Below are 57,236 nucleotides of genomic sequence, written 5' to 3'. Positions count from 1 at the left end.
TATGCTCGACGGCGCCGCCCTGCGTGCGGTGATCGAAGCCGAGAAACCGCATTTCATCGTGCCGGAAATCGAAGCCATCGCCACCGCGACCCTGGTGGAGCTGGAGTCCGAAGGTTTCACCGTGATCCCGACTGCCCGCGCCGCACAGTTGACCATGAACCGCGAAGGCATCCGTCGCCTGGCCGCTGAAGAGCTGGACCTGCCGACATCGCCGTACCACTTCGCCGACACCTTCGAGGATTACCGCAAGGCAGTCGAAGACCTGGGGTTCCCGTGCGTGGTCAAACCGGTCATGAGTTCCTCGGGCAAGGGCCAGAGCCTGCTGCGCAGCGTCGATGACGTGCAGAAAGCCTGGGATTACGCTCAAGAAGGCGGCCGCGCTGGTAAAGGCCGCGTGATTATTGAAGGTTTCATCGACTTCGACTACGAAATCACTCTGCTGACCGTGCGTCACGTCGGCGGCACTACGTTCTGTGCGCCTGTCGGTCACCGTCAGGAGAAGGGCGACTACCAGGAATCCTGGCAGCCACAAGCCATGAGCCCGGTTGCTTTGGCCGAATCCGAGCGCGTTGCCAAAGCGGTCACCGAAGCCTTGGGCGGTCGTGGCCTGTTTGGCGTCGAGTTGTTCATCAAGGGCGATCAGGTGTGGTTCAGCGAAGTCTCGCCGCGCCCGCATGACACCGGTCTGGTGACCCTGATTTCCCAGGACCTGTCGCAGTTCGCACTGCACGCACGGGCGATCCTGGGCCTGCCGATTCCACTGATCCGTCAGTTCGGCCCATCGGCGTCGGCGGTGATTCTGGTGGAAGGGCAGTCGACTCAGACCGCTTTCGCCAACCTGGGTGCAGCGTTGAGCGAGCCGGATACTGCGTTGCGTCTGTTCGGCAAGCCTGAAGTCAATGGCCAGCGGCGGATGGGGGTGGCGTTGGCTCGCGACGAGTCTATCGAAGCTGCTCGTGCAAAAGCGACCCGTGCTGCTCAGGCTGTTGTAGTCGAGCTGTAAACCGAGGCGCGGAATTCGCGAGCAGGCCCGCTCCCACAGGATTTAGGCTGGTCACAAATTTTGTGTACACCTGAAAACCAATGTGGGAGCGAGCCTGCTCGCGATGGCGGCCTGTCAGGCAACCCGATTCAAATCGTTATTGCGTGTCTCCTTCAGGCATAGCACCGCTATCAGGCTCAGCACCGCCGCCCCCGACACATACCCGCCGACATAACTCAAACCACCCATCGCCACCAGTTTCTGCGCAAAGAACGGTGCCGCCGAGGCGCCGACAATACCGCCCAGGTTGTAAGCCGCCGATGCGCCGGTATAGCGCACGTGGGTCGGAAACAGCTCCGGCAGTAGCGCGCCCATCGGCGCAAACGTCACGCCCATCAGAAACAGTTCTATGCACAGGAACAACGCCACGCCCCAGGTCGAGCCATGGGTTAGCAGCGGTTCCATCAAGAATCCGGACAGAATCGCCAGCACGCCGCCAATGATCAGCACCGGTTTACGCCCGAAACGGTCGCTGGCCCAGGCCGACAGCGGTGTTGCGGCCGCCATGAACAGCACCGCGAAACATAGCAGGGCGAGAAAGGTTTCCCGGGTGTAGCCAAGCGTCGACACACCGTAACTCAGGGAAAACACCGTCGAGATGTAGAACAGTGCATAGCACACCACCATCGACCCGGCGCCCAGCAGCATCGGTGCCCAGTATTGGCTGAACAGCTCGACCAACGGAATCTTCACCCGCTCCTGGCGAGCCACGGCGTTGGCGAACACTGGGGTTTCGTGGAGCTTGAGGCGTACGTACAGGCCCACCATCACCAGTGCGGCACTGAGCAGGAACGGAATCCGCCAGCCCCACGAACGGAATTGCTCGTCGTTCAGGCTCATGGCCAGGGTCAGGAACAGGCCGTTGGCCGCCAGAAACCCGATCGATGGGCCGAGTTGTGGAAACATGCCGAACCAGGCGCGCTTGCCTTTGGGCGCATTCTCCGTGGCCAGCAATGCGGCGCCGCCCCATTCGCCACCTAGCCCCAGGCCTTGGCCGAAGCGCAGCACGCAAAGCAGGATCGGCGCCCAGGCGCCAATGCTGTCGTAACCCGGCAGCACGCCGATCAGCGTGGTGCACACGCCCATCAGCAGCAAGGACGCAACCAGTGTTGATTTGCGCCCGATGCGGTCACCAAAATGGCCGAACAGCGCCGAACCCAGCGGCCGCGCAAGGAAAGCAATGCCGAAGGTGAGGAATGCCGACAGCATCTGCGCGGTGCCGGAGGTTTGCGGAAAGAACACCGGTCCGATCACCAATGCTGCGGCGGTGGCATAGACGTAGAAGTCATAGAACTCGATGGCTGTGCCGATGAAACTCGCGGTAGCCACGCGGGTGGCGGAGTTTGTCGGTTGCGCAGGCGCGGTGTCGCTGAACGTTGTGCTGGTCGTCATGTCGTTATCCCTGACAGTCATGTGCCCCAGTGGAGCGAATTATTATGGTCGAATACCCAGGGATGTGGGTTGAGGATCGGTCGCTGTTCAAGGTAGGAACAGTCGCCGCAGTGGTACGGATGGTGTCGAAGATCTGGCCGGAACCTGCTGCATGCGGGGTAAGCATGTGGTTCGGTGGGAGGCTTGGGTAAGCCGGCTCGATTATAGGAAGGTGGCTAACTATCGAACAAGAGGGATGGTTGTTTTAACCCATTAACGGATAAGCGCAGGCGCTGAGCTGGTATGCCAGATCAGCACGCGCGTGACGCGATTTTCTTCAGTCTCCAGAATCTCCAGCCGGTATCGTCCGATCTTCAGGCACACCGCACTGTCCGGAATTGTCTCCAACGCCTCGGTCACCAGGCCGTTGAGGGTTTTCGGACCATCGCTGGGCAAATGCCAGCCGAGGCTCTTGTTCAGTTCGCGGATGGACGCTGCGCCATCAATCACCAGTCGGCCATCGGCCTGTGGGTGAATGTGCGGGTTATCCAGGCTGTGCTGGCTTTCGAACTCTCCGACGATTTCTTCGAGAATATCCTCCAGGGTCACGATACCGAGTACTTCCCCGTACTCGTCGACCACCATGCCCAAGCGCCGCTGCTGCTTGTGGAAATTCAGCAATTGCAGCTGCAACGGTGTGCTTTCCGGCACGAAGTACGGTTCGTGACTGGCCGCCAGCAGCGCTTCCACGGTCAGGCTTGAATCCGGCAGCAAATGACGGATCTGTCGGGTGTTGAGCACCGCTTCAACCTGGTTGATGTCGCTGTGGAATACCGGCAGGCGGGTGCGCCTGTTGTGGCGCAGTTGCTCGATGATTTCTTCGAGGGGGTCGTCCAGATTGATCCCGTCGACGTCGCTGCGTGGCACCAGAATATCGTTGACCGTGATGTTATCCAGTGCGTGGATACCTGACAGTGGGCGATAGGCCGCATGTTCGTGATCGTCGTGCCGATCTGCCGGTGCCTCGTCTTCGCTTTGCTGCACCACGTTGATTTTGCGGGCGAATGGCCGCATCAGCAGTTGGCTGATGCCATTGAGTAGCCATGCGGCGGGATAGACGATTTTCAACGGTATGCCGAGCAGTGTGTTACCCAAGGCCAGGACGGCATCCGGATAGCGGGCGGCGAGGGCGCGTGGCAGGTAGTCGGCGAACACCAGCAACACTGCGCCGGCACCGAGGCAGGCAATCCAGGGGCCGTTTTGTGCCCAGGTGAAAATCGCCAGCAAGGTGCTGATGACCACCACCAGCGCGCGGCACAAGGTGTTGCAGAGGATCAGGCTGTTGAGCGGGAAGCTCAGCTTGGCCACGGGTTTGTCGCTGGAGCGCGAGGCCGTGCGCTGGGCCAGTAATTGCTGTTGCGCAACTTCGATGGCGGTAAACAGCCCCGACCATAAAATCAGCAGGGCCAGCACCGCGAGCATCGGTCCTATGGGCAAGTCGTCCATTAATGCCGCCCGTCAGATGTGCAGAATGTATTCACGGACCAGCTTGCTGCCGAAATACGCCAGCATCAGCAGGCAGAAACCGGCTAGGGTCCAGCGGATGGCTTTGTGTCCGCGCCAGCCGAGACGGTTGCGCCCCCAGAGCAGCACGCTGAACACGATCCAGGCCAGGCATGCCAGCAGGGTTTTATGCACCAGGTGCTGGGCGAACAGATTCTCGACGAACAGCCAGCCGGAAATCAGCGACAACGACAGCAGGCTCCAGCCGGCCCAGAGGAAACCGAACAGCAGGCTTTCCATGGTTTGCAGCGGCGGGAAGTTCTTGATCAGCCCGGACGGATGCTTGTGCTTGAGCTGATGGTCCTGAACCAGCAGCAGCAAGGCCTGGAACACCGCGATGGTGAACATGCCGTAAGCGAGGATCGACAAGAGAATGTGGGCGAGAATGCCTGGCTCTTCGTCGATGACCTGCACCGTGCCGGCGGGGGCGAACTGTGCCAGCAGCGCAGTAGCGGCGCCCAGCGGGAACAGCAATATAAGCAGGTTTTCCACCGGAATCCGTGAGCAGGCCAGCAGGGTCAGGGCGATGACCGCTGCGGCAATCAGGCTGGCGGCGCTGAAAAAGTCCAGGGCCAGGCCGACCGGAGTCAGCAGATAGCTGATCAGGCTGGCGCTGTGGGCCAGCACGGCCAGTACGCCGAGCGTGACCAGCAGGCGCTTGTTCGCCTTGGCACCGGTGGCCAGGCGAGTGCCTTGATAGAAGGTCGCAGCGGCATATAAGCAGGCGGCGGCGAGAGTGGTAAGCAAGCTGGGTGACAAGGGGAGCATAAATCCTGTTAGGCAGGCCCGAAAGGCGTTGAGTTTGGCATAGAACCCATACGGCACGAAAGACTATACAAGCTGACGGCGAGGTGTCCGCCAGACGCAGTCTTCGCTATAATCCGCGACCTGCCCACGCCGCAGGCTCGCCGAGCACATGTTGATTCCGGTCTGGGCCGCCATTATCCCGGTCTACACAGGGCCTGAAAGGATCGCGCAATGTTTGAAAACTTAACCGACCGTCTCTCGCAGACGCTGCGCCATGTCACCGGCAAGGCCAAGCTGACCGAAGACAACATCAAAGACACCCTGCGCGAAGTGCGCATGGCGTTGCTCGAAGCCGACGTCGCCTTGCCGGTGGTCAAAGACTTCGTCAATTCGGTGAAGGAACGCGCTGTCGGCACCGAGGTGTCGCGCAGCCTGACGCCGGGCCAGGCCTTCGTGAAGATCGTCCAGGCCGAACTCGAAAGCCTGATGGGCGCGGCCAACGAAGACCTGAACCTGAGCGCCGTTCCACCGGCCGTGGTTCTGATGGCCGGTTTGCAGGGTGCGGGTAAAACCACCACCGCCGGCAAACTGGCGCGCTTCCTTAAGGAGCGCAAGAAGAAGTCTGTGATGGTCGTGTCCGCGGACGTTTACCGTCCGGCGGCGATCAAGCAGCTGGAAACCCTGGCCAACGACATCGGCGTGACGTTCTTCCCGTCCGACCTGAGCCAGAAGCCGGTCGACATCGCGCAAGCGGCTATTAAAGAAGCCAAGCTGAAATTCATCGACGTGGTCATCGTCGACACCGCCGGTCGTTTGCACATCGACGAAGAGATGATGGGTGAGATCAAGGCGCTGCACGCTGCGATCAATCCGGTCGAAACCCTGTTCGTGGTCGATGCCATGACCGGTCAGGACGCCGCCAACACGGCCAAGGCCTTCGGCGATGCATTGCCGCTGACCGGTGTGATCCTGACCAAGGTCGACGGCGATGCCCGTGGCGGTGCCGCATTGTCGGTACGTGCTATTACCGGCAAGCCGATCAAGTTCATCGGTATGGGCGAGAAGAGCGAAGCGCTCGAACCGTTCCACCCTGAGCGTATCGCATCGCGCATCCTCGGCATGGGCGACGTGCTCAGCCTGATCGAACAGGCCGAAGCGACCCTCGACAAGGACAAGGCCGACAAACTGGCCAAGAAGCTGAAGAAGGGCAAGGGCTTCGACCTCGAAGACTTCCGCGATCAGCTGCAACAGATGAAGAACATGGGGGGGCTCGGCGGCCTCATGGACAAGCTGCCGAATATCGGCGGTGTGAACCTGGCGCAGATGGGCAATGCCCAGGGCGCGGCAGAGAAGCAATTCAAGCAGATGGAAGCCATCATCAATTCCATGACCCCGGCCGAGCGCCGCGACCCTGAGCTGATCAGTGGTTCGCGCAAGCGCCGGATTGCCATGGGTTCCGGCACCCAGGTGCAGGACATCGGTCGCTTGATCAAGCAGCACAAGCAGATGCAGAAGATGATGAAGAAATTCTCCGCGAAAGGCGGAATGGCCAAAATGATGCGCGGCATGGGCGGTATGTTGCCCGGCGGCGGCATGCCCAAGATGTAAAGAATTCGCGCAGGAGCTTGCTCCTGCGCCGACCCACACGGACGTGGGATCTCCAGCAAACCCGCACTTGGCGGGAGCTGACTGGCCATCTTCAACGATGGCTCTATAGCAAATCTGGATGGCACGCCGATAGGCGCCGGAAAAAGACATTTGCAAAAGTCCGGATATTCCTTAGAATATGCGGCCTTTCGGGCACCTATGCCCGCTGTGCATTTAGATTTGCAGCACCGACTACAGGAACGATGTTCACATGCTAACAATCCGTCTTGCCCTTGGCGGCTCCAAAAAGCGCCCGTTTTACCACTTGACCGTAACCGACAGCCGCAACCCGCGTGACGGTTCGCACAAGGAACAGGTTGGTTTCTTCAACCCTGTTGCTCGTGGTCAAGAAGTTCGTCTGTCCGTGAACCAAGAGCGCGTAGCCTACTGGCTGAGCGTTGGTGCACAGCCTTCTGAGCGCGTTGCTCAGTTGTTGAAGGAATCTGCTAAGGCTGCGGCCTGAGCAATATGAACGCGACGCCAGCTGTTGCTGATGATTTGATCGTTATCGGCAAGATTTATTCTGTTCACGGCGTTCGCGGCGAAGTGAAGGTGTATTCCTTTACTGATCCGATTAAAAACCTGTTGGACTACAAAACCTGGACGCTCAGGCGCGAAGGCAACGTAAAACAGGTCGAGCTGGTCAGCGGACGCGGGAACGACAAGTTCCTGGTCGCAAAGCTCAAGGGTCTTGATGATCGTGAAGAAGCTCGTCTTCTGGCTGGTTATGAGATCTGCGTGCCGCGCAACCTGTTCCCTGAATTGACCGATGGCGAGTACTACTGGTACCAGCTGGAAGGTCTGAAGGTCATCGATACTCACGGGCAACTGTTCGGGAAAATCGATCATCTTCTGGAAACCGGCGCCAATGATGTAATGGTGGTCAAGCCTTGCGCTGGCAGCCTGGATGATCGCGAACGCCTGTTGCCGTATACCGAGCAATGCGTGTTGGCCGTCGATCTGGCAGCGGGCGAGATGAAGGTGGAATGGGATGCGGACTTCTAAACGTGGCTAACCTGCGCGTAGAAGTGATCAGTTTGTTTCCCGAGATGTTCTCCGCCATCAGCGAGTACGGCATCACCAGTCGGGCGGTGAAACAGGGGCTGTTGCAGCTTACCTGTTGGAATCCGCGAGACTACACGACGGATCGACATCACACTGTGGATGATCGCCCATTTGGCGGTGGTCCTGGCATGGTGATGAAGATCAAGCCCCTGGAAGATGCTCTGGTTCAGGCCAAGGCAGCAGCCGGGGAGGCGGCGAAGGTAATTTACCTGTCCCCCCAAGGCCGTCAACTGACACAGTCGGCGGTTCGCGAGTTGGCGAATCTGGATGCATTGATCCTGATTGCTGGCCGCTATGAAGGCATTGACGAGCGTTTTATTGATGCTCATGTCGATGAAGAGTGGTCGATTGGCGACTATGTACTGTCTGGTGGTGAGCTGCCGGCGATGGTCCTGATCGATGCGGTTACACGACTGCTGCCTGGAGCTTTAGGGCATGCGGACTCCGCTGAGGAAGATTCCTTTACGGATGGTTTGCTGGATTGCCCGCACTACACCCGACCGGAGGTGTATGCGGATCAGCGTGTTCCCGACGTATTGCTAAGTGGCAATCACGCGCACATCCGGCGTTGGCGTTTACAGCAGTCCCTTGGTCGGACCTATGAACGGCGCGCCGATCTTCTGGAAAGCCGCTCGCTTTCTGGAGAAGAGAAGAAGCTGCTCGAGGAATACATCCGCGAGCGGGACGATAGTTAACAACGTATCGATGGTAGATCCGACGATTTACCTTAGGAGCACAGCATGACTAACAAAATCATCCTTGCACTCGAAGCAGAGCAGATGACTAAAGAGATCCCTACCTTTGCCCCGGGCGACACCATTGTCGTTCAGGTGAAAGTGAAGGAAGGCGATCGTTCGCGTCTGCAAGCGTTCGAAGGCGTAGTTATCGCCAAGCGTAACCGCGGCGTAAACAGTGCTTTCACCGTTCGTAAAATCTCCAACGGTGTTGGCGTAGAGCGTACTTTCCAGACCTACAGCCCGCAAATCGACAGCATGGCTGTCAAGCGTCGCGGTGACGTACGTAAAGCCAAGCTGTACTATCTGCGTGACCTGTCCGGTAAAGCAGCTCGCATCAAGGAAAAACTGGCTTAAGTCCAGCTTCCGATGCCGAAAAGCTGGCCTGCTCAGGTTGGCTTTTCAAGAAAATGCCCCGTATCGAAAGATGCGGGGCATTTTTCGTTATGGCTGCATATAAAAAACTGCGGCGCGCTTCCTGTAGTGGCAGGCTTCGCTGGCTGCTGCGGATCGCGTTACGGCTTAACTTGGGGATTTTGTCTGCACAAAAGCAAACGCCCCGAACCAGTCGGGGCGTTTGCTTTAAGTGCTGCGGCTTTTTGGGCTTGGGCGCTTAGCGCTTCAGCGAAGCTGGCAGGTGTGGCTGGATCGCTGTCAGTACTGCCTTGAAGCACTTGGTGTTGCCGGCAACGACGTGACCTTTCTCCAGGAAGTCGTGGCCGCCGGTGAAGTCGCTCACCAAGCCACCGGCTTCCTGGATCAACAGGGCGCCGGCAGCCATGTCCCACTCGGACAGGCCCGACTCCCAGAAGGCGTCGAAACGGCCGGCGGCCACGTAGGCCAGGTCGAGGCTTGCCGAGCCGGCGCGGCGGATGCCGGCGGTCTGGCCAACCAGGGCGCGGAACATGCCCAGGTAGTTGTCGAGGTTATCCATCTGGTCGTCACGGAACGGGAAGCCGGTACCCAGCAGGGCGCCGTCCAAGCTGGTACGGCCGCTAACGCGAAGGCGACGACCGTTCAGTTGAGCGCCGCGACCACGGCTGGCGGTGAATTCTTCCTGGCGAACCGGGTCCAGAACAACAGCATGTTCCAGGCGACCGCGGTATTTGCAGGCGATGCTGACAGCGAAGTGAGGAATGCCGCGCAGGAAGTTGGTGGTGCCGTCCAGTGGGTCGATGATCCACAGGTATTCTTCGCCTTCGATGCCGGTGCCGGCATGCAGGCCGGTTTCTTCACCCATGATCGAGTGATTCGGGTAGGCCTTGCGCAGTGCGTCGATGATTTTCTGTTCGGCGGCGCGATCCACCTCGGATACATAATCCTTGGCGTCTTTTTCGTCGACCTTGATGGTATCCAGGCGCTCGATGGAGCGGAAGATCAATTCACTGGCGCTGCGGGCGGCGCGCAGCGCGATATTCAGCATGGGCTGCATGGATGTGTCACCTAAGGTTGTTAAAGAAAGCCGGGCATTCTATCAGAAAGTTTCTACAGGAGAAGGTCGACGTTCGCTTTCATGGCTTAACGGTAGGAGGAGCTGTAAGATTCGGCTCCCCCATTCAATGTTCGAGAGCGCCTCCCTTGCTGCAAAACATTCGTGTCGTCCTGGTCAATACCAGTCATCCCGGAAATATCGGCGGTGCTGCGCGTGCCATGAAGAACATGGGCCTGTCGCGACTGGTGCTGGTCGAGCCGCGGTTGTTCCCGCACCACGAGGCCGATGCGCGTGCGTCCGGCGCCGGGGACATCCTTGAAAACGCGCAAGTCGTCGCCACCTTGGAAGATGCCTTGGTCGGCTGCAATCTGGTGCTGGGTACCAGTGCTCGTGATCGTCGCATTCCCTGGCCGTTGCTCGATCCCCGTGAGTGCGGTGCAAGGGTGGTCGAGGAAGCGGGGCAGGGTGCCGAGATCGCATTGGTGTTCGGTCGTGAAGATTCCGGCCTGACCAACGAAGAATTGCAGCGATGTCATTATCACGTGCACATCCCATCAGACCCCGAGTTCAGTTCGCTGAACCTCGGGGCGGCGGTGCAGGTGTTGAGCTATGAAGTGCGCATGTCCTGGCTGGCGGCCCAAGGTCAGCCGAGCAAGGTCGAGAAGGAAGAAGTGGCGTCCACCAAGAGTGGTGAGCTGGCGACCATGGATGAGCTGGAGCGATTCTATGAGCACCTGGAGCAAACCCTGGTAGCCATCGAATTCCTCGACCCGGAAAAGCCACGGCACTTGATGGCGCGCCTGCGCCGGTTGTACGGACGCAGCTCGGTCAGCCGGGCGGAAATGAATATATTGCGTGGCATCCTCACGGAAACCCAGAAGGCGGCCCGTGGCGAGCTTCTAAAGCGGAAGGATTAATGATGTTCGAGCGTTTGCGTGAAGATATCCAAAGTGTTTTTCATCGTGACCCTGCGGCGCGTAATGCTTTTGAGGTCCTGACCTGCTATCCGGGCATGCATGCCATCTGGATCCATCGCCTGTCGTCGCTCCTGTGGCGTGCAGATCTGAAATGGCTGGCGCGGCTGGTGTCGAACTTCGGTCGCTGGTTGACCGGGATCGAGATTCATCCGGGGGCCAAGGTCGGTCGTCGCTTCTTTATCGACCATGGCATGGGCATCGTTATTGGTGAGACTGCCGAGATCGGCAACGACGTCACCCTTTATCAGGGCGTGACCCTCGGTGGCACCAGTTGGAACAAGGGTAAGCGTCACCCGACCCTGGAGGACGGTGTGGTGGTTGGTGCCGGCGCCAAGGTGCTCGGCCCATTCACTGTCGGTGCCGGGGCCAAGGTGGGTTCCAATGCCGTGGTCACCAAGGCAGTTCCGCCGGGTGCGACGGTGGTGGGGATTCCGGGGCGGATTATCGTCAAGTCCGACGATGAGCAGGATGCCAGGCGCAAGGCCATGGCCGAGAAGATCGGCTTCGATGCCTACGGTGTCGGCGAAGACATGCCGGACCCGGTGGCCCGGGCGATCGGTCAGTTGCTCGATCACTTGCAGGCGGTCGATGGGCGTCTGGAGGGTATGTGCGGAGCGCTGAAGGATCTGGGCAGTAATTACTGTGCCAAGGATCTGCCTGAACTGCGTGAAGAAGACTTTGCCTGTGTGAAGGGCAAGGATGAAAGCAAGGCCAGCTGATTCATGGCAGGGTCGCATTCAGGCATTTGCACCGCGCTGGTTGGTGTGCCATTGCGCCGCAGACCCTGCTATGATGCGCGCGCTCTTTTGCGGGTAAACCTGAGTAATGCGCTAGGTCTTATAGTTGACTTAAATACTCGGGAATTGCATACTCGCCCCATTCCGAACTCCGTGGTAATTGTCCATGCGACTGACTACAAAAGGCCGATACGCCGTGACCGCCATGCTTGACCTGGCGTTACACGCGCAGCACGGGCCGGTGTCCCTGGCCGATATCTCCGAGCGCCAAGGCATCTCCCTGTCCTACCTCGAGCAGCTTTTCGCCAAATTGCGCCGTAGCAATCTGGTGTCCAGTGTTCGCGGTCCGGGCGGTGGCTACCAATTGTCCCGCGACATGCAGGGCATCCAGGTCGCCCAGGTAATCGATGCGGTCAACGAATCGGTCGATGCAACCAAGTGCCAGGGTCAGGGCGATTGCCATTCCGGCGACACCTGTCTGACTCACCATTTGTGGTGCGATCTTAGCCTGCAGATTCACGAATTTCTGAGCGGTATCAGCTTGGCTGACCTTGTAACTCGCCGTGAGGTGCAAGAAGTAGCCCAGCGTCAGGACCAGCGTCGTTGCAACAGCAAGACGCCACGCCTGGACAAGATTGAAGCGTCCGCCGTCGAATGACAGCCAAAGAGCTAGCGGCACGCCAGCCAGCCTGATTTAGGAGATAGTCCATGAAATTGCCGATTTACCTTGATTACTCTGCGACCACCCCGGTTGATCCGCGTGTCGCGCAAAAGATGAGTGAATGCCTGCTGGTCGACGGAAACTTCGGTAACCCGGCGTCCCGTTCCCACGTGTTCGGCTGGAAAGCCGAAGAGTCCGTCGAGAACGCTCGTCGTCAGGTCGCTGACCTGGTTAACGCCGACCCGCGTGAAATCGTCTGGACCTCCGGTGCCACCGAGTCCGACAACCTGGCAATCAAGGGGGCGGCGCATTTCTACTCCACCAAAGGCAAACACCTGATCACCACCAAGATTGAGCACAAGGCTGTCCTCGACACCATGCGCCAACTGGAGCGTGAAGGTTTCGAAGTGACCTACCTCGATCCTCGTGAAGATGGCCTGGTCACTCCGGAAATGGTCGAAGCTGCCCTGCGTGACGACACCATTCTGGTATCGGTCATGCACGTGAACAACGAAATCGGCACCATCAACGACATCGCTGCCATCGGTGAGCTGACCCGCTCCCGGGGTATTCTGTTCCACGTCGACGCTGCTCAGTCCACCGGCAAGGTCGAGATCGACCTGTCGAAACTGAAAGTTGATCTGATGTCGTTCTCTGCCCACAAAACCTATGGCCCTAAAGGCATCGGCGCGCTGTACGTCAGCCGCAAGCCGCGTGTGCGCATCGAAGCGACCATGCACGGTGGTGGTCACGAGCGTGGCATGCGTTCCGGCACCCTGGCGACTCACCAGATCGTCGGCATGGGCGAAGCGTTCCGTGTGGCCAAGGAAGACATGGCTGCCGAGAATGCACGCATCAAAGCGCTGAGCGACCGTTTCTTCAAGCAGGTTGAAGGCCTGGAAGAGTTGTACGTCAACGGCAGCATGACCGCCCGCGTACCGCACAACCTGAACCTGAGCTTCAACTACGTTGAAGGCGAGTCGCTGATCATGGCGCTCAAGGATCTGGCGGTTTCGTCGGGTTCGGCCTGCACCTCGGCATCGCTTGAGCCTTCGTACGTGCTGCGCGCCCTGGGCCGCAACGACGAACTGGCACACAGCTCGATTCGCTTCACCTTCGGCCGTTTCACCACCGAAGAAGAAATCGACTACGCCGCGCAGAAAGTCTGCGAGGCCGTCACCAAGCTGCGCACTCTGTCGCCGCTGTGGGACATGTACAAAGACGGCGTCGACATTTCGAAAATCGAGTGGGCGGCACACTGATATTCAAGTCGCCGCAACCGGGCCCTGCGAATCCACGATTGGCAGGGCTTCAAGAGCGACTCCTGATGAGTGAGGATTAAGAATCATGGCTTACAGCGAAAAGGTCATCGACCACTACGAGAACCCGCGCAACGTCGGCAAGATGGATGCAGAAGATCCTGATGTCGGCACCGGCATGGTCGGCGCTCCGGCGTGCGGTGACGTGATGCGTCTGCAGATCAAGGTCAACGAGCAAGGCATCATCGAAGACGCCAAGTTCAAGACCTACGGTTGCGGTTCCGCGATCGCCTCCAGCTCCCTGGCGACCGAGTGGATGAAAGGCAAGACTCTGGATGAAGCAGAGACCATCAAGAACACTCAACTGGCCGAAGAACTGGCCCTGCCGCCAGTGAAAATTCACTGCTCCGTACTCGCTGAAGACGCCATCAAGGCGGCCGTTCGCGACTACAAGCAGAAGAAAGGCTTGATCTGACTTTCAAGATTTGGCGACGAGTAAGGAGTCACCGATGGCTATCAGCATGACAGAAGCGGCTGCTCAACACGTGCGACGCTCCCTCAACGGGCGCGGCAAGGGTGATGGGATTCGTCTGGGTGTTCGCACCACGGGCTGTTCCGGCCTTGCCTATGTGCTGGAGTTTGTCGACGAGGTGGGCGCGGACGATCAGGTGTTCGAAAGTCACGGCGAGAAAGTGATCATCGACCCGAAAAGCCTGGCCTACCTGGACGGCACCGAGCTTGATTTCGTCAAGGAAGGGTTGAACGAAGGCTTCAAGTTCAACAACCCCAACGTGCGCGGTGAGTGTGGCTGCGGCGAAAGCTTCAACATCTGAGGCTGCTCGTGGGTACTCCTTGTCATTTCGCTTTATTTGAGCTGCAACCGAGTTTCAATCTGGACCTCGATCAGCTGGCTACGCGCTACCGTGAGTTGGCGCGCGGCGTTCATCCGGACCGCTTTGCCGACGCTTCCGAGCGTGAGCAGCGGCTGGCGCTCGAGCAATCCGCGAGCCTCAACGAGGCCTACCAGACGCTCAAAAGTCCCCCCAAGCGCGCGCGATACTTGCTCGCATTGAGTGGTGGCGAGTTGCCGCTGGAGGTCACGGTGCATGATCCGGAGTTTCTTCTGCAGCAGATGGAGTTGCGTGAAGAGCTCGAGGATCTGCAAGACAGCGCCGACATGGCGGGTATTGCCACGTTCAAGCGCCGTCTCAAGGCCGCTCAGGATGAACTGAACCAAAGCTTCGCAGCTTGCTGGAATGATGCGGCGCAACGCGAACGGGCCGAACGCCTGATGCGGCGCATGCAGTTCCTCGACAAGCTCACCTACGAAGTGCGCCAGTTAGAAGAGCGCCTCGACGATTAACCCAGTGCCGCTCCGGTCGCACGCCTGATATACAGATAAGTCCTGATCACGATGGCCCTACTGCAGATCGCCGAACCCGGCCAAAGTCCTCAACCGCACCAGCGTCGTCTGGCTGTGGGGATCGACTTGGGCACTACCAATTCGTTGGTCGCTGCATTGCGCAGTGGTCTTTCCGAGCCTCTGGCCGATGCGCAAGGGCGGGTTATCCTGCCGTCTGCCGTGCGCTATCACGCCGATCGCGTCGAAGTCGGCGAATCGGCCAAACTGGCTGCCGCTACCGATCCTCTGAACACTGTGCTGTCGGTCAAGCGCTTGATGGGACGTGGTTTGTCCGACGTCAAGCAATTGGGCGATCAGCTGCCGTACCGTTTTGTCGACGGCGAGTCGCACATGCCGTTCATCGACACGGTGCAAGGCCCGAAAAGCCCGGTCGAAGTCTCCGCCGATATCCTCAAGGTGCTGCGTCAGCGCGCCGAAGCGACCTTGGGTGGCGAACTGGTCGGCGCAGTGATCACCGTTCCGGCCTATTTCGATGATGCTCAGCGTCAAGCCACCAAGGATGCGGCCAAGCTGGCCGGCCTGAACGTGCTGCGCTTGCTCAATGAGCCGACCGCTGCTGCGGTGGCTTACGGTCTGGATCAACAGGCTGAAGGCCTGGTTGCCATTTATGACCTGGGCGGCGGCACCTTTGATATTTCGATTCTGCGCCTGACCGGCGGTGTATTCGAAGTGCTGGCTACCGGTGGCGACAGCGCCCTGGGTGGTGATGACTTCGATCACGCCATTGCTGGCTGGATCATCGAGAGTGCTGGTCTGTCGGCCGACCTCGATCCGGGCGAGCAACGCAATCTGTTGCAAACCGCGTGTGCGGCCAAAGAATCCCTGACCAGTGCCTCGTCCGTCGAAGTCGCGTATGGCGACTGGAAGGCCGGGCTGACCCGTGAAGCGTTCAATGCGCTGATCGAGCCGATGGTTGCCCGCAGCCTGAAAGCCTGTCGTCGCGCGGTGCGTGATTCCGGCATTGAGCTGGAAGACGTTCATGCGGTGGTCATGGTCGGCGGCTCGACTCGCGTGCCGCGCGTGCGCGAAGCCGTTGCGCAAGCCTTCGGTCGCGAACCGCTGACCGAAATCGACCCGGACCAAGTCGTGGCCATCGGCGCTGCGATCCAGGCCGATACCCTGGCTGGCAATAAGCGTGACGGCGGCGAACTGCTGCTGCTCGACGTGATTCCGTTGTCCCTGGGGCTGGAAACCATGGGCGGCCTGATGGAGAAGGTGATTCCGCGCAACACCACCATCCCTGTCGCCCGGGCCCAGGACTTCACCACTTATAAAGACGGCCAGTCGGCCATGGCGATCCACGTATTGCAGGGCGAGCGTGAGTTGATCAGCGACTGCCGCTCCCTGGCACGCTTCGAATTGCGCGGTATTCCAGCGATGGTTGCTGGGGCGGCGAAGATTCGCGTGACCTTCCAGGTCGATGCCGACGGTCTGCTCAGTGTCTCGGCCCGCGAATTGGGTTCGGGCGTCGAAGCCAGCATTCAGGTCAAACCGTCCTACGGCCTGACCGACGGCGAAATCGCCAAAATGCTCAAGGATTCGTTCCAGCACGCCAACGACGACAAGGTCGCCCGCGTATTGCGTGAACAGCAGGTCGATGCCCAGCGCCTGATCGAAGCAGTGCAGGGTGCTCTGGATGTCGACGGCGAACGCTTGCTCGACGCCGAAGAGCGCATGGTCATCGAATTGCAGATGCAGGAACTGACCGAATTGATGAAAGGCACCGATGGTTACGCCATTGAGCAGCAGACCAAACGTCTGTCGCAAGTGACCGATGCCTTTGCTGCCCGCCGCCTGGACTCGACGGTGAAAGCCGCTCTGGCGGGGCGCAATCTGAATGAAATCGAGGAATAATTGATGCCGCAGGTCATTTTTCTGCCACACGAGAAGTTCTGCCCGGAAGGCATGGTTGTGGAGGCTGAGCCCGGCATATCCATTCTCGAGCTGGCCCATGAACACCATATCGAGATGGAAAGCGCCTGTGGCGGCGTCTGCGCGTGCACCACTTGTCACTGCATCATTCGTGAGGGTTTCGACTCGCTGGAAGAGGCTGATGAGCTGGAGGAAGACTATCTTGATAAGGCTTGGGGGCTGGAAGCCCAGTCACGTCTGGCCTGTCAGGCAAAAGTCGGGACTGAAGACCTGACCGTCGAAATTCCGAAATACTCGCTCAACCATGCCGCCGAAGCGCCGCACTGATTCAAGGAACTTTCATGAGCCTGAAATGGGTTGATGTGCTGGAAATCGCGATCCAGCTGGCTGAGTCAAAGCCGGATGTGGACCCGCGTTACGTGAACTTCGTCGATCTGCACCAGTGGGTGCTGGCATTGCCGGAGTTCAGTGATGATCCGACACGCGGTGGCGAGAAGGTGCTTGAAGCCATTCAGGCCGCCTGGATCGAAGAAGCAGACTGAGTCTGCACCGTACGCAGTTAGGCAATACCAAAGAACCCGCGTATAATTCGCGGGTTTAATTTTTCGCAAATTACCGTTTCTGGAGTTACACCATGGCTGTTCAACGTACTTTCTCCATCATCAAGCCTGACGCTGTTGCTAAAAATGTCATCGGCGAGATCACCACTCGTTTCGAAAAAGCAGGCCTGCGCGTTGTAGCTTCGAAACTGAAGCAACTGTCCAAAGCCGAAGCTGAAGGCTTCTACGCTGAGCACAGCGCTCGTGGTTTCTTCAACGACCTGGTTGCTTTCATGATTTCCGGTCCGGTTGTCGTTCAGGTTCTGGAAGGCGAAAACGCTATCGCTCTGAACCGTGAGCTGATGGGCGCTACCAACCCTAAAGAAGCTGCTCCTGGCACCATCCGCGCTGACTTCGCTGATTCCATCGACGCCAACGCCGTACACGGTTCGGACTCCGAAGCCGCTGCTGCTCGCGAAATCTCGTACTTCTTCGCAGCTACTGAAGTAACCACTCGCTAAGCATTGGCTTAAGAGTGAAGGTGAATCCATGACTACATCGACTGTAAAAACCAACCTGCTGGGTCTGACTCAACAGGAAATGGAAAAATTCTTCGACTCGATCGGGGAGAAGCGTTTCCGTGCCGGTCAGGTAATGAAATGGATTCACCACTTTGGCGTCGATGATTTCGACGCCATGACGAACGTCAGCAAGGCCTTGCGCGAAAAGCTCAAGGCTGTTGCTGAAATTCGTGGTCCGGAAGTGGTCAGCGAGGACATCTCCAGCGACGGCACCCGTAAGTGGGTGGTGCGCGTGGCGTCCGGCAGCTGCGTCGAGACCGTTTACATTCCCCAGGGCAAACGCGGCACCTTGTGCGTTTCGTCCCAGGCAGGCTGTGCCCTGGACTGCAGTTTCTGCTCCACCGGCAAGCAAGGTTTCAATAGCAACCTCACTGCCGCCGAAGTCATCGGCCAGGTGTGGATTGCCAACAAATCCTTTGGCAGCGTCCCGGCAACCGTCGACCGTGCCATCACCAACGTGGTGATGATGGGCATGGGGGAGCCGCTGCTGAACTTCGACAACGTCGTGGCCGCCATGCATCTGATGATGGATGACCTGGGCTATGGCATCTCCAAGCGCCGCGTAACCCTGTCGACTTCGGGTGTGGTGCCGATGATCGATGAGCTGTCCAAGCACATCGATGTTTCCCTGGCGTTGTCCTTGCACGCACCGAATGACGCATTGCGTAACCAATTGGTGCCGATCAACAAGAAGTATCCGCTTAAGATGCTGCTGGAATCGTGTCAGCGCTACATGTCGTCCCTGGGCGAAAAGCGTGTGCTGACCATCGAGTACACCTTGCTCAAGGACATCAACGACAAGGTCGAACATGCCGTTGAGATGATCGAGTTGCTCAAGAACATCCCGTGCAAGATCAACCTGATTCCGTTCAACCCGTTCCCGCATTCCGGTTACGAGCGCCCGAGCAACAACGCGATTCGCCGTTTCCAGGATCAGCTTCACCATGCCGGCTTCAACGTCACCGTGCGCACAACCCGCGGTGAAGACATCGATGCCGCGTGTGGCCAATTGGTAGGACAGGTGCTGGATCGCACCCGTCGCAGTGAACGTTATATCGCTGTGCGTGAGTTGAGCGCCGACAACGATATGGCGCAAAACGCTGCGAACAATAATTAAGAGAGGATCTCTATGTCCCTGCGCTTCGCGCTGCTTGTGCTGTTGGCCAGCCTCTGTGCTGGTTGTGTCCTGTCGGGCGATTTCAACCCGATGAAGACCAGCAAGGGCCGTGACGAAGCGCGCGCCGCCTACGTGCAGCTGGGCTTGGGGTACTTGCAGCAGGGCATGACCGAGCGCGCCAAGGTCCCGCTGAAGAAGGCGTTGGAACTGGATGACTCGGATGCTGACGCCAACGCGGCGTTGGGGCTGGTGTTCCAGGCTGAGATGGAGCCGGAACTGGCCGATCAGCATTTTCGCAAGGCACTGTCTTCCCGTCCCGCCGATGCGCGAATCCTGAACAACTACGGCAGTTTTCTGTTCGAAGAAAAACGTTACAAAGAGGCGTACGAGCGCTTTGAACAGGCGGCCGCCGATACTCTGTATCCCGAGCGTTCGCGGGTTTTCGAGAACCTCGGCATGACTGCTTCAAAGCTGGGCCAGCGTGACCTGGCTCGCCAGCAACTGGAAAAAGCCCTGCGTTTGAACCGCCAACAGCCACGTGCCTTGCTGGAAATGGCTGAGTTGTCATTCGAAGACAGGCATTATGTGCCCGCGCGTGACTATTACGATCGTTTTAGCCTGCTCACCGAGCAAAATGCACGTAGTCTATTGCTCGGCGTTCGACTGGCAAAAGTGTTTGAAGATCGCGACAAGGCCGCCAGTTTTGGCCTGCAATTAAAACGACTCTATCCCGGTACGCCGGAATATCAGCAATACCTGTCGGAGCAATGATGAAAGCGGCGCATCCCGAAGTTGTAGCAGCGAATCGCGTTAACCCCGGTGAGACTTTGCGCCAGGCCCGCGAAAGCAATGGCTGGTCGCTGGCCGAAGTGGCCCTCAAGCTCAACCTCACCGTCAATTCCCTGAGTAATCTGGAAGCCGGCGCTTTTGACAAGCTGCCTGGCCACACCTTTGCTCGTGGCTATATTCGCGCTTACGCCAAATTGCTGGGCATGGACCAGGCTGTTCTGGTTCAGCAGTTCGACCAATCCACTGGCACCGACTCCCAGGGCAGTAACGTCCACAGCCTGGGGCGTATCGAAGAGCCGGTTCGGGTTTCCCACACCATTTTGCGAATTGTCAGCCTGCTGTTACTGATCGCGGTGATTGGTGGTGGTTTTGTCTGGTGGCAGGATCAAACCTCATTGCGCACCAAGGACCTGGTCAGCCTGGCTCCGGAACACGTTGAAGTCGAAGGCGCCGATGGCACCACCCAGATCCATCCGCTGGACGAGCCGGAAGACCAGGCGGTTGCGCAAGGTGAGGCTGAAGGTGAAACGCCTCTGGCGTTGCCGCAGGCTGAGGGGCCTGCCAACGCCGAAGCAAGCGCGCCGGTGCCAACACCCGCTCCAGCAGCCCCGGTAGCAACACCTGCGGCTCCGGCCCACAATACTGCTCCGGTTGTCGCGACACCGGCAGCGCCAGCTGTTGTCGCTGCACCGGCAGCGGTTGCGACGGCTCCGGTTGCGCCAACCGTTGCGGCTGCTGCTCCAGCAGCTCCAGCAGCTCCAGTTGCGGGCCAGGGCCAGGTTCAACTGCAATTCAGCGCCGATTGCTGGACTCAAGTGACCGACGGCACGGGTAAAGTGCTGTTGAGTGGTCTCAAGCGTAAAGGCGAAAGTGTTTCCGTCAGCGGCAAGCCGCCCTTTGCCGTGCGTCTGGGCTTTGCTCGTGGCGCGCAGGTCAGCTACAACGGGCAGGTGGTTGATGTCGCTCCGTTCACCAGTGGCGAGACTGCTCGCCTGAAGTTAGGTCAATAAGTCATGCACGGCGAATCTCCAATCAAGCGTCGCGAATCCCGGAAAATCTGGGTCGGTAACGTGCCTGTTGGCGGCGATGCGCCCATCGCTGTGCAGAGCATGACCAACAGCGACACCAATGACGTGGCCGCCACCGTGGCCCAGATCAATCGTCTGGAAGCCGCTGGCGTCGATATCGTTCGGGTTTCGGTGCCGGACATGGACGCCGCCGAAGCCTTCGGCAAGATCAAGCAACTGGTCAAGGTGCCGTTGGTGGCTGACATCCACTTCGACTACAGGATCGCTCTGCGCGTAGCCGAACTGGGTGTCGATTGCCTGCGCATCAACCCGGGCAACATCGGTCGTGAAGACCGCGTACGTGCGGTGGTCGATGCCGCCCGTGATCGCGGGATTCCAATCCGTATCGGCGTGAACGCCGGTTCCCTGGAAAAAGACCTGCAAAAGAAATATGGCGAGCCGACTCCGGCCGCGCTGGTCGAGTCCGCCCTGCGTCACGTCGAACACCTCGAACGCCTGAATTTCCAGGACTTCAAGGTCAGCGTAAAAGCTTCCGACGTGTTCATGGCCGTTGAAGCCTACCGCTTGCTGGCCAAGGAAATCGTCCAGCCATTGCACCTGGGCATCACCGAAGCCGGTGGTTTGCGTTCAGGCACGGTGAAATCCGCCGTAGGCCTCGGTATGCTGCTCGCCGAAGGGATTGGCGATACTATTCGCATCTCGTTGGCGGCCGACCCGGTCGAGGAAGTGAAAGTCGGCTACGACATTCTCAAATCCCTGCACCTGCGTTCCCGTGGCATCAACTTCATCGCCTGCCCGAGCTGCTCGCGGCAGAACTTCGATGTGGTCAAAACCATGAACGAGCTGGAAGGGCGTCTCGAAGACTTGCTGGTGCCGCTGGATGTCGCGGTAATCGGTTGTGTGGTCAACGGGCCGGGTGAAGCCAAGGAAGCCCATATTGGCTTGACCGGCGGCACACCAAACCTGATTTACATCGACGGCAAGCCGTCGCAGAAACTGACGAATGACAATCTGGTGGATGAGCTTGAACGCTTGATCCGCCAGAAAGCGGCCGAAAAGGTCGAAGCCGACGCGGCTGTAATCGCTCGCGGCTGAGCCTGACTAAAGAGCCGAACGAATTTAAGGATTTAAAGTGAGCAAGTCTCTGCAAGCCATCCGTGGCATGAACGACATCCTGCCCGAACAGACTCCCCTGTGGCGTCATTTCGAGGGCACCGTTTCGCGTCTGCTGGATAACTACGGTTACAAGCAGATCCGCATGCCGATCGTCGAGTTCACCGAGCTGTTCAAGCGCTCGATCGGTGAAGTGACCGACATCGTCGAAAAAGAGATGTACACCTTCGAAGACCGCAACGGCGATTCCCTGACTCTGCGCCCTGAAGGCACAGCGGCCTGCGTGCGCGCGGTGCTCGAACACGGCATTACCGGCGGCGGCCAGGTGCAGAAACTCTGGTACATCGGCCCGATGTTCCGCCACGAACGTCCGCAGAAAGGCCGTTATCGCCAGTTCCACCAGATTGGTTGTGAAGTCTTCAACCTCGACGGTCCGGACATCGACGCCGAGCTGATCGTGCTGACCTGGCGCCTGTGGGGCGAGCTGGGTATCCGCGATGCGGTCAAGCTCGAACTCAACAGCCTGGGCACTGCCGAATCCCGTGGTCGTTATCGCGAAGCACTGGTCGAGTACCTGACCGCTCGCCTGGATCAACTGGACGAAGACAGCCAGCGCCGTCTGAAGACCAACCCGCTGCGGGTCCTGGACACCAAGAACGCCGACACTCAAGCGGTGCTGGCCGACGCGCCGAAAATGGCCGATTACCTCGACGAAGAATCCCGCGTGCACTTCGAGGGCCTCAAGGCTCGCCTGGACGCCGCCGGCATTCCTTATGTGATCAACCCGAAGCTGGTTCGCGGGCTGGATTACTACAGCAAGACTGTATTCGAATGGGTCACCGACCAATTGGGCGCCCAGGGCACGGTATGTGCCGGTGGTCGTTACGACGGTCTGGTGGAGCAGATGGGCGGCAAGCCGACCCCGGGCGTCGGTTTCGCCATGGGCATCGAGCGTCTGGTGCTGCTGCTTGAAACCCTGGAGCAGATCCCCGAAGAGATCTCCCGTCAGGTCGACGTCTACCTCTGCGCCTTCGGTGAAGCCGCCGAGCTGGCCGGTCTGACCCTGAGTGAGCATGTTCGTGATCAACTGCCCAACCTGCGCCTGCAAATCAATGCCGGGGGCGGCAGCTTCAAAAGCCAGTTCAAGAAAGCCGACAAGAGCGGTGCGCTGTACGCATTGATCCTCGGTGACGACGAAATGGCCCAGCAAGTGGTAGGTTTCAAACCCCTGCGTGGCCAGGGCGAACAACAAAGCATTGCCTGGGATGCGCTTGCTGCACACCTGGCCACCTGCGTCGTGCAGGGTTGAAGCTGTCAAACAGCCGATTTAGCGATTAAGGAGTATTGGGGTGTCGAGTACCGAAGACGAACATGTGGCGGAGTTGAAGGAGTGGTGGACACGCAACGGCAAGCCCCTGGTTACTGGCGGCCTGTTGGCGCTGGTCATCGTGTTCGGCTGGCAGGCCTTTCAGAAGTATCAGAGCAATCAGTCGCAAGGCGCCTCGATTCTCTACCAGCAGTTGCTGGAAACCACGCTGACGCCTGACGGCAAGCCTGATGCTGCACGTGTTTCGGATCTGGCCGGCAAGCTCAACAGCGAGTTCGGCGGCACTGCCTACGCGCAATACGGCAGCCTGTTCGTGGCGAAAGTCGCGGTCGACAGCGGCAAGCTGGACGACGCAGCCAGCGAGCTGAAAGCCATTGTCGACAAACCGGCCAACCCGGCTCTGGGTGAAATCGCCCGTCAGCGCCTGGCGCAGGTGCTGGCCGCGCAGAACAAGGTCGATGAAGCCCTGAAACTGCTCGAAGGCGATGCCGACAAGGCCTTCCTGGCCACTCGTGAAGAACTCAAGGGTGACCTGCTGGTGCAACTGGGTCGTACCGACGAAGCGAACGTGGCGTATCAAAAAGCCAAGGCGGCACTGTCGGATGAAGCGGCGGTCGGTGGCCTACAAATCAAGCTGGACGACCTGGCCAAAGGGGATGCGTGACGTGATCCGTTGGAAACATGCAGCATTGCTGGCTCTGGCCATTCTGGCCGCGGGTTGCAGCAGCAACAGCAAAAAAGAGTTGCCACCGGCCGAGCTGACCGACTTCAAAGAAGAAGTGGTTCTGCACAAGCAGTGGAGTCGTTCGATCGGTAACGGTCAGGGCGAAACCTACAACATGCTGGTTCCGGCGATCGATGGCGATACCATCTATGCCGCCGACGTCACCGGTGTGGTGATGGCAATGGATCGCAGCAATGGCGACGTCAAGTGGAAGAAAGATCTCGAACTGCCTGTCTCCGGCGCCGTTGGCGTGGGTTACGGTCTGGTCATGATCGGCACGCTCAAGGGTGAAATCGTTGCCCTGGATGCCAGCAGCGGTGAAGAGAAATGGCGCGCTCGCGTGACCAGCGAAGTTCTCGCACCACCGGCCACCAACGGTGACGTTGTTGTGGTTCAGACCCAGGATGACCGTCTGATCGGTCTGGATGCCTCCACCGGCAACCAGCGCTGGTTGTATGACAGCACGCCAGCGGTCCTGACCCTGCGCGGCACCAGCGCACCGATCGTCACCAACCGCCTCGCGGTGGCTGGCCTGTCGACCGGTAAAGTGGTTGCTCTTGATGTGTCCAACGGCGTGCCGGTTTGGGAACAGCGTGTAGCGATTCCACAAGGTCGTTCGGAGCTGGAGCGTGTGGTCGATATCGACGGTGGCTTGCTGCTGTCCGGCGGTACACTGTATGTCGCCAGCTACCAGGGTCGCGTCGCGGCACTGGACCTGGAAAGCGGTCGTCAGCTCTGGCAGCGTGATGCTTCCAGCTATGCCGGCGTCGCCCAGGGTTTTGGCAGTGTCTACGTAAGCCTGTCTTCGGGCACTGTTGAAGGCGTCGACGAGCGTTCCACCACTGCATTGTGGAGCAACGATTCGCTGGCCCGCCGTCAACTGTCGGCTCCGGAAGTGTTCTCCAGCTACGTTGCAGTCGGTGACCTGGAAGGTTACCTGCACCTGCTGAGTCAGGTGGACGGTCGTTTCGTCGGCCGCGAGCGCATCGACAGCGACGGCCTGCGTGCCCGTCCGCTGGTGGTGGGTGACACGATTTATGTATATGGCAACAGCGGCAAACTGGAAGCCCTGACCATCAAGTAAAGACTATGCTTGGGGTTTAACCCCCAAGCGGCCTTGTTCTGCAAGGCTCGCAGCGCTTTCAAGCGCTGCCCCGAGCACCAGCCGCTGCCTCGCAGCGGCTTTTGTATTTTCTGAAATAACGAAGTGGAGAGCCGCATGGTTCCCGTAATCGCCCTGGTGGGCCGACCGAACGTCGGCAAGTCCACCTTGTTCAACCGCCTGACCAGGACTCGCGACGCCATCGTCGGCGACTTGTCCGGTCTGACCCGTGATCGCCAATACGGTGAGGCCAAGTGGCAAGGGCGTTCCTACATTCTGGTCGACACTGGTGGTATCTCCGGTGACGAGCACGGTATGGACGAAAAAATGGCCGAGCAGTCGCTGCTGGCCATTGAAGAAGCGGATGTCGTTCTGTTCCTGGTAGATGCCAAGGCCGGTTTTACCGCCGCCGACCAGATGATCGCCGAGCACTTGCGCAAGCGTAATAAGCGTTCCTATGTGGTCGCCAACAAGGTCGACAACATCGACCCTGAAATGGCCCGCGCCGAATTCGCCCCGTTGGGCATGGGCCACGCGATCCCGATCGCCGGTGCCCATGGTCGTGGCATCACCCAGATGCTGGAAATCGCCCTGAGCGACTTCCCGAAAGACGAAGAAGAACCGCAAGAAGGCGAAGAGGAAGAGATCGTTGCCGAAGGTGAGGAAGCCAAGCGCATTCCTGGCCCAAGCGAAAAAGACGGTATCAAGATCGCCATCATCGGTCGTCCGAACGTCGGCAAGTCGACCCTGGTCAACCGCATGCTCGGTGAAGACCGGGTGATCGTGTATGACCAGCCCGGTACTACCCGCGACAGTATCTACATCCCGTTTGAGCGTAACGACGAGAAGTACACGCTGATCGACACCGCTGGTGTGCGCAAGCGCGGCAAGATCCACGAAGAAGTCGAAAAATTCTCCGTGGTCAAAACCCTGCAGGCGATCAAAGACGCCAACGTGGTGATCTTCGTGATGGACGCCCGCGAAGGCGTGGTGGACCACGATCTCAACCTGCTGGGCTTTGCCCTTGAAGCCGGTCGTGCGTTGGTGATCGCGATCAACAAGTGGGACGGCATGACGCCGAGCGAGCGCGATTTCGTGAAGGTCGAGCTGCAACGTCGACTGTTCTTCGTCGACTTCGCCGACATCCACTTCATCTCGGCCCTGCACGGCACTGGCGTAGGCAATCTCTACGCCTCGGTACAGAACTCGTTCAAGTCCGCGGTCACCCGCTGGCCGACCAACCGCCTGACCCAGATTCTGGAAGATGCGGTTGGCGAGCACGCGCCACCGATGGTCAACAACCGCCGGATCAAGCTGCGTTATGCCCACTTGGGTGGTGCCAACCCGCCGATCATCGTGATCCACGGTAACCAGATCGAGAAGGTGCCGAAGTCTTACGTCCGTTACCTGGAAAACACTTACCGTCGTGTGCTCAAGCTGGTCGGTACGCCGATCCGCATCGAGTTCAAGGGCGGCGAGAACCCGTACGAAGGCAACAAGAACTCGCTCACCGACCGTCAGGTCAACAAGAAGCGTCGTTTGATGTCGCACCATAAGAAGGCTGACAAGAAGCGCCGCGACAAGCGCTGATTCAAGGCCTCACTCTTTTTGGGAGGGCTTGTTGTGGCGAGGGAGCTTGCTCCCGCTGGACCGCGAAGCGGCCCAGTATCTGCAACCGAGATCGTTCAGTTGGAACGCATCGGCTGTTTGCGACTGCTGCGCAGCCGAGCGGGAGCAAGCTCCCTCGCCACAAGTTATGCGGTGAACATTAGAAGAAGGGTGCCGGTTGGCGCCCTTTTTTTGTGGGCGTCGTTTGGGCTATCCTCGGGCTCTCCCGTGCCGCCGTTAGAGCCGGGTGTAGCCCAGGGAATCACCGATGATCACCAGTAAGCTGCCGAATGTCGGCATCACTATCTTCACGCAGATGTCTCAGCTCGCGACGCAAACCGGGGCGATCAACCTGTCCCAGGGTTTTCCCGATTTCGACGGCCCGCAGGCCCTGCGTGATGCGGTCGGTCGGCATATCGCCAGTGGCCACAACCAGTATTCGCCGATGACCGGCTTACCGGCGCTGCGTCAGCAGATCGCGGCGAAGATCGCTCGCAGCTACGGTGCGCATGTTGATGCCGACAGCGAAGTGACGGTCACCCCCGGCGCGACCCAGGCGATCTTCTGCGCGATTCAGGCGGTGATCCATAGCGGCGATGAAGTGATCGTGTTCGATCCGTGCTACGACAGCTACGAGCCCTCGGTCGAGCTGGCCGGTGGTCGCTGTGTGCATGTGCAACTCGGCCTGAAGGACTTCGCCATCGACTTCCAGAAGCTCGCCGAAGCCCTGAGCCCGCGCACGCGGATGATCATCCTCAATACCCCGCACAACCCAAGCGGTGCGCTGATCAGCCGTGCCGAGCTGGATCAGCTGGCGGCGTTGATCCGCGACCGCGACATCTATGTGATCAGCGACGAAGTCTATGAACACCTGGTGTTCGACGGTGTGTCTCACGCCAGCGTATTGGCCCATGAAGAGCTGTATCAGCGCGCTTTCGTGGTCAGTTCGTTCGGCAAGACGTACCACGTCACCGGTTGGAAAACCGGTTATGTCGTGGCGCCGCCGGCCCTTAGCGCGGAGCTGCGCAAGGTGCACCAGTACGTCAGTTTCTGCGGCGTGACGCCGTTGCAGTATGCGTTGGCCGATTACATGGCCGAGTACCCGGAACACGTCGAAGAGTTGCCGGGCTTCTATCAGGCCAAGCGTGATCTGTTCTGCGATCTGCTGACGCCGTCGCGCTTCAGTTTTACCCGCGTGGCCGGTACTTATTTCCAGTTGGTCGATTACTCGCAGATTCGCCCGGACCTCAATGACGTCGAGATGGCGCTGTGGATGACCCGCGAGCACGGTGTCGCGAGTATCCCGATCTCGGTCTTCTATCAGACTCCACCTGAAGGCCAGCGCCTGGTGCGTCTATGCTTTGCCAAGCGCGAGGAGACCCTGCGTGAAGCAGCGGCAAAACTATGCGTGATCTGAGTACTCTGCCCAATCTGAATCTTGCGCTGATCCAGACCACCCTGGCCTGGCACGATCGTCAGGCCAATCTGGAGCATTTCGAGCCGTTGCTGGAACAGGCTCGCGGCGCGGACCTGATCATACTGCCGGAGATGTTCACCACCGGTTTCTCCATGGAATCGGAAACCCTCGCCGAGCCGGAAAATGGCGCCACCAGTAAATGGATGCGGGCTCAGGCGGCGAAGCTGGGCGCGGTGGTGACCGGCAGCATCATCGTCCAGGCGGCTGACGGCAGCCATCGCAATCGTCTGTTGTGGGCACGGCCGGACGGGGAGGTGTGGCACTACGACAAGCGTCACCTGTTCCGCATGGCAGGGGAGAACAACCACTACACCCCGGGCGAGCGTCAGGTGCAGTTCGAATTGAAGGGTTGGCGAGTGCGGCCGCTGATTTGCTACGACCTGCGCTTCCCGGTCTGGAGCCGCGATCCGCAAGACACTGACTTGCTGCTGTACACCGCCAACTGGCCGGGCGCACGGCGTCAGCACTGGAACCGATTGCTGCCGGCACGGGCGATCGAAAACCTCTGCTATGTGGCGGCGGTGAACCGTATCGGTACCGATGGCAAAGGCTTTGCGTATACCGGTGACAGTCAGGTCCTGGATTTTCAGGGCGAGACGCTGCTCGGTGCAGGTGATGCCGATGGTGTGTTCAAGGTCGTGCTCGACGCGGCGGAACTGGCGGCGTATCGCACACGGTTCCCGGCGAATCTGGATGCGGATACCTTCGAGTTCACCTGACCGATCGTTGAGCAACAAAAAAGGCCCCGAGGTTTTCACCCCGGGGCCTTTTGCATTTGCAGCGAAGCTTACGCCGCTTTCGCTTCCGGCTGGCTCAGGGAGCGGTTCAGTGCGCTGAACAGGGCCTTGAAGCTGGCAGTGGTGATGTTTTCATCGATGCCGACGCCATGTACCGCACGCTCACCATTCACCCGCAATTCAATGTAGGCCGCGGCCTTGGCATTGGTGCCCGCGCCGATGGCGTGCTCGTTGTAGTCCATGATTTCCACCGGGATCGGCAGGCCGGCCACCAGTGCTTCCAGGGCACCGTTGCCCTTGCCGCGCCAGTGCAGATTGGTTTCGCCCTGACCCTTGCTGGAAACTTCGACTTCCACGGCGCTGTGACCGTTTTCTTCCTGCAGGCGATGGCTGACCAGCGCGTACGGGGTGTTGGCCTGCAAGTACTCGCTGTGCAGCAGCGCGTGGATCTGCTGGGCGGTCATCTCCAGGCCCAGGCGATCGGTTTCACGCTGCACGACCTGGCTGAACTCGATTTGCATACGGCGCGGCAAGCTGATGCCGTATTCCTGTTCCAGCAGGTAAGCGATACCGCCCTTGCCCGACTGGCTGTTGACGCGAATCACCGCCTCGTAGCTGCGGCCAATGTCGGCCGGGTCGATCGGCAGGTACGGCACTTCCCACAGGGCGTCCGGTTGCTGCTGGGCGAAGCCCTTGCGGATTGCATCCTGGTGCGAGCCGGAGAACGCGGTGTGAACCAGGTCGCCGACGTACGGGTGACGTGGGTGCACCGCAATCTGGTTGCACTCTTCGACGACTTTGCGCACGCCATCGATATCGGAGAAATCCAGCTCAGGGTTGACGCCCTGGGTGTAGAGGTTCAATGCCACGGTGACGAGATCGACGTTACCGGTACGTTCGCCGTTGCCGAACAGGCAGCCTTCGACACGGTCGGCGCCGGCCATCAGGCCCAGCTCGGTGGCGGCCACGCCGGTGCCACGGTCGTTGTGGGTGTGCAGGCTGATGATCACGCTGTCACGACGGTTGATGTGACGACCGAACCATTCGATCTGGTCGGCATAGATGTTCGGGGTCGCGCATTCGACGGTGGCGGGCAGGTTGAGGATCACCTTGTGCTCAGGCGTCGGGTTCCACACCTCGATCACCGCGTCGCAGACTTCCTTGGCGAATTCCAGTTCGGTGGCGCTGAAGGTTTCTGGCGAGTATTCGAAGGTCCACTCGGTGTCCGGCTGTTGGGCGGCATATTTGACGAACAGCTTGGCGGCGTTCACGGCGATGGCCTTGATCCCGTCCTTGTCCTGGTTGAAGACAATGCGGCGGAAGGAAGGGGAGGTCGCGTTGTACAGGTGAACGATGGCCTTCTTGGCACCGCGCAGGGATTCAAAGGTGCGCGCGATCAAGTCTTCACGGCCCTGGGTCAGCACCTGAATGGTGGTGTCGTCCGGGATGTGGCCGCCTTCGATCAGGGTACGCACGAAGTCGAAGTCAGTTTGCGAAGCAGCCGGGAACGAGGCTTCGATTTCTTTCACACCGACCTGCACCAGGGTCTTCCAGAAACGCAGCTTCTTGACCGCGTCCATTGGCTCGATCAACGACTGGTTGCCGTCACGAAGGTCCGAGCTGCACCAGATCGGCGCTGCAGTGATGGTCTTCGATGGCCAGGTGCGGTCCGGCAGGTTGATGGTCGGGAACGCGCGGTATTTCGAAGACGGGTCTTTGAGCATGCTCATTGGAAAATCCTTATTGTGTGGGCCGAAAAAAGGCGGCCTGCCGGTGGATCAAATGTTCTGGTAAAGCATCAGACGAGGCACCGCGATTCAGCCTGGCAGTCGTGCACTGACGAGGCACAGGCTGCGGTGCTGGCGGAGCTGAATGAGGGTGTGAGAGGTTTTCATGCCTTCAACCCTAACCGCGGGGGGAAAGGATGGCAAGCAGTCGAAAAACTTTGAGAGGAATACTCGAAAAGCGGGTTTTTGCGAGATTTTATTGCTCGTAAGAAGCAGGATTGTTTTGTCGCTTGCGCAGTGTCTCAGCCATGCGCAATCGATAGAAGAGGGGTTGAGTGGGTTGGGAGTGTTCGGTTTATTTGCGGGTTTCGGTGATGCTCAGGCCTCTTAGCGGGCTTGCCCGCGAGAAGAGGCCATCAGCCGCAACCACTGCTTATGGTTGAAACGCACCAATGAAAATCGCCGGGTCCACCCGCGCATCGTTCAAGCTGACGTTCCAGTGCATATGCGGCCCGGTCGCACGGCCAGTTGAGCCGACTTTCCCGACCACCTCACCACGCGCCAGTTGCTGGCCGACTTTCACGTCGATCTTCGACATGTGGCAGAACATGCTGATAAAGCCCTGGCCATGGTCGACGAATACCGTATTGCCGTTGAAGAAGTAATTCCCGATCAGTATTACCTTGCCGGCGGCCGGGGTTTTGATCGGCGTGCCGGCGGGCACTGCAAAGTCGAGGCCCGCGTGGGGATTGCGTTCTTCGCCATTGAAGAAGCGGCGCACCCCGAACTTGCTCGACAACGGCCCATTGACCGGTTTGTCCAGCAACAGGTTGCTCGGAGTATTCGGGCTGAAGCTGCGGTAAGCCTGGATCTGCTCGGCCAACTCGCCCTCGATGCGCTTGAGATTCGCCGGGTTCGGATTGACCTGCTGCGTATTCTTCAGGGTGATGTGCTGTTCCGGGTATTTCTTGTTGCCGACGGTGAAGCTCAGGTTGCGGCCACCGCTGCTCAGCGACTGGCTGCCCGGTTTGACCGTCAGCGGCACGCCGACGATGGCCAGCCAGTTGTTCTGTTCCTTGACCACCAGTACCGGTCTGCCTTGATAGCTGGCTTTTGGCGCCTGGGCAGAGCTGCCCAGATCCACCACGGCTACGCCACCCGGTACCGGTTTGTTCAACAGACGGGTGATGTAACTGTCGGCATGGGCGTTGAAGGTCAGGCACAGCAATAGCAGCGGAGCGAAAAAACGCGGCATGGATCAATCCAGTAAAGAAAGGGTGACAGGCGTCAGGTGATTGTCTTCGACCCGCACTTGCAGCTCGCCTTCGCCCAGTTTGGCTTTCAGGCGCTGGCCGGTGTGGGTTTGCGCGGCGCTGCGGATCGCGTTGCCGCGCTCGTCCAGCAGAATGCTGTAGCCACGAGCGAGGGTCGCCAACGGGCTGACCACATGCAGCGTCTGCATCTGACTTTGCAATTGCAGGCGACGGGATTTAAGCCCTTCGCGCATGGCCCGAGGCAAGCGCTCGGCGAGGCTGTCGAGGCGCTGGCGAAGCATCGCCAGTTGTCGCCCGGGATGCTGCCCGGCGAGGCGGGTTTCCAGACGGATCAAGCGCTCGCGACGGGTGTTGAGGCTACGTTCGAAGGCGCGGCGCAGGCGCATGTCCAGATCATCCAGGCGTTGCGCTTGCTGACGCAGGCGTTCGCCGGGATGGCGCAAGCGGCGAGAGATGCCTTCCAGACGCAGCCGATCGCGCATCAAGCGGTCACGCATGCGCATCACCAGTCGTCGGTGCAGGCTTTCGACCCGACGCACCAGATCGCTGGAGTCCGGCGCCAGCAGTTCGGCGGCGGCGGACGGCGTCGGCGCGCGAACGTCGGCGACGAAGTCACTGATCGATACGTCGGTTTCATGGCCAACGGCGCTGACGATCGGCGTCATACAGGCGTCCACGGCGCGGGCCACGGCTTCTTCGTTGAAACACCAGAGGTCTTCCAGCGAGCCGCCGCCACGGGCCAGGATCAGCGCATCGAAACCACGGGCGTCCGCCAGTTTCAGCGCGCGGACAATTTGCGCAGCGGCTTCGCGACCTTGTACGGCGGTAGGGATCAGCGTCAGTTGCACCTGCGGCGCACGGCGGCGGAACACACTGATGATGTCGCGGATCACCGCGCCGGTGGGTGAGCTGATGATGCCGATGCGTTGCGGGTGCGCCGGCAATGGCACTTTGCGCTCGGCACTGAACAGGCCTTCGGCGCTGAGTTTTTCCTTCAAAGCATCGAAGGCCAGACGCAGGGCGCCATCACCGGCCGGCTCCACGGTGTCGAGAATCAGTTGGTAGTCACCACGGCCTTCAAACAGCGAAACCTTGCCACGAACCTTGACCGCCAGGCCATCCTTCAGCGCCTGGCGAACCCGTGCCGCGTTCTGCCGGAACAGTGCACAACGAACTTGGGCGCCGCTGTCCTTGAGGGTGAAATACACATGGCCGGACGCCGGGCGGGCGAGGTTGGAGATTTCGCCTTCGACCCAGATGTTGCTGAACACGTCTTCGAGCAACACCCGCGCGCGGCCGTTGAGCTGGCTGACAGTCAGGACTTCCCGGTCCAGGCCGAGTCTTGCAAAGGGATCTTTAATCATGGGGCGCAGTTTAAAGGCATTCGGCGATCAATCTCCATGAGTCAGCGTAAATCCCTTGTGGGAGCGGGCATTGCTACGGTAATCGAGTGAAGTGTTCGACGAATTGCTGAACCAGCGCGGTGGGATCTTGCCGGCAGGCGAGGGCGACAGTGCTGTGGCAATCGGGGTCGGCCAAGGGCAGGAAGTGGATGTCGGGTGGCGCAATGTCCTGCATCGACTCTGGCAGCAGGGCGATGCCGAACCCGGCCTGGATCAATTGAAGTTGCGTGGTTTTGCGTGACACCACCCGAGCCGCCCGGGGAAAGAACCCTTGGCGCATGCACAACTCGGCAGACAGATAGCTCAGGCCGCCACGCTGCGGATGAGGGATGGAAATAAACGCTTCATCCTTCAACTGTGCCAGATCGATGCCGTGTGCGGACTTTTCCACAGCCAGCCGATGATTCGGCGGCACTGCCAACAACAGACGCTCGCTGTACAGCGGAACAATCTGCACCCCTTCACGCTGGCGCAGCACCGGCAGGCGCAACAGACCCACATCGAGGCGACCTTCGGCCAATTCTTCCAGTTGTGCCTCCGAGGACAGCTTGACGATGTCCATCGACACCCCGGCATGCAGATCCAGATACACGCTGATGCCGCGCAGCAGTCGACCACTCATGGGCACGGTGCTGGAATGGCTCAGGCGCAAGACGCCCAGTTGACCGGTGCCCACTTGAGTGGCCATTTCGCTGGCCTTGGTCAGTTCGTTCAGCAGGTTTCTGGCCCGAGGCAAAAAGGCTTCGCCCGCTGCCGTCAGGCGGGGCTGGCGGGCGGTGCGTTCGAACAGCGGCGTTTGCAGGCGGGTTTCCATGTCCTTGATCTGTCGGCTCAAGGCTGACTGAGCAATAAACAGTCGTTCGGCCGCCGCGCTGAAGCTGCCGCTCTCGGCGATTTCCACGAAGTAACGCAATTGGCGGGTTGAAAGCACCAGATATGCCTTTTTGAGATGGGTGATCGATTTTGAAGATATTAGTCGCAACGCCCGGCGCTGGCTAAAGTCATCACAGGAATAAAAGGAAGCCGTGTCGATGAATGTGCTGGAGTTGTTGAGCCAATGGCCGTGGGGTGTGGTGGATTGGTTGGTGATCGGATTGGGTGTTGCCCTGGCCTACATCGTGTTCGGCATTGCCGGTTTTGGCACCGCGCTGGTGGCGGGGCCGATTCTGATTCTGTTCATGCCACTGTCGAAAATCGTGCCGCTGTTGGTGCTGCTGGATTTCGTCGCCGCGTTCGGCAATCTGCTGCCCTCGCGCCGAGATGTAGAGCGGTCCGAATTGCTGCGACTGCTGCCGTGCATGGCGGTGGGTTGCACGTTGGGGGTGATTTTTCTGCTGAACCTGAAATCCGATGTATTGCTGCTGTTGATGGGGCTGTTTATCAGCGCCTATGCGATTTACAGCCTGTGGATTAAAACCCGTCCGAGGCAATTGTCCGCGGGTTGGGCGGTGCCGATGGGCACGGTGGGCGGGATGTTCGGGGCGCTGTTTGGCAGCGGCGGCTTTCTATATGCGATCTATTTGAACAGTCGCTTACCCAAGGACGAGGCCCGAGCCACCCAGAGTGCGCTGATCAGTTGCAGCACCGTGGTGCGTTTGAGCCTGTTTGCCGTCGCCGGTGTGTATGCCGAGCTACCCTTGTTGGTATTGGCGCTGTGTTTGTTGCCGGCGGTGGCGCTGGGGCTGTGGATCGGTCGGCGATTGATCATGAAGTTGTCCCGCGAGGCTTTCGTGCGGTTGGTGACCTGGCTGGTGCTGGCCAGCGGGATTGCCTTGATCGGGCGTTATTTGAGCACTTGACCAGATTTCGTCAGGGATTAAGCTGCCGGCCGCCCTGACAATCGGCGCACCGCAGCAACATCCCTTTGACGCAGTAGGCTTGCACCATGAATTCGCAAAGCATCATCGTCCCGAAAATCTCCACACTGCCGGTACACGAACCCCGGGCCCGGGCGGTCGTGCGGTGGCTGGTGCGCAAGAACATCATTAAAGAAGAGCTGACCACCTGTGGCCGCACCGGCAATCACATGGCCCACGCCATCGCCGACGGCGCCCGCGCCGTGGTCCTGCACCCTGAAGCGCTGCCGTTCGGCGAGCCGATCAATGGGCTGGAGGTCATCACCAAGCGTTGCATCTATACACCGGCCAAGGGTTTCCTTGAAGAAGCCGGCTGCGCCGAGTGCCGCAAGGAGATCGGCGAAGCGCTGTTCGAAAGCCTGGAAGACTGGATGCCGGGGCGCACCGATAACTTCACCTGCCCTGAGTGCGGGCATGAAGACGACATCAACGGCTTTCTGTTTTTGCAGGAATGCGGCTTTTCCAACCTGGGGTTCATCTTCAACAATTGGCTCGAGGCCGGGTTCAAGCAGGACTTTATCGATGAGTTTGCCGATTGGCTGGATCAGCCCGTGAGTTGGGTCAAAGTCGAACTCTAAATGCCGGCGTCGGTCCCCTACGGGGGACAATGTTTCTCCGTATGTCAGTAATGCCAATAATAGACAGAGTTTTACATTGAACCCGAGGGGGTGTCTGACTATAATGGCGCGCTTCCATTTTCCCGCTCGGGAGCCCCCGCGATGCTGCGTATCAGCCAAGAAGCTCTGACATTCGACGACATTCTCCTAGTGCCCGGTTATTCCGAGGTACTTCCTAACGAAGTCAGTCTCAAGACCCGCCTTACCCGTGGCATCGAGCTGAATATTCCACTGGTTTCCGCCGCTATGGACACCGTTACTGAAGCCCGTCTGGCAATCGCCATGGCTCAGGAAGGTGGCATCGGCATCATCCACAAGAACATGACCATCGAGCAGCAAGCTGCCGAAGTGCGCAAGGTCAAGCGTTACGAAGCCGGTGTGGTCAAGGACCCGATCACCATCGAGGCCGATGCCACGGTGCGTGAACTGTTCGAACTGACCCGCCTGCACAATATCTCCGGCGTTCCGGTACTACACGATGGCGACCTGGTCGGCATCGTCACTTCCCGTGACGTACGCTTCGAGAACCGCATGGACGCCGCCGTTCGTGAAGTGATGACGCCTAAAGAGCGTCTGGTCACGGTCAAGGAAGGCGCCAACAAGAACGATGTGCGTGAATTGCTGCATAAGCACCGCATCGAGCGCGTGCTGATCGTCGACGACAAATTCGCCCTCAAAGGCATGATGACCGTCAACGACATCGAAAAAGCCAAGGCTTACCCGCTGGCCAGCAAGGACGATCAAGGTCGTCTGCGTGTTGGCGCTGCAGTCGGCACCGGCAAAGACACCGGTGACCGCGTAGCTGCCCTGGTCCATGCCGGTGTTGACGTGGTGGTGGTCGACACTGCCCACGGTCACTCCAAAGGTGTGATCGACCGCGTTCGCTGGGTCAAGCAGAACTTCCCTGAAGTGCAGGTCATCGGCGGCAACATCGCCACCGGCGCTGCTGCCAAGGCCCTGGCCGAAGCCGGCGCTGACGCAGTCAAGGTCGGTATCGGCCCAGGCTCGATCTGCACCACCCGTATCGTCGCCGGTGTCGGCGTCCCGCAAATCAGTGCCATCGCCAACGTTGCCGCTGCCCTTGAAGGCACCGGTGTTCCGTTGATCGCCGACGGCGGCATCCGTTTCTCCGGTGACCTGTCCAAGGCCATTGTGGCCGGTGCCTCCTGCGTGATGATGGGTTCGATGTTCGCCGGTACTGAAGAAGCGCCAGGCGAGATCGAACTGTTCCAGGGCCGTTCGTACAAGGCTTATCGCGGCATGGGTTCGCTGGGCGCCATGTCCCAGGCTCAAGGTTCCTCCGACCGTTACTTCCAGGACTCCTCCGCGGGTGCCGAGAAGCTGGTTCCGGAAGGTATCGAAGGGCGTGTTCCTTACAAGGGCACCCTGAGCGCCATCATCCATCAACTGATGGGCGGCCTGCGTTCCTCGATGGGTTACACCGGCAGCGCCGACATCGAAGAAATGCGCACCAAGCCTGAGTTCGTGCGGATCACCGGCGCTGGCATGGCCGAGTCCCACGTCCACGACGTACAGATCACCAAAGAAGCGCCAAACTACCGCGTAGGTTGAGGCTTCAAGCAAATCGTTAAGCAACCGGGGCTGTTCTATTCAGCCCCGAGTTGTTTCTGAATCACGACTGTTTCTGAATTACTTAGACGAGACTGAATCATGGCCCTCGACATTCACGCTCACCGCATCCTGATCCTCGACTTCGGTTCCCAGTACACCCAACTGATCGCCCGCCGCGTGCGTGAAATCGGTGTTTACTGCGAACTGCATCCGTTCGACATGGACGAGGAAGCCATTCGCGAATTCGCTCCAAAAGGTGTGATCCTCGCCGGCGGCCCCGAGTCCGTGCACGAAGCCGACAGCCCTCGTTGCCCGCAAGCGGTGTTTGACCTGGGCGTGCCAGTCTTCGGTATCTGCTATGGCATGCAGACCATGGCCGAGCAACTGGGCGGCAAGGTTGAAGGTTCCGACCTGCGTGAGTTCGGTTACGCCCGTGTCGATGTGGTCGGCAAGAGCCGCCTGCTCGACGGCATCGAAGACCATATCGACGCCGATGGCCTGTTTGGCCTCGACGTATGGATGAGCCACGGTGACAAGGTCACCAAGATGCCGGAAGACTTCCACATCCTGGCCAGCACCCCGAGCTGCCCGATTGCCGGCATGTTCAACGATGACCGTGCCTACTACGGCGTGCAGTTCCACCCGGAAGTGACCCACACCAAGCAGGGCGGTCGCATCCTGTCGCGCTTCATTCTCGACATCTGCGGCTGTGAAGCGCTGTGGACGCCATCGAAGATTGCCGAAGACGCCATCGCCCAGGTCCGTGCCCAGGTCGGCACCGACAACGTACTGCTTGGCCTGTCCGGCGGCGTGGACTCCTCGGTGGTTGCCGCGCTGCTGCACAAGGCCATTGGCGATCAGCTGACCTGCGTGTTCGTCGACAACGGCCTGTTGCGTCTGCACGAAGGCGAGCAAGTGATGGCCATGTTCGCCGAGAACATGGGTGTCAAAGTGATCCGTGCCAACGCCGAGGACCAGTTCCTCAACAACTTGGCTGGCGAGTCCGATCCAGAGAAGAAGCGCAAGATCATCGGCCGTACCTTCATCGACGTGTTCGATGCCGAATCCTGCAAGCTGGATAACATCAAGTACCTGGCCCAGGGCACCATCTACCCGGACGTGATCGAGTCGGCTGGCGCGAAAAGCGGCAAGGCGCACGTGATCAAGTCGCACCACAACGTGGGTGGCCTGCCGGAAGAAATGAACCTCAAGCTGGTTGAACCGCTGCGCGAGCTGTTCAAGGACGAAGTGCGTCGTCTAGGCCTGGAACTCGGCCTGCCGTACGACATGGTCTACCGTCACCCGTTCCCGGGCCCGGGCCTGGGCGTGCGGATCCTCGGTGAAGTGAAGAAGGAATACGCCGACCTGCTGCGTCGTGCCGACCACATCTTCATCGAAGAACTGCGCAAGGCCGACTGGTACCACAAAGTCAGCCAGGCCTTCGTGGTGTTCCAGCCGGTGAAATCGGTTGGCGTTGTCGGCGATGGCCGTCGTTACGCCTGGGTCGTTGCCCTGCGTGCCGTGGAAACCATCGACTTCATGACCGCGCGTTGGGCACACCTGCCTTACGAACTGCTGGAAACCGTCAGCGGCCGGATCATCAACGAAATCGAAGGCATCTCCCGCGTCACCTACGACGTGTCGAGCAAGCCGCCAGCGACGATTGAGTGGGAGTGATCCCGCTCTGACTGATTGTCGGTAACAACCGAAAGGCCCCGTGAATGTGAGTTCACGGGGCCTTTCGCGTTTCACGGTGCGGTATTTTTCTACACTGGCAAGCGTCCTTCGAGTTTCATGCCCATGCCGGTGAGCGCATGGGAAAGGCTGATCAGGTTGGGGTAAGGTTTTTGATGGATGTCAGTCCAGGCGGGGCGATTGACCAGGTATTGCCCATCGGCCGTTCGTTCAACCAGGGTTTCTGTGATCAGATTGGTTCTGCTGCGATGGATCAAAGTCCAGGTTCCATCAGACTCCTTGAAGGTGAACATTCCCTGGCGGAACAGGAGGCGAGCGATTTCGTCCGGGGTTCGTTGCAGCATGGGCATCGGTACTTGCAGGCTGATATCGGCATACAAGGTGTCGAAATCTCCATGATAGTTAACGGGGGGCGGGCTGGCATTGCGGCCCACCTCTATGCCGTGGTCTATCTCTATATGCAGGCTACGCTCGGGAAGTACTTCCTCAATACGCAAACCGATACCGCCATTCATTTCACTGAGGCCGGCAATGCCTCTAAAGGTATTGGTGTTTTCCTGTCCCGTCAGCACGACCCATTTACCTGATCTGCCAAGCGCTTCATTGGCACGCATGATCGTGGTGGTGAGGTAGTTTTTAATGGATTGTTCCTGAACATCAATAAAGGACGATTCTGGATATCGGTAACTTGTCAGACAGTCGGTCGCCTGGATCCGGATACCGTTCTCGCGAGCCACCTTGACGACCTCAAGAGGGGTGAACTGCCCGGCGGGATCGCTTTGTAACTGTTTCAAATACTTTTCGAGCATGCCGTCCATCGTTGCGCTTCTGCCGAAAATATTCAGGTCCATTTGATTGAAGTCATTGAGCAAGCGATGCATATAGATCGTCTTGACGCCTTGCCTGGCCAACGTCTGCATGTTTTCGATAAGGAACCGCATGCTGGCAATACGATCTTGGCCTTCTCCAATCACCAACCCCGGCGAAGCATCGAATATTTCCTGAATGAGTTCCGGGACAGTCATGGACGGCGTGATGACGGGCTGTACCGGACGTGCCGGTAATGAGGCAAAAAAGTTTTCTTTGGAGAAGAAAGCGCGAGCATCTCTCAATAGAGCTGTGCGATGTCCCGCGACGAACTCTTCATAGGGTGTCACCCCTTGTATGCGTCCGTTGGGGAGGTTGATTATTTTTATGTGCGTTTCTTTCTTACCTAGCCCCAGGAAGTTGAGCGACCGCCCATTGGAGGTGTCGTACTTCGTCGAGGGCACGCGAAGTGCTTCCGGTGGTCGGACATGGTCGGGAAAGCGAGAAGGACCCGGAACAGCGGCGAGGTCGTCTTTGCCACCACCCTTCAAACCGGATTTCGATGTCAGCTCCCACTCGCCCTCGGCATTCAAGCGCACGGGTATCGATCCTGTGGACGCGTATGGGTTTGCCGGGTCGATGATCGCCCAGGTGCCACCGCCATTGATGTCGGCTTCGTAGCGCACGTAATAGGCTGCGTCGTTCATCATGATCGCAGTCGAGGGGTTGGAGTTGAGCGAGTAGATGCCCTGGAACTTGCCGCTGGTGGCAAGTGGTGCCTCGCTTTCCAGAATCTCGTTACTTTGCCAGTGCTCCGGTACTTCAAGGTTCTGTGCCGGCGCCGGTTTCAGGGGGATGAACTCTGGAAGTTGAGTGGTTGCGCGCCCTGAACCGTCGGACAACTCCTGTTCTTGCGTACCGATCGGTTCGGCAGGATTGTTGGCCTCCCGCAGCCTGGCCATTTCGGCAGCTTCGGCGGCCTCGGCCGAAGCGCCGACCTCCTCCAGAACATCGACCTCCTTGAGCAGCGGAAGGTTGAACAGAAGGTTGATGCCAGCCAGTACGGCGCCTTTTACGCCGGCCTTGCGCTCCGCCACCGTTTTGCCGTTCACTGCCTTGTCGATGTTCAAGCCCATTGAAGCGATGCTGGCGCCAATCACCGGCAGTGCAATCGGCCAGCCGAGCAGCGCCAGCGGCCCGAAGACGTGCAGGCCGGCGCTCAGGTAACCCAGCCACATGCCTTTACGCAGTTGTCCGTTGGTCACCAGAGACAGATCGGCCTCTTGCGACATTGCGCTCTGCACATTACGGCTCAACCAGGAAAACGCGTCACCGCTGATGGTGATGTTTTTTTGATTGATCAGATGGTGATCGTATTTGCCCCACGTGCCCACCAACTGGTTCATCAGGGGCGTAATGTTGTCGTGGATCTCCTGACGCACCGACAGCGGGAAGTGGGTCATGAATTCGGTATAACGCGCGTCATCATTCATTTGCAGCAGGATCCACCAATGCATGTCCGTCAACGTCGGGTGCACGTGGAACGCTTCTGTGGCCCCCGGGACATAGGTGATTTGTCGTCCGCTACCATCATCGATACGCAGAATATCCGTGGCGACATGCCCGGCGACGTCCAGGGCGCACACCCGCAGATCGGTTGGTGCAGAGGTTTGCGCACGCAAGGTCTCCAGGGAGATCGGCCAGCATTTGTCAGCGGCGACGGCCCGGATGACGGTCTGAAATTCTTCCTCCTGCAGCGTACCGTTTTCCCGGGCCTCGACGGCTTTACTCAGATAATTGCATTTCGCCAGGGTCCGGTAGTCATCGAAATGCGCGCTCCAGTAGGCGTTCAGCTTGTCCCGATAACGGTCGCTGAAGGTCTCGTGCCAGAAATCCTTGAGCACCGCGCTGGGGTACATCCGGACTTCGTTGGTTTCGTTGTAAATGCTGGCGGTTGCGTCGGCGGTGTAAAACCCGCCGTAACAGTCCAGCTGATCGAAATAGTCCTGATCCGTGACGTAGTACCGATGAATCACCAGCTGCGTCAGGGTCATTGACTGACTGGGTTTAGGGTAATGCTCCCAGCCCAGGAAGGCCTGGGTGCTGCTGGCCGTGACATTGCCAAAGCGATGCCACCAGACCTGATCCGGGTCCAGGCCGGTAATGCCGTGTTTTTTCAGGATTTCGGTGGCCATCACATGGGCTTCTTCGTGCAAATCGGGACAGGCAGTCACGATGACGGGCGCGATGGTCAGAAGGTGTTGTTTGTATGCGGTATCGGGCAGCGTTTCAGTTGTTTGATCGGTAAGCATGTTCTCGCTCCTTGAGAAATGGGCTGAGAGGATTGCCCATTTGCTCAAGGGAAGTGCACTACATAGTTATGTACAAACACGATTCCGGAACGTGTAGGGTCAGCGCCGTGCCACATCCGAAAAGTAGAACTTGTCGAGGGTATGCCGCGATTCGGTGTACTCGAACTGGCGGCCGTCCTGCAGGAAGGTCTGGTTACTGACCACGATCACATGGCTCTGGCCGTCGAGGTCCAGGTGTTGTTGGTCATCCTTGCTCCGGGGCACCGCTTCGATGGTGCGTTGGGCGTAAGCGATTTGCAGTTGCAGGGTCTGTTCGATGAAGGCGTAGATCGATTGCTCGGCAATGTCGCGGGTCAGGCCGGGAATCACGTCGCTGACGAAATGGTTGATGTCGAGGATCACCCGTTTGCCGTCGATCCGCCGTACACGCTTGATCCGCGTGATCAGGCTGCCTTCTTCTGCCTTGATGTGGTCGAGCAGTGGGCCTTCGAGGGGGATTTGTGTGAACTCGACTACCTCGGTGCTGACGTCGTTGCCCAGGCGCGGGTAAGTCTCCTGGAAGCTGACGATGCCGCCCAGCTGGAATTCGATCGGGTTGGTCGACAGCACGAAGGTGCCTTTGCCGTGGACTTTCTGGGCGAAACCGCGCTCCTGCAATTGCTCGATGGCCTTGCGCACGGTGCCGCGACTGGCCTGGTAGCTGTCCATCAATTCGGTTTCGGAAGGCAACCGGGCGCCGCGTTCCAGACGTTCGGTGGTGATGCTGGCAAGCAGATCGCTGTAGATCTGGTTGTATTTACTCATGGGGATGGCTCTGTGCCGCGCTGTGCTCAAGGTTTTGAACCTTAAGGGCAGGGTAGGGGTTTGTCCATGCGGGTTTAGGTTTCTTTGACTTCGGAGGTAGGAAAAATCGCCGTTGGTCGGGTTCAGGATAAACAAAATCAAACTCGTCTGTACGAGTTGTTGCTTTAACTCGTACAGACGAGTACTTTTCGCTTCGGCGTGCTGCCAAAAACAAAAAACTACAGCGGAAGAAAAGCATGAGCCACGATTATCCGAACATCGCCAGCGAGCTGCTGCAAAGCCTCGGTGGCAGCGACAACCTCGAGCAGGCCGCGCACTGCGTCACACGCCTGCGCCTGGCCCTCAAGGACCCGAGCCTGGTCGACAGCGCAACGCTGAATCAGATTGATCTTGTGAAAGGTTCGTTCTTCACCGGTGGGCTGTTCCAGGTGGTCATCGGCCCCGGCGAAGTTGAAAAGGTGTACGCCGAACTGCGCCGTCAAACCGGTCTGGCGGCTGCAACCATCGCCGACGTTAAACAAAAAAGCGCCGACAAGATAAACGCCATGCAGCGTCTGGTGCGGGTGTTCTCCGACGTGTTCATGCCGATCCTGCCGGCGTTGATCATTGCGGGGCTGTTGATGGGCATCAACAACCTGATTGGCGCCAAGGGCATGTTCATCGAAGGCCAGACCCTGCTGGACGCCTACCCGAAACTTGACGGGCTCTGGAGCCTGATCAACCTGATGGCCAACACCTCGTTTGTATTCCTGCCGGCGCTGGTGGGCTGGTCGGCGGCCAAGCGGTTTGGTGGCAGCGAAATCCTTGGCATCGTGCTCGGCCTGATGCTGGTGCATCCGGACCTGCTCAACGCCTGGAACTACGGCAAGGCAGTCGCAGGTCTCGACGGCCAGAGCCTGCCGTACTTCGACATCCTCGGTTTGTTCCAGATCGAAAAGGTCGGCTATCAGGGGCAGATCCTGCCGATCCTGCTGGCGGCCTACGTGATGAGCGTCATCGAAAAATGGCTGCGGGCGCGGGTGCCGAACGCGGTGCAATTGCTGGTGGTGCCGATCACCACCATCGTGGTCACCGGCGTGCTGGCACTGGCCGTGATCGGCCCGGTGACCCGGCATCTGGGGATTCTCATCACCGAAGGCGTCGTCACTCTGTTCGACCTGGCGCCCATGGTCGGTGGCGCGATTTTCGGTCTGCTCTACGCACCGCTGGTGATCACCGGCATGCACCACATGTTTCTCGCGGTCGACTTGCAACTGATCTCCACCCAGGGCGGTACCTTCATCTGGCCGATGATCGTCATGTCCAACCTCGCCCAAGGCAGCGCGGCACTGGCGGTGTTCTACATGACCCGCAGTGTGCGGGACAAAAGCATGGCCTCGACCTCGGCAATTTCTGCCTACTTCGGCATCACCGAACCGGCGATGTTCGGGGTCAACCTGCGCTACAAGTTTCCGTTCTATGCCGCCCTGATCGGTTCGGCCCTGGGCTGCATCTTCCTGTCGCTGAACAAGGTCCAGGCTTCGGCAATCGGCGTCGGTGGCTTGCCCGGCTTCATCTCGATCATTCCGCAGTTCATTCCGATGTTCGTGGTCGGGATGGTGATTGCCATGGTCGTGCCGTTTGTTTTGACCTGCGGGTTGAGCATGAAGATTGTCCGGCCCGGGTATCGGGTCGCCTGATAGATCGCATTCGCCAGTACCTATTCAAAAAGGAATCCGCCATGCAAGACTGGCAACGTTCGGTGATCTACCAGATCTACCCGAAGAGTTTTCACAGCCACGCCGGCAACCCCACGGGGGATTTGCTCGGCGTCGTGGCCAAGCTCGATTACCTGCACTGGCTGGGTGTCGATTGCCTGTGGATCACGCCATTCCTGCGTTCGCCGCAGCGCGACAACGGTTACGACATCAGCGATTACTACGCCATCGACCCGAGCTACGGAACCATGGCCGACTGCGAATTGCTGATTGCCGAGGCCGGCAAGCGCGGGATCAAGCTGATGCTCGACATCGTGGTCAACCACACCTCGATCGAACACACCTGGTTCCAGCAGGCCCGCAGCAGCCTCGATAGCCCTTACCGCGACTTCTACATCTGGCGCGACCAGCCGAACAACTGGGAATCCAAGTTCGGCGGTTCGGCCTGGGAGTACGAAGCCCAGACCGGCCAGTATTACCTGCACTTGTTCGACCACACGCAGGCCGACCTGAACTGGGACAACCCCAGGGTGCGCGCTGAAGTCTTCAAGATGATGCGGTTCTGGCGCGACAAAGGCGTGGGCGGGTTCCGCCTTGACGTGATCAATCTGATTTCCAAACCGGCGGACTTCCCCGAGGACAGCTCCGACGGTCGGCGTTTCTACACCGATGGCCCGAACGTCCACGAATACTTGCAGCAGATGCACCGCGAAGTGTTCGAAGGTCATGACCTGATCAACGTCGGCGAGATGTCGTCCACCAGTCTGGAACACTGCATTCGCTACTCGCGGCCGGAGTCGAAAGAGCTGTCGATGACCTTCAACTTTCATCACTTGAAGGTTGATTACCCGAACCTGCAGAAGTGGATTCGCGCCGATTTCGATTTCCTCGAGCTCAAGCGCATCCTCTCCGACTGGCAGACCGGCATGCAGGCCGGCGGTGGCTGGAACGCGCTGTTCTGGTGTAACCACGACCAGCCGCGGGTGGTTTCGCGGTTTGGTGATGATGGCGAGCATCGGGTGGTGTCGGCGAAGATGCTCGGCACCGCACTGCATTTCCTCCAGGGCACGCCGTTTGTGTATCAAGGCGAAGAGCTGGGCATGACCAATCCGGGGTTCGATCACATCGATCAGTACCGCGATGTCGAGACTCTGAACATCTTCCGGCTCAAGCGCGAGGCCGGTGCAACCGACGCCGACAACATGGCGGCGATCATGCAAAAGTCTCGGGACAACAGCCGCACGCCGATGCACTGGAGCGCCGAGCCGAACGCCGGTTTCAGCGCTGTCGAGCCGTGGATCGGGGTGCCGGCCAATGCCGCGCAAATCAACGTCGCCCACCAACTCGACGACCCGGATTCGGTGCTGCATCACTACCGTCAGTTGATTGCCCTGCGCCGCAGTGAAGCGCTGATGTCCGATGGCGTGTACCGGCAGTTGTTGCCTCAACACACGCAAATCTGGGCGTACGTGCGTGAAGGCAATGGTGAGCGTTTGCTGGTGCTGAACAACTTCTATGGCTCGCCGTGCGAAGTTGAACTGCCGCCGGAGGTGATCAGCGAAGCGATGGCGCAACGTCTGGTGATCAGCAATTACCCGGACTGTCCGCCACGACATCGGCAGGTCTTTTTACGGCCCTATGAGTCGTTCGTTCTGCACCTGACCAACATTTAAAAACACTGTTTCAAACAACACGCAGAACACTGCGCGGGGGAGTTTTGCGCGCCGGTTTTGCTGCATCACACAATAAAAATAATGAGGTGGTTTTTGAAAACAACAATAAATCGCAGTCTTGTAGCGGCGGGCGTGTGCCTGGCATTACCACTGTCAGCCCAGGCGCTGGAATTCGCCGGTTACTTGCGCAGCGGCGTCGGGACCTCGGTTAACAGCGGTAAACAGCAGTGTTTCCAGCTGCCGGGGGCGCAGACCAAATACCGCTTGGGTAACGAATGTGAGCAGTACGCCGAACTTGAATTGCGCCAGGATCTTTACACCCTGGACGATGGTTCGGTGCTCAGCGTCGACGGCATGGCATCGCTGTATAACCAGTACGACAAGGACCTGACGTTCAACGGTGACAACGGCTCGGTGCGCATGCCGCAGATGTACGCGCAATGGTCGAACATGCCCAGCCTCAATGGTGGTTCGCTGTGGGCCGGTCGGCGTTACTACAAACGGAATGACATCCATATTTCCGACTTTTACTACTGGAACCAGAGCGCCACCGGCGGCGGTATCGAGGACGTGCTGATCGGCGATCTGAAGTACAGCTACGCCTTCTCGCGCAAGGACAACCTGTACCAGAAGGACTACATCAACCGTCACGATTTCAACGTCGCCGGCTTCAACACCAACCCCGGCGGTGAGTTGGAGTTCGGTTTGAGTTACATCGATAAACCCGACAGCCGCGACGCTCACCGTGGCTGGGCGATCACCACCCAGCATGTGCAGAAGGGCTTTCTGGGCGGCAAGAACAAACTGGCCTTTCAGTACGGCGAAGGCCCCGGCACGGGGTTGGGCTATACCGGTAACGTGAAGCTGGACGACAGCAGTAAAAGCTATCGCGTGGTGGAGTTCTTCGACTGGCAAGTGACGCCGCGCTTTGGCGGGCAGGTCGAGGCGGTTTATCAGAAGGACATTCGCCCCGACGGCGCTGACCAGAACTGGATTTCCCTCGGGATTCGCCCGGCCTATGCGATCACCGAGCAAATCAAACTGGTGACCGAACTGGGCCACGATCAGGTCGAGGCCACAGGCGGCACGCGCAAACTGAGCAAGTTCACCGTCGCCCCGACCTGGTCGCCCAAGGGCCCGGAATTCTGGGCGCGCCCCGAGGTGCGTCTGTATTACACCTATGCCAGCTGGAACGAGGCGGCCAAACGGGCGGCCAATGAACTGGCAGCGGGTTCGGCGTTGTCCGACACGGGCGCCTTCGGCACCGCGCGACACGGCTCGAACGTCGGATTGCAGGTCGAGTATTGGTGGAAATAAGCGATGCTGTCGGAGCCTCGCGCTCCATCGGCACTTCAAAGAACAAAAACAGCAGGTGACGTCATGGCCATACCCCAACAATTGCAACTGCTGGCACCTTTGTCCGGTGTGCTTATGCCGCTGGACCAGGTGCCCGATCAGGTGTTTTCCAGTCGCGTGATCGGCGACGGTCTGTGCATCGACCCGACCTCGTCCACCTTGTGCGCACCGCTGGCCGGGGTGATCAGCAATGTGCAGGCCAGCGGGCACGCCGTCAGCATCACCGACGACAATGGTGTGCAGGTATTGATGCATATCGGCCTCGACACCGTGAACCTGGCCGGCAAGGGTTTCACCCGGTCGGTGGAGGAAGGTCAGCGGGTTGAGGTGGGGCAGGCGCTGATCGAGTTCAATGCCGATTACATTGCCTTGAACGCCCGCAGTTTGTTGACCTTGATGCTGGTGGTCAGCGGCGAGCCGTTTACCTGGCTGGCCCCTGAAACGGGGGTGGTGCAAAGCGGTCAGCCGTTGCTGAGTTTGAATCCATCGGAAGTGACGGTCGGTGAACCGGGATTGGAGGAAGGCGACGCGCTGTTCTCCAAACCGGTGAAACTGCCCAATGCCAACGGCTTGCACGCGCGCCCCGCGGCAGTGTTTGCCCAAGCGGCGAAAGGCTTTTCAGCGAGCATTTGTCTGCATAAACAGCAGGACAGCGCGAACGCCAAATCCCTGGTGGCGATCATGGCTTTGCAGACTGCCCATGGTGACGTCCTGCAGGTCAGCGCGGCGGGCGCGGATGCCGAAATGGCGATCAAGACGCTGGTGGAGTTGCTGGCTAGCGGTTGCGGGGAAGTCGTGACGGTGATGGTAGAGGTTGAGACAGTCGCCGCTGAGGCCTCATCGCTAAAGGTGCTGCGCGGCGTTTGTGCATCGCCGGGGTCGGCATTTGGCCAAGTGGTGCAGATTGCCGAGCAGACCCTCGAGGTGAGTGAGTCAGGCGTTGGTCCTCAGGTTGAGCGTGAGCATCTGTCCCGAGCGTTGGCGACGGCGGTTCTGGCCCTGCAGCAGTTGCGGGACACGGCCACGGGGGACGCCCAGGCCGACATCTTCAAGGCGCATCAGGAACTGCTCGAAGACCCAAGCCTGCTGCATCAGGCCCTGGCATTGATCGACGCTGGCAAAAGCGCCGCTTACGCCTGGCGGGCGGCCACCGAGTCGACGGCGGCGTTGTTCAAAAGTCTGGGCAATGCCTTGCTGGCCGAACGAGCGGCGGATTTGGCCGATGTTGGTCAACGGGTGCTCAAGTTGATTCTCGGTGTAGAAGATCGTGCGATGGAGTTGCCGGAAGGGGCGATTCTGATTGCCGAGCAGCTGACGCCTTCCCAGACGGCTGGCCTGGACCCGTGCAAGGTGCTGGGGTTCGCGACGGTCGGCGGTGGTGCCACCAGCCACGTGGCGATTCTGGCCCGGGCCTTTGGCTTGCCGGCGATCTGCGGTTTGCCGGTTCAGGTACTGGCATTGACCAATGGCAACCGGGTTTTGCTCGATGCCGACAAGGGCGAGTTGCAGATCGATCCGGAACTGGCCGCCATTGAGCAGTTGCAAGTTCATCGTCAGCGGCAAAAGAAACGCCAGCAACACGAGTTGGCAAACGCAGGGTTGGCCGCCCGTACCCGCGATGGGCATCACGTTGAAATCACTGCCAATATCGCTTCGCTGGCCGAAGCCGAACAGGCCATGGCGCTGGGTGGCGAGGGTGTCGGTCTGTTGCGTTCGGAGTTTCTTTATCTGGATCGCAATCACGCGCCGAGCCATGACGAGCAGGCCTGCACCTACAGCGCCATCGCCCGCGCCCTGGGCCCGGCGTGCAGTCTGGTGGTGCGCACCCTGGATGTCGGCGGTGACAAACCGTTGGCCTACGTGCCGATGGAGCGCGAAACCAACCCGTTCCTGGGCATGCGCGGCATTCGTTTGTGCCTGGAGCGTCCGCAGTTGTTGCGCGATCAGTTCAAGGCGATTTTGAGCAGCGCCGGGCTGGCTCGCCTGCACATCATGCTGCCGATGGTCACGCAGTTGTCGGAATTGCGCCTGGCCCGTCAGCTGCTTGAAGAGGAAGCGCTGGCAGCAGGGCTCACGGAACTGCCGAAACTGGGGATCATGATCGAAGTTCCGGCAGCGGCGCTGATGGCGGATCTGTTTGCGCCCGAGGTGGATTTCTTCTCCATCGGCACCAACGATCTCACCCAATACACCCTGGCCATGGACCGCGATCACCCACGGCTGGCCAGTCAGGCCGACAGTTTTCATCCATCGGTGCTGCGCTTGATCGCCAGCACGGTGAAAGCCGCCCATGCCCATGGCAAATGGGTCGGCGTATGCGGCGCTCTGGCTTCGGAAAACCTGGCGGTGCCGCTGTTACTGGGGCTTGGCGTGGATGAGTTGTCGGTGAGCGTGCCGCTGATTCCGGCGATCAAGGCGGCGGTTCGCGAAGTGGACCTGCTGGACTGTCAGGCCATCGCCCAGCAAGTGCTGGGGCTGGAAAGTGCCGGGCAGGTACGCGAGGCATTGCGCCTGCACCACGAGGCCACGGTAGATACTTCACTGGTTCTGGAGAACTGAGCATGTTCGAGAAAATGCAGCGGGCGTTCTGGAAAGCGTTGACCCCGGACCTGGTGGTAGATGAGCCGAAAGTAGTGGCTCAGCCTGTTTCGGGGTTGGCCGCGAATGTCGTGGCCGCCCTGGGCGGTGTGGATAACCTCAAGTCGCATCAGCCGGTGGCGCTGACCCGGATGCGGGTGGAGTTACGGGATGTGGCGCGGATCGATCAGCAGGCGTTGATGGCAGAGGGGGTGCCTGGGGTCATGATGCTGGACGGTGGAGTGGTGCATCTGCTCACCGGTCTTCAGTGATCGTTCCCTCGCGTTGCCCTTACTGTTTCTCATCCGCAGGTGTATCGTATTCGCCTTTTGCAGGCTCCTCGCCTGTGGTTGATACGTGAGGTAGTTGAGTTCATGTCCTTTACCCGTCGCCAAATCCTCGGTGGCCTGGCCGGTCTTGTTGTCGTTGGTGTCGGAGCCGGTGGCGCGTCGCGTTACTGGCTGGGCAAGATGGCCGACGCTGAGGCCGGCCACGACTATGAGCTGATCGCCGCCCCGCTGGACGTCGAACTGGTGGCCGGGCACAAGACCGAGGCTTGGGCGTTCGGCCCATCGGCTCCGGGCACTGAATTGCGTGTGCGTCAGGGCGAATGGCTGCGGGTGCGCTTCATCAACCATCTGCCGGTGGCGACCACCATTCACTGGCACGGCATCCGCCTGCCGCTGGAAATGGACGGCGTGCCGTATGTCTCGCAATTGCCGGTGCTGCCGGGCGAGTACTTCGACTACAAGTTCCGCGTGCCCGACGCCGGCAGCTATTGGTATCACCCGCACGTGAACAGCAGCGAGGAGCTCGGTCGCGGGCTGGTCGGCCCGCTGATCATCGAAGAGCGCGAGCCCACCGGTTTCAAGTATGAAAAGACCTTGAGCCTCAAGAGCTGGCATGTCGATGAAGTCGGTGCTTTCGTGCCGTTCAGCATTCCTCGTGAAGCGGCCCGTGGCGGTACGGCGGGGGGGCTGTCGACCATCAATGGTGTGTCGCAAGCGGTGATTGAATTGCCCGCCGGGCAGATCACCCGCGTACGCCTGCTCAACCTCGACAACACGCTGACTTATCGCCTTAATATTCCCGGTGTCGAAGCGCAGATCTACGCGCTGGACGGCAACCCGATTGAACCGCGCCCACTGGGCAAGGAATACTGGCTCGGCCCGGGCATGCGCATTTGCCTGGCCATCAAGGCTCCGCCGGCCGGCGAAGAATTGTCCCTGCGCAACGGTCCGGTACGCCTGGGCACCTTGCGCTCAGTGGCCAATACCGACGCGCCAACCGAGTGGCCGCCGGCACTGCCCGCCAACCCGGTGGCCGAGCCGGACCTGGCCAATGCCGAGAAACTCAACTTCAATTTCGAATGGGTGGGTTCGGTGTCAGTCAACGTCGACAATGGCAAGCCGCCCAGCCTGTGGCAGATCAACGGCAAGGCTTGGGACATCACCGACAAGACCTGTGCCGACCGACCGATTGCCAAGCTCGAAAAGGGCAAAAGCTATATTTTCGAATTGAAGAACATGACTCAGTATCAGCACCCGATCCATTTGCATGGCATGAGCTTCAAAGTCATTGCCTCGAACCGGCACAAGGTTATCCCGTATTTCACCGACACTTACCTGTTGGGCAAGAACGAGCGCGCGCAAGTGGCGCTGGTGGCGGATAACCCGGGCGTCTGGATGTTCCACTGCCATGTGATCGACCACATGGAAACCGGCCTGATGGCCGCCATCGAGGTGGCGTGATGCGTCAGATACGCCCCGCGGCGATTATCGACCGCAGCCGTGATCGTGATTTCATGCGCGAAGCCCTGGCCCTCGCCGCCGAAGGCGCGGCGCTGGGTGAAGTGCCGGTGGGTGCTGTGCTGGTGCAGGACGGTGAAATCATCGGGCGCGGTTTCAATTGCCCGATCAGCGGCAATGACCCCAGCGCCCACGCCGAGATGGTCGCGATCCGCGCCGCCGCCCAGGCCGCCAGCAACTATCGCCTGCCGGGCAGTACGCTATACGTGACGCTGGAGCCGTGCAGCATGTGCGCCGGGCTGATCGTGCATTCGCGGATTGCGCGGGTGGTGTATGGCGCGCTGGAGCCCAAGGCCGGAATTGTGCAGAGCCAGGGGCAGTTTTTTACCCAGGGCTTTTTGAATCACCGGGTGCTGTACGAAGGCGGGGTGTTGGCCGAGGAGTGCGGGGCAGTGTTGAGCGAGTTCTTCAAGGCCCGTAGGGCCAAGCCAGCGGATTAGGCGGCGACAGGTGGGCCGCCTTGCCCGCGAAGCTTTTACTTGCGGGCAACAATCACCGCACGCATCGGCGCCGGCAGCCCTTCGATCGTTTTGCTGTGATCATCCGGATCAAGGAAATCGCTCAACGACTGATACTTCATCCATTCCGTCCCGCGTTGTTCCTCGACCGTGGTCATGCTCACATCCACGCAACGCACATCGCTGAACCCGGCGCGACGCAGCCATAGCTCCAGCGCCGGCACCGACGGCAGGAACCAGACATTGCGCATCTGTGCGTAACGGTCTTCCGGCACCAATACCTGCTGTTGATCGCCTTCGATCACCAGCGTCTCCAGCACCAGTTCACCGCCCTTGACCAGGCAATCCTTCAGCGCCAGCAAATGCTCGATCGGCGAACGGCGGTGGTAAAACACGCCCATGGAAAACACGGTGTCGAACCCTTCCAGATTCGGCGGCAGGTCTTCAAAAGGGAACGGCAAGTGCCAGGCATTGGGCTCGGACAGGTAACGCTGCACCGCCTGGAACTGGCAGAAGAACAGCCAGTTGGGGTCGACGCCGATTACGCTGTCGGCCCCGGCGCCGAGCATGCGCCACATGTAATAGCCGTTGCCGCAGCCGACATCGAGGATGCGTTTTCCCTTCAGGTCCAGATGTGGAGCCACCCGGGACCACTTCCAGTCCGAGCGCCATTCGGTGTCGACATGCACGCCGAACAGGTCAAACGGCCCTTTACGCCAAGGTGACAAGCCCATCAGCGCGGTGCGCATTTGCGCGCGGGTTTCATCGTCGCAATCGGTGTCCAGCTTAAGGCCGTTCAACAAGTCGACTTCGCTCGGCTGGATCTTCGGCAACGCATCCAGTGCGCTCTGCCAGCGCTCCAGGTCGCCGTGACCTTTTTCCATTTTCTTGTCGAGTTGCACTTGCAGGGTGTTGGCCCATTCGGCCAGCGGAGTGCCGGCCAGACGGCGGGCGAGGGGGGACAGATCAATCATGGCAAGGCAATCAACGAGGCAAAGTTAAGACACTGGAACCACGGCACGACTTTCGAGAAACCGGCGGCCAACAGGCGCTCGCGATGTTCTTCGAGGCTGTCGGGCTTCATGACATTTTCGATGGCGCTGCGCTTCTGGGCGATTTCCAGTTCGCTGTAGCCGTTGGCGCGTTTGAAGGCCACGTGCAGGTCGGTGAGCAGCGCGTGTTCTTCGGGGTCATTGAAGCGCAGCTTCTCCGAAAGAATCAGCGCGCCACCGGGCAGCAACGATTGGCGGATACGCGCGAGCAGCGCGGTGCGCTGGTCCGGGGCGATGAATTGCAGGGTGAAGTTCAGCGCCACCACCGAGGCTGGCTGAAATTCCAGGGCAAGGATGTCGCCTTCGATCACTTCCACCGGCAGCAACTCCTGGAACATCGAGTCCTGGCCGTTGAGGTATTCGCGGCAACGCTCGACCATGGCCGCGGAGTTATCCACAGCGATCACCCGGCAACCGTCGGTGCGCACGTGACGGCGCAAGGCCTGGGTCACGGCCCCCAAAGACGAGCCCAAATCGTAGAGCACACTATTGGGCTGGGCGAACTGCGCGGCGAGCACGCCGAGGTTTTCAACGATGGTCGGATAACCCGGCACCGAGCGCTTGATCATGTCCGGGAACACCCGCACCACGTCCTCGTTAAAGGCGAAGTCAGGCACCTGGGCCAAAGGCTGGGCGAAAAGGCGATCGGATTCTTTGCTCACGGCGGTTCCAGCGGTGTAGGTGGAAAAGGCCGGCATTTTAGCCAACTTGGCGCGGGGATGCGCGGGTTTGCTGATAAACCGGCTGGTTGATGCAATTTGAAGGGCGAAGGGGCTTTTGTGGCGAGGGGGCTTGTCGGAACGCCGCATCGCCCCGTTCGGCGGCGTAGCCGTCGTAAAGCGGGTAGATGCAATTAATTTGAAAGGATGCGGCGGCTGGGTTTGGGGCTGCTGCGCAGCCCAACGGGGGCAAGCCCCCTCGCCACAGGGTTAGCGTTGCCGCTGGGTGAACGCCGACGCCGCAATCCCCCATTGCCCCAGCCAGTAACTCAGGATGATCACATAAGGCGCGGCATGAAATGGCATCACAAACCGGTTAATGCCAATCACGCTGTCAGAACACACAAACGCCACCGCGCCCGCCGCTGCCAGCAGCGCCGAGCGTTTGGGCACGTCGGTGCCGAGCCGGGCCAGGGCGCGCCAGAGCATGGCGCTGATGGCCAGGCCATAGACGATCACCGGGACCAGCAGCGGCCCCAAGTCATTGGAAATCAGAATCCCCAGCAGCACGGCACCCACGCCGAAGGCGAGGATCAGCGGCAACACAGCCAGACGCCGGCAATCGCTCAAATAAGCCTTCAGATACGCCAGATGCGCGAGCAAAAATGCTCCAAGTCCAAACACAAACAAGTCTTGCGGCCATGCCAGCAACACATCGCCGACCAAGGAGAAAATCAAACCCAGGCTGATCCAGCGCCGATACTCGCTGGGCGGTGCATCGTGCAACCAGCCGAGCAGGGCCAGCACAGGCATCGGTTTGACCAGCAGGCAGAGCAGCGCGGCATGCACGCTCAGGCCATACACAAAGGTCACCGCGCCCATCAGCGCCAGAATAAGCCAGCCCACGATCAGTTAACTGCGATGGCACAGTCGAAGGTTTGCACGGCGGGTACTTCTGGTGCCCACGGTTGTGAATAAGTCAGTCGCAAGCGGCCGGTGCCGGTGGCGAAGGCCTGGAAACGCCAGGTTGAAATGCCGGCGCTGCCGACAATTCCAGCGTCTTCCGGGTTGCTGTAGACCTCGGGGCTGAGCGCGCGCAACACCCCCCCGGCCGAATCCTGGATCGCCCAGCGGTAACCTGTAGTCGGGTTGCTTGGCAGGGTCAGGATCAGGGTTTGCCCGTTGTGCAGTTTCGCCGGGCATTCGCTTTGTTTTTCCACGGTCAGGTTCTGTTTCGGTTGCGAGGCGCAAGCGCTCAGCAGAGCAAGGGCGAGGGGGACTAACAGGCGAGTGGGGGACATAGGATCAACGACTCCGGCGATTACGACGAACGGCGAGCATAACTGAAGATGAGACAAATTGTGACGACCACCCATTAGGGGTAATTGAGGGCGGGAGGCGGGTAATGCCCGTCAGTCAAGCCCGCTCCCACAGGGTCTAGAGCGTGCCGAACACCTTCTTCGCCAGGCTGGTCGCTGCCGCCGCAGGGTTCTTGCGAATGGTTTCTTCCTGTTTGCCAATCATCTCGAACAACCCGTTCAACGCCTGCTCGGTGACGTAGCTTTCGATGTTGGCATTTTTCGCATCCAGCACACCCAGCGTCGCGGCTTGCCCGGCGAACGCGTTGTATTGCTGAGCCAAACCCACCTGATCGGTGGCTTGCTTGACGATCGGCAAGAACTTGGTGCGGATCTGTTCGCGGCTGGTTTTGCTCAGGTACTGAGTGGCCGAATCCTGGCCGCCGCTGAGAATCCCCTTGGCATCTTCCACGGTCATCTTCTTCACCGCATCCACCAGAATCGGCTGAGCCTGCGTTACCGCCGCTTCAGCTGCCTTGTTCATGCTGGTTTCCAGTTGATCGACCTGATCGCCCATGCCGAACTGTTTCATTTTCTTGGCGACCTTGCCCAGTTTTCCCGGCAGTTCGATTTTCACGTCCGGGTTGTTGCTGAAGCCGCCGGGTGTGCCCAGTTGTTTAACGGCCAGCTGCGCGCCTTGGGTCAGGGCGTCCTTGAGCCCGCCGGTGGCGTCTTGTTGCGACAGGTCACTGAGTGACAGTGCCAGGGCGTTGGCGCAAATCATCAAGCCTGCGCACAGGCCGGCGAAGCGAAGGGTAGGGCGGAGCATGGTGGCTTCCTTGTTCGTAAATAAGGTTGGGAACGATGTTGAAATTTAGTCGGTTTGCGCCGTCGTCGCGACTTGGTCCGCCGCATCTTCACTGCGATGCAGTGCCACCTGACGGATCGACAAGCGAATCTCCGCTGGCAGCACCCGTTTGGCCGCACCTTCGGCCAGTTCACCCAGCAGTTCGTGGTAGCTCAGCTTGCCGGATTCGTCGCGGCGCAGCACATCGAGGTCCAGCATTGTCTGGATGAAATGACGGAACAGGCTCTTGTCGAAGAACTCCGGGGCGTTCAGGCCGTGGAGGATCGACAGGCGCTGGGCCATGACGGTGCACAGGTCTTCCAGTTCTTCGGCGCTGATGCTGTTCTGGCCGCTGTTGAGCAGCAGGGAAACGGTCATGTAGAAGCGCTGCAAGGTCTGGGCGATGCTTTTCGACAACAGCGTCAGCAATACGAAATGCCGCGAACTCGGCGCCGGGCGCAGGTACACGTCCTTCTCGAAACGCAGCAGGCCTTGCTCGACGAAGGCTTCGAGCCACTGATCGATCACGCCATCGAGTTCGTCCAGCGTCCAGCGAATGAACAGCTCCGATTGCAAGTACGGATACAGCGCACGGGTGTAGCGCAGGATCTGCTCGCGACTCATGCGCGACGCACTCTGGAAGAAACTCGCCAGCAGCGACGGCAACGCGAAAATGTGCAATACGTTGTTGCGGTAGTAGGTCATCAGGACGGCGTTTTGTTCGTCCAGGTACAGAATCTTGCCCAGCGCATCGTTCTGCTCAGACAGCAGGTTCATGTCCTTCACATGCTCGATCAGCGTGCGGCCGTCACCGTCCGGCAGGGTGGTGTGCGGCGAATAGGGAACCTTGCGCAACAGCGCCAGATACAAATCGAGCACCCGCGCCATGGCGCGATCATCCAGGGCCAGGCGGCTGGTGGACAGCAGCGCCAGGGCTACCAGATTCACCGGGTTGATCGCCGCCGCTTCGTTCAGATGCTGCGCGACTTTCTCGCCAAGGCGGTTGGTGGTCTCGTTGAGCCAGGCCGGTTTGAATTGCGGGCCGTGTGCCTGTTGGCGCCAGTCTGGCTGT

54 protein-coding genes (2 of these 54 only partly in view) are annotated in these 57,236 nt (G+C 59.5%); 38 read left to right on the top strand and 16 right to left on the bottom strand.

What is annotated here, in order from left to right; translation table 11 throughout:
* A protein-coding gene (gene purT / locus PSH69_RS24465) for a formate-dependent phosphoribosylglycinamide formyltransferase (RefSeq protein ID WP_018927078.1) crosses the window boundary here: on the top strand, positions 1-1,003 show its 3' portion. Its footprint begins 179 nt before the window's first position; only the last 1,003 of its 1,182 coding nucleotides appear in the window; its start codon lies off the left edge, out of view; the stop codon is at positions 1,001-1,003.
* A 114-nt stretch (positions 1,004-1,117) separates the two neighbouring features.
* On the opposite strand, the gene PSH69_RS24460 is transcribed toward purT, so the two are convergent.
* The 3 genes from PSH69_RS24460 to PSH69_RS24450 form a co-directional block, all read right to left on the bottom strand.
* The gene (locus PSH69_RS24460) at positions 1,118-2,434 is read right to left on the bottom strand and encodes an MFS transporter (RefSeq protein WP_019581065.1); all 1,317 of its coding nucleotides are present in this window, start codon (positions 2,432-2,434) and stop codon (positions 1,118-1,120) included.
* A 252-nt stretch (positions 2,435-2,686) separates the two neighbouring features.
* On the bottom strand, positions 2,687-3,919 hold the full coding sequence (locus PSH69_RS24455; RefSeq protein WP_305410065.1) for a transporter associated domain-containing protein: 1,233 nt from the start codon (positions 3,917-3,919) through the stop codon (positions 2,687-2,689).
* Positions 3,920-3,931: 12 nt separating this feature from the next.
* The gene (locus PSH69_RS24450) at positions 3,932-4,744 is read right to left on the bottom strand and encodes an inner membrane protein YpjD (protein WP_305410064.1); all 813 of its coding nucleotides are present in this window, start codon (positions 4,742-4,744) and stop codon (positions 3,932-3,934) included.
* 210 nt (positions 4,745-4,954) lie between these two features.
* Here PSH69_RS24450 and ffh point away from each other — a divergent pair, with 210 nt between their 5' ends.
* The 5 genes from ffh to rplS all read left to right on the top strand — a co-directional run bounded on the left by ffh (position 4,955) and on the right by rplS (position 8,526).
* Positions 4,955-6,331 (top strand): signal recognition particle protein, encoded by a 1,377-nt coding sequence (ffh, locus tag PSH69_RS24445; RefSeq protein ID WP_007941401.1) that lies wholly within the window; start codon positions 4,955-4,957, stop codon positions 6,329-6,331.
* A gap of 250 nt (positions 6,332-6,581) precedes the next feature.
* The gene (gene rpsP / locus PSH69_RS24440; RefSeq protein ID WP_003198088.1) at positions 6,582-6,833 is read left to right on the top strand and encodes a 30S ribosomal protein S16; all 252 of its coding nucleotides are present in this window, start codon (positions 6,582-6,584) and stop codon (positions 6,831-6,833) included.
* Between the two features lie 5 nt (positions 6,834-6,838).
* The gene (rimM, locus tag PSH69_RS24435) at positions 6,839-7,375 is read left to right on the top strand and encodes a ribosome maturation factor RimM (RefSeq protein WP_019581061.1); all 537 of its coding nucleotides are present in this window, start codon (positions 6,839-6,841) and stop codon (positions 7,373-7,375) included.
* Positions 7,357-8,130, top strand: a complete 774-nt coding sequence (gene trmD, locus PSH69_RS24430; RefSeq protein ID WP_172901170.1) for a tRNA (guanosine(37)-N1)-methyltransferase TrmD — start codon at positions 7,357-7,359, stop codon at positions 8,128-8,130. The genes rimM and trmD overlap by 19 nt, the downstream gene beginning before the upstream one ends.
* Positions 8,131-8,175: 45 nt before the next feature.
* The gene (gene rplS, locus PSH69_RS24425) at positions 8,176-8,526 is read left to right on the top strand and encodes a 50S ribosomal protein L19 (protein ID WP_003175895.1); all 351 of its coding nucleotides are present in this window, start codon (positions 8,176-8,178) and stop codon (positions 8,524-8,526) included.
* A gap of 256 nt (positions 8,527-8,782) precedes the next feature.
* On the opposite strand, the gene suhB is transcribed toward rplS, so the two are convergent.
* On the bottom strand, positions 8,783-9,601 hold the full coding sequence (suhB, locus tag PSH69_RS24420; RefSeq protein ID WP_007941397.1) for an inositol-phosphate phosphatase: 819 nt from the start codon (positions 9,599-9,601) through the stop codon (positions 8,783-8,785).
* A gap of 146 nt (positions 9,602-9,747) precedes the next feature.
* Here suhB and trmJ point away from each other — a divergent pair, with 146 nt between their 5' ends.
* From trmJ to PSH69_RS24315, 21 genes are all read left to right on the top strand, one after another.
* A complete protein-coding gene (trmJ, locus tag PSH69_RS24415) occupies positions 9,748-10,518 on the top strand; it encodes a tRNA (cytosine(32)/uridine(32)-2'-O)-methyltransferase TrmJ (RefSeq protein ID WP_018927071.1) in 771 nt (256 codons plus the stop codon).
* 2 nt (positions 10,519-10,520) lie between these two features.
* Complete coding sequence (cysE, locus tag PSH69_RS24410) at positions 10,521-11,297, top strand: serine O-acetyltransferase (RefSeq protein ID WP_305410063.1); 777 nt, start codon at positions 10,521-10,523, stop codon at positions 11,295-11,297.
* Positions 11,298-11,481: 184 nt separating this feature from the next.
* Complete coding sequence (iscR, locus tag PSH69_RS24405) at positions 11,482-11,973, top strand: Fe-S cluster assembly transcriptional regulator IscR (RefSeq protein ID WP_007941394.1); 492 nt, start codon at positions 11,482-11,484, stop codon at positions 11,971-11,973.
* A gap of 50 nt (positions 11,974-12,023) precedes the next feature.
* On the top strand, positions 12,024-13,238 hold the full coding sequence (locus PSH69_RS24400) for an IscS subfamily cysteine desulfurase (protein WP_007941393.1): 1,215 nt from the start codon (positions 12,024-12,026) through the stop codon (positions 13,236-13,238).
* A gap of 85 nt (positions 13,239-13,323) precedes the next feature.
* Positions 13,324-13,710 carry a Fe-S cluster assembly scaffold IscU gene (iscU, locus tag PSH69_RS24395; protein ID WP_003443374.1) on the top strand — a complete coding sequence of 129 codons (387 nt, stop codon included), beginning with the start codon at positions 13,324-13,326 and terminating at the stop codon, positions 13,708-13,710.
* Positions 13,711-13,744: 34 nt separating this feature from the next.
* Positions 13,745-14,068, top strand: a complete 324-nt coding sequence (gene iscA, locus PSH69_RS24390) for an iron-sulfur cluster assembly protein IscA (RefSeq protein ID WP_007941391.1) — start codon at positions 13,745-13,747, stop codon at positions 14,066-14,068.
* An 8-nt stretch (positions 14,069-14,076) separates the two neighbouring features.
* Positions 14,077-14,598, top strand: a complete 522-nt coding sequence (gene hscB / locus PSH69_RS24385; RefSeq protein ID WP_018927068.1) for a co-chaperone HscB — start codon at positions 14,077-14,079, stop codon at positions 14,596-14,598.
* Positions 14,599-14,649: 51 nt separating this feature from the next.
* Entirely contained in the window at positions 14,650-16,512 is a 1,863-nt protein-coding gene (hscA, locus tag PSH69_RS24380; protein WP_111454301.1) for a Fe-S protein assembly chaperone HscA, read from the top strand.
* 3 nt (positions 16,513-16,515) lie between these two features.
* Positions 16,516-16,857: an ISC system 2Fe-2S type ferredoxin gene (gene fdx / locus PSH69_RS24375; protein ID WP_018927066.1), complete on the top strand. Its 342-nt coding sequence runs from the start codon at positions 16,516-16,518 to the stop codon at positions 16,855-16,857.
* Positions 16,858-16,871: 14 nt separating this feature from the next.
* Positions 16,872-17,072 (top strand): Fe-S cluster assembly protein IscX, encoded by a 201-nt coding sequence (gene iscX / locus PSH69_RS24370; RefSeq protein ID WP_007941386.1) that lies wholly within the window; start codon positions 16,872-16,874, stop codon positions 17,070-17,072.
* A 92-nt stretch (positions 17,073-17,164) separates the two neighbouring features.
* The gene (gene ndk / locus PSH69_RS24365; RefSeq protein ID WP_018927065.1) at positions 17,165-17,590 is read left to right on the top strand and encodes a nucleoside-diphosphate kinase; all 426 of its coding nucleotides are present in this window, start codon (positions 17,165-17,167) and stop codon (positions 17,588-17,590) included.
* A 28-nt stretch (positions 17,591-17,618) separates the two neighbouring features.
* The gene (gene rlmN, locus PSH69_RS24360; RefSeq protein ID WP_105340223.1) at positions 17,619-18,767 is read left to right on the top strand and encodes a 23S rRNA (adenine(2503)-C(2))-methyltransferase RlmN; all 1,149 of its coding nucleotides are present in this window, start codon (positions 17,619-17,621) and stop codon (positions 18,765-18,767) included.
* A gap of 12 nt (positions 18,768-18,779) precedes the next feature.
* A complete protein-coding gene (gene pilW, locus PSH69_RS24355; protein ID WP_305410062.1) occupies positions 18,780-19,538 on the top strand; it encodes a type IV pilus biogenesis/stability protein PilW in 759 nt (252 codons plus the stop codon).
* Complete coding sequence (locus tag PSH69_RS24350) at positions 19,538-20,566, top strand: RodZ family helix-turn-helix domain-containing protein (protein WP_305410061.1); 1,029 nt, start codon at positions 19,538-19,540, stop codon at positions 20,564-20,566. The genes pilW and PSH69_RS24350 overlap by 1 nt, the downstream gene beginning before the upstream one ends.
* Before the next feature lie 3 nt (positions 20,567-20,569).
* The gene (gene ispG, locus PSH69_RS24345) at positions 20,570-21,679 is read left to right on the top strand and encodes a flavodoxin-dependent (E)-4-hydroxy-3-methylbut-2-enyl-diphosphate synthase (protein WP_003185136.1); all 1,110 of its coding nucleotides are present in this window, start codon (positions 20,570-20,572) and stop codon (positions 21,677-21,679) included.
* A 37-nt stretch (positions 21,680-21,716) separates the two neighbouring features.
* Positions 21,717-23,006, top strand: a complete 1,290-nt coding sequence (hisS, locus tag PSH69_RS24340) for a histidine--tRNA ligase (protein ID WP_305410060.1) — start codon at positions 21,717-21,719, stop codon at positions 23,004-23,006.
* 40 nt (positions 23,007-23,046) lie between these two features.
* The gene (locus PSH69_RS24335) at positions 23,047-23,688 is read left to right on the top strand and encodes a tetratricopeptide repeat protein (protein WP_305410059.1); all 642 of its coding nucleotides are present in this window, start codon (positions 23,047-23,049) and stop codon (positions 23,686-23,688) included.
* Entirely contained in the window at positions 23,681-24,832 is a 1,152-nt protein-coding gene (gene bamB / locus PSH69_RS24330; RefSeq protein WP_019581056.1) for an outer membrane protein assembly factor BamB, read from the top strand. The genes PSH69_RS24335 and bamB overlap by 8 nt, the downstream gene beginning before the upstream one ends.
* A gap of 135 nt (positions 24,833-24,967) precedes the next feature.
* Positions 24,968-26,440, top strand: a complete 1,473-nt coding sequence (gene der / locus PSH69_RS24325; protein WP_018927059.1) for a ribosome biogenesis GTPase Der — start codon at positions 24,968-24,970, stop codon at positions 26,438-26,440.
* A 286-nt stretch (positions 26,441-26,726) separates the two neighbouring features.
* Positions 26,727-27,875: a pyridoxal phosphate-dependent aminotransferase gene (locus PSH69_RS24320; RefSeq protein WP_305410058.1), complete on the top strand. Its 1,149-nt coding sequence runs from the start codon at positions 26,727-26,729 to the stop codon at positions 27,873-27,875.
* Positions 27,863-28,654 carry an amidohydrolase gene (locus PSH69_RS24315; protein ID WP_305410057.1) on the top strand — a complete coding sequence of 264 codons (792 nt, stop codon included), beginning with the start codon at positions 27,863-27,865 and terminating at the stop codon, positions 28,652-28,654. The genes PSH69_RS24320 and PSH69_RS24315 overlap by 13 nt, the downstream gene beginning before the upstream one ends.
* Positions 28,655-28,722: 68 nt before the next feature.
* Here the strand turns inward: PSH69_RS24315 and leuA are convergent, their stop codons facing one another.
* From leuA to PSH69_RS24295, 4 genes are all read right to left on the bottom strand, one after another.
* Positions 28,723-30,402: a 2-isopropylmalate synthase gene (gene leuA / locus PSH69_RS24310; RefSeq protein WP_018927056.1), complete on the bottom strand. Its 1,680-nt coding sequence runs from the start codon at positions 30,400-30,402 to the stop codon at positions 28,723-28,725.
* 430 nt (positions 30,403-30,832) lie between these two features.
* The gene (locus PSH69_RS24305; RefSeq protein ID WP_019581053.1) at positions 30,833-31,654 is read right to left on the bottom strand and encodes a peptidoglycan DD-metalloendopeptidase family protein; all 822 of its coding nucleotides are present in this window, start codon (positions 31,652-31,654) and stop codon (positions 30,833-30,835) included.
* Positions 31,655-31,657: 3 nt separating this feature from the next.
* Positions 31,658-33,037 (bottom strand): exodeoxyribonuclease VII large subunit, encoded by a 1,380-nt coding sequence (xseA, locus tag PSH69_RS24300; protein ID WP_305410056.1) that lies wholly within the window; start codon positions 33,035-33,037, stop codon positions 31,658-31,660.
* Positions 33,038-33,110: 73 nt separating this feature from the next.
* Positions 33,111-34,007, bottom strand: a complete 897-nt coding sequence (locus tag PSH69_RS24295; protein WP_138866271.1) for a LysR family transcriptional regulator — start codon at positions 34,005-34,007, stop codon at positions 33,111-33,113.
* Positions 34,008-34,107: 100 nt separating this feature from the next.
* On the opposite strand from PSH69_RS24295, the gene PSH69_RS24290 reads away from it, so the two are divergent.
* From PSH69_RS24290 to guaA, 4 genes are all read left to right on the top strand, one after another.
* Positions 34,108-34,875, top strand: coding sequence for a sulfite exporter TauE/SafE family protein (locus tag PSH69_RS24290; RefSeq protein ID WP_305410055.1), 768 nt, complete (start codon positions 34,108-34,110; stop codon positions 34,873-34,875).
* A gap of 86 nt (positions 34,876-34,961) precedes the next feature.
* Entirely contained in the window at positions 34,962-35,510 is a 549-nt protein-coding gene (locus tag PSH69_RS24285; protein WP_111454295.1) for a sugar ABC transporter ATPase, read from the top strand.
* A 141-nt stretch (positions 35,511-35,651) separates the two neighbouring features.
* A complete protein-coding gene (gene guaB, locus PSH69_RS24280) occupies positions 35,652-37,121 on the top strand; it encodes an IMP dehydrogenase (protein ID WP_095632439.1) in 1,470 nt (489 codons plus the stop codon).
* A 99-nt stretch (positions 37,122-37,220) separates the two neighbouring features.
* Positions 37,221-38,798 carry a glutamine-hydrolyzing GMP synthase gene (guaA, locus tag PSH69_RS24275; protein ID WP_018927049.1) on the top strand — a complete coding sequence of 526 codons (1,578 nt, stop codon included), beginning with the start codon at positions 37,221-37,223 and terminating at the stop codon, positions 38,796-38,798.
* Positions 38,799-38,887: 89 nt separating this feature from the next.
* Here the strand turns inward: guaA and PSH69_RS24270 are convergent, their stop codons facing one another.
* Positions 38,888-41,935 (bottom strand): membrane-targeted effector domain-containing toxin, encoded by a 3,048-nt coding sequence (locus tag PSH69_RS24270; protein ID WP_305410054.1) that lies wholly within the window; start codon positions 41,933-41,935, stop codon positions 38,888-38,890.
* Positions 41,936-42,034: 99 nt separating this feature from the next.
* Positions 42,035-42,739, bottom strand: a complete 705-nt coding sequence (gene treR, locus PSH69_RS24265; protein WP_064620099.1) for a trehalose operon repressor — start codon at positions 42,737-42,739, stop codon at positions 42,035-42,037.
* A gap of 236 nt (positions 42,740-42,975) precedes the next feature.
* Between treR and treP the strand changes: the two genes are divergently transcribed.
* The 7 genes from treP to tadA all read left to right on the top strand — a co-directional run bounded on the left by treP (position 42,976) and on the right by tadA (position 52,290).
* Positions 42,976-44,418 carry a PTS system trehalose-specific EIIBC component gene (treP, locus tag PSH69_RS24260; protein ID WP_305410053.1) on the top strand — a complete coding sequence of 481 codons (1,443 nt, stop codon included), beginning with the start codon at positions 42,976-42,978 and terminating at the stop codon, positions 44,416-44,418.
* A gap of 41 nt (positions 44,419-44,459) precedes the next feature.
* Complete coding sequence (gene treC / locus PSH69_RS24255) at positions 44,460-46,109, top strand: alpha,alpha-phosphotrehalase (RefSeq protein WP_305410052.1); 1,650 nt, start codon at positions 44,460-44,462, stop codon at positions 46,107-46,109.
* Between the two features lie 93 nt (positions 46,110-46,202).
* Positions 46,203-47,426 carry a carbohydrate porin gene (locus tag PSH69_RS24250; protein ID WP_138866266.1) on the top strand — a complete coding sequence of 408 codons (1,224 nt, stop codon included), beginning with the start codon at positions 46,203-46,205 and terminating at the stop codon, positions 47,424-47,426.
* 63 nt (positions 47,427-47,489) lie between these two features.
* A complete protein-coding gene (gene ptsP / locus PSH69_RS24245) occupies positions 47,490-50,024 on the top strand; it encodes a phosphoenolpyruvate--protein phosphotransferase (RefSeq protein WP_305410051.1) in 2,535 nt (844 codons plus the stop codon).
* Positions 50,025-50,026: 2 nt separating this feature from the next.
* Positions 50,027-50,314: a PTS transporter subunit EIIB gene (locus tag PSH69_RS24240; RefSeq protein ID WP_305410050.1), complete on the top strand. Its 288-nt coding sequence runs from the start codon at positions 50,027-50,029 to the stop codon at positions 50,312-50,314.
* Positions 50,315-50,416: 102 nt separating this feature from the next.
* A complete protein-coding gene (locus PSH69_RS24235; protein ID WP_305410049.1) occupies positions 50,417-51,793 on the top strand; it encodes a multicopper oxidase family protein in 1,377 nt (458 codons plus the stop codon).
* Entirely contained in the window at positions 51,793-52,290 is a 498-nt protein-coding gene (tadA, locus tag PSH69_RS24230; RefSeq protein WP_018927040.1) for a tRNA adenosine(34) deaminase TadA, read from the top strand. Before PSH69_RS24235 ends, tadA begins: the two co-directional genes overlap by 1 nt.
* A gap of 35 nt (positions 52,291-52,325) precedes the next feature.
* On the opposite strand, the gene cmoB is transcribed toward tadA, so the two are convergent.
* The 6 genes from cmoB to plsB all read right to left on the bottom strand — a co-directional run.
* Positions 52,326-53,282, bottom strand: a complete 957-nt coding sequence (gene cmoB / locus PSH69_RS24225; RefSeq protein ID WP_007940467.1) for a tRNA 5-methoxyuridine(34)/uridine 5-oxyacetic acid(34) synthase CmoB — start codon at positions 53,280-53,282, stop codon at positions 52,326-52,328.
* Positions 53,279-54,058: a carboxy-S-adenosyl-L-methionine synthase CmoA gene (gene cmoA / locus PSH69_RS24220; RefSeq protein ID WP_018927038.1), complete on the bottom strand. Its 780-nt coding sequence runs from the start codon at positions 54,056-54,058 to the stop codon at positions 53,279-53,281. The genes cmoB and cmoA overlap by 4 nt, the downstream gene beginning before the upstream one ends.
* A 231-nt stretch (positions 54,059-54,289) precedes the next feature.
* Positions 54,290-54,925, bottom strand: a complete 636-nt coding sequence (locus tag PSH69_RS24215) for a lysoplasmalogenase (RefSeq protein WP_305410048.1) — start codon at positions 54,923-54,925, stop codon at positions 54,290-54,292.
* 2 nt (positions 54,926-54,927) lie between these two features.
* Complete coding sequence (locus PSH69_RS24210; protein WP_105340252.1) at positions 54,928-55,320, bottom strand: protease inhibitor I42 family protein; 393 nt, start codon at positions 55,318-55,320, stop codon at positions 54,928-54,930.
* A gap of 136 nt (positions 55,321-55,456) precedes the next feature.
* Positions 55,457-56,146 carry a DUF4197 domain-containing protein gene (locus tag PSH69_RS24205; RefSeq protein WP_007940472.1) on the bottom strand — a complete coding sequence of 230 codons (690 nt, stop codon included), beginning with the start codon at positions 56,144-56,146 and terminating at the stop codon, positions 55,457-55,459.
* 45 nt (positions 56,147-56,191) lie between these two features.
* Positions 56,192-57,236, bottom strand: the end of a protein-coding gene (plsB, locus tag PSH69_RS24200; protein WP_305410047.1) for a glycerol-3-phosphate 1-O-acyltransferase PlsB. It continues 1,460 nt past the right edge of the window; only the last 1,045 of its 2,505 coding nucleotides appear in the window; its start codon lies beyond the right edge, outside the window — the gene reads right to left on this strand; its stop codon occupies positions 56,192-56,194.

The sequence above is a fragment of the Pseudomonas sp. FP1740 genome, from assembly GCF_030687165.1.
Classification (GTDB): Bacteria; Pseudomonadota; Gammaproteobacteria; order Pseudomonadales; family Pseudomonadaceae; genus Aquipseudomonas.
The sequence above is the reverse complement of the archived record's forward strand: the minus strand, read 5'-3'. Positions and strand labels throughout refer to the sequence as shown.

Excerpts from the sequence above, each read along its gene's own strand:
- PSH69_RS24460 (WP_019581065.1), bottom strand. The coding sequence starts at position 2,434 with ATGACGACCAGCACAACGTTCAGCGACACCGCGCCTGCGCAACCGACA.
- PSH69_RS24455 (WP_305410065.1), bottom strand. The coding sequence starts at position 3,919 with ATGGACGACTTGCCCATAGGACCGATGCTCGCGGTGCTGGCCCTGCTG.
- PSH69_RS24450 (WP_305410064.1), bottom strand. The coding sequence starts at position 4,744 with ATGCTCCCCTTGTCACCCAGCTTGCTTACCACTCTCGCCGCCGCCTGC.
- ffh (WP_007941401.1), top strand. The coding sequence starts at position 4,955 with ATGTTTGAAAACTTAACCGACCGTCTCTCGCAGACGCTGCGCCATGTC.
- rpsP (WP_003198088.1), top strand. The coding sequence starts at position 6,582 with ATGCTAACAATCCGTCTTGCCCTTGGCGGCTCCAAAAAGCGCCCGTTT.
- rimM (WP_019581061.1), top strand. The coding sequence starts at position 6,839 with ATGAACGCGACGCCAGCTGTTGCTGATGATTTGATCGTTATCGGCAAG.
- trmD (WP_172901170.1), top strand. The coding sequence starts at position 7,357 with ATGGGATGCGGACTTCTAAACGTGGCTAACCTGCGCGTAGAAGTGATC.
- rplS (WP_003175895.1), top strand. The coding sequence starts at position 8,176 with ATGACTAACAAAATCATCCTTGCACTCGAAGCAGAGCAGATGACTAAA.
- suhB (WP_007941397.1), bottom strand. The coding sequence starts at position 9,601 with ATGCAGCCCATGCTGAATATCGCGCTGCGCGCCGCCCGCAGCGCCAGT.
- cysE (WP_305410063.1), top strand. The coding sequence starts at position 10,521 with ATGTTCGAGCGTTTGCGTGAAGATATCCAAAGTGTTTTTCATCGTGAC.
- iscR (WP_007941394.1), top strand. The coding sequence starts at position 11,482 with ATGCGACTGACTACAAAAGGCCGATACGCCGTGACCGCCATGCTTGAC.
- PSH69_RS24400 (WP_007941393.1), top strand. The coding sequence starts at position 12,024 with ATGAAATTGCCGATTTACCTTGATTACTCTGCGACCACCCCGGTTGAT.
- iscU (WP_003443374.1), top strand. The coding sequence starts at position 13,324 with ATGGCTTACAGCGAAAAGGTCATCGACCACTACGAGAACCCGCGCAAC.
- iscA (WP_007941391.1), top strand. The coding sequence starts at position 13,745 with ATGGCTATCAGCATGACAGAAGCGGCTGCTCAACACGTGCGACGCTCC.
- hscA (WP_111454301.1), top strand. The coding sequence starts at position 14,650 with ATGGCCCTACTGCAGATCGCCGAACCCGGCCAAAGTCCTCAACCGCAC.
- fdx (WP_018927066.1), top strand. The coding sequence starts at position 16,516 with ATGCCGCAGGTCATTTTTCTGCCACACGAGAAGTTCTGCCCGGAAGGC.
- iscX (WP_007941386.1), top strand. The coding sequence starts at position 16,872 with ATGAGCCTGAAATGGGTTGATGTGCTGGAAATCGCGATCCAGCTGGCT.
- ndk (WP_018927065.1), top strand. The coding sequence starts at position 17,165 with ATGGCTGTTCAACGTACTTTCTCCATCATCAAGCCTGACGCTGTTGCT.
- rlmN (WP_105340223.1), top strand. The coding sequence starts at position 17,619 with ATGACTACATCGACTGTAAAAACCAACCTGCTGGGTCTGACTCAACAG.
- pilW (WP_305410062.1), top strand. The coding sequence starts at position 18,780 with ATGTCCCTGCGCTTCGCGCTGCTTGTGCTGTTGGCCAGCCTCTGTGCT.
- PSH69_RS24350 (WP_305410061.1), top strand. The coding sequence starts at position 19,538 with ATGAAAGCGGCGCATCCCGAAGTTGTAGCAGCGAATCGCGTTAACCCC.
- ispG (WP_003185136.1), top strand. The coding sequence starts at position 20,570 with ATGCACGGCGAATCTCCAATCAAGCGTCGCGAATCCCGGAAAATCTGG.
- bamB (WP_019581056.1), top strand. The coding sequence starts at position 23,681 with ATGCGTGACGTGATCCGTTGGAAACATGCAGCATTGCTGGCTCTGGCC.
- der (WP_018927059.1), top strand. The coding sequence starts at position 24,968 with ATGGTTCCCGTAATCGCCCTGGTGGGCCGACCGAACGTCGGCAAGTCC.
- PSH69_RS24320 (WP_305410058.1), top strand. The coding sequence starts at position 26,727 with ATGATCACCAGTAAGCTGCCGAATGTCGGCATCACTATCTTCACGCAG.
- PSH69_RS24315 (WP_305410057.1), top strand. The coding sequence starts at position 27,863 with ATGCGTGATCTGAGTACTCTGCCCAATCTGAATCTTGCGCTGATCCAG.
- leuA (WP_018927056.1), bottom strand. The coding sequence starts at position 30,402 with ATGAGCATGCTCAAAGACCCGTCTTCGAAATACCGCGCGTTCCCGACC.
- PSH69_RS24305 (WP_019581053.1), bottom strand. The coding sequence starts at position 31,654 with ATGCCGCGTTTTTTCGCTCCGCTGCTATTGCTGTGCCTGACCTTCAAC.
- xseA (WP_305410056.1), bottom strand. The coding sequence starts at position 33,037 with ATGATTAAAGATCCCTTTGCAAGACTCGGCCTGGACCGGGAAGTCCTG.
- PSH69_RS24290 (WP_305410055.1), top strand. The coding sequence starts at position 34,108 with ATGAATGTGCTGGAGTTGTTGAGCCAATGGCCGTGGGGTGTGGTGGAT.
- PSH69_RS24285 (WP_111454295.1), top strand. The coding sequence starts at position 34,962 with ATGAATTCGCAAAGCATCATCGTCCCGAAAATCTCCACACTGCCGGTA.
- guaB (WP_095632439.1), top strand. The coding sequence starts at position 35,652 with ATGCTGCGTATCAGCCAAGAAGCTCTGACATTCGACGACATTCTCCTA.
- guaA (WP_018927049.1), top strand. The coding sequence starts at position 37,221 with ATGGCCCTCGACATTCACGCTCACCGCATCCTGATCCTCGACTTCGGT.
- PSH69_RS24270 (WP_305410054.1), bottom strand. The coding sequence starts at position 41,935 with ATGCTTACCGATCAAACAACTGAAACGCTGCCCGATACCGCATACAAA.
- treR (WP_064620099.1), bottom strand. The coding sequence starts at position 42,739 with ATGAGTAAATACAACCAGATCTACAGCGATCTGCTTGCCAGCATCACC.
- treP (WP_305410053.1), top strand. The coding sequence starts at position 42,976 with ATGAGCCACGATTATCCGAACATCGCCAGCGAGCTGCTGCAAAGCCTC.
- treC (WP_305410052.1), top strand. The coding sequence starts at position 44,460 with ATGCAAGACTGGCAACGTTCGGTGATCTACCAGATCTACCCGAAGAGT.
- ptsP (WP_305410051.1), top strand. The coding sequence starts at position 47,490 with ATGGCCATACCCCAACAATTGCAACTGCTGGCACCTTTGTCCGGTGTG.
- PSH69_RS24240 (WP_305410050.1), top strand. The coding sequence starts at position 50,027 with ATGTTCGAGAAAATGCAGCGGGCGTTCTGGAAAGCGTTGACCCCGGAC.
- PSH69_RS24235 (WP_305410049.1), top strand. The coding sequence starts at position 50,417 with ATGTCCTTTACCCGTCGCCAAATCCTCGGTGGCCTGGCCGGTCTTGTT.
- tadA (WP_018927040.1), top strand. The coding sequence starts at position 51,793 with ATGCGTCAGATACGCCCCGCGGCGATTATCGACCGCAGCCGTGATCGT.
- cmoB (WP_007940467.1), bottom strand. The coding sequence starts at position 53,282 with ATGATTGATCTGTCCCCCCTCGCCCGCCGTCTGGCCGGCACTCCGCTG.
- cmoA (WP_018927038.1), bottom strand. The coding sequence starts at position 54,058 with ATGCCGGCCTTTTCCACCTACACCGCTGGAACCGCCGTGAGCAAAGAA.
- PSH69_RS24210 (WP_105340252.1), bottom strand. The coding sequence starts at position 55,320 with ATGTCCCCCACTCGCCTGTTAGTCCCCCTCGCCCTTGCTCTGCTGAGC.
- PSH69_RS24205 (WP_007940472.1), bottom strand. The coding sequence starts at position 56,146 with ATGCTCCGCCCTACCCTTCGCTTCGCCGGCCTGTGCGCAGGCTTGATG.